At 49.3% G+C, this 57,671-nt stretch carries 41 protein-coding genes, 2 tRNA genes, 1 CRISPR repeat array and 1 riboswitch (1 of these 45 running past the window's edge); of the genes, 27 read left to right on the top strand and 16 right to left on the bottom strand.

Annotation, left to right across the window (positions count from 1 at the left end; translation table 11 throughout):
• Both H6F86_RS10925 and H6F86_RS10920 read right to left on the bottom strand, forming a co-directional pair.
• Positions 1-258: the beginning of a ribonuclease D gene (locus H6F86_RS10925; protein WP_190448632.1), read on the bottom strand. It extends 372 nt beyond the left edge of the window; the window shows 258 of its 630 coding nt (coding positions 1-258); its start codon is at positions 256-258; the stop codon falls past the left edge of the window.
• 103 nt (positions 259-361) lie between these two features.
• Positions 362-943 (bottom strand): CAP domain-containing protein, encoded by a 582-nt coding sequence (locus H6F86_RS10920; protein WP_190448631.1) that lies wholly within the window; start codon positions 941-943, stop codon positions 362-364.
• Between the two features lie 437 nt (positions 944-1,380).
• Between H6F86_RS10920 and H6F86_RS10915 the strand changes: the two genes are divergently transcribed.
• Together H6F86_RS10915 and H6F86_RS10910 are read left to right on the top strand one after the other, a co-directional pair.
• Positions 1,381-1,722: a hypothetical protein gene (locus H6F86_RS10915; protein WP_199322036.1), complete on the top strand. Its 342-nt coding sequence runs from the start codon at positions 1,381-1,383 to the stop codon at positions 1,720-1,722.
• A gap of 113 nt (positions 1,723-1,835) precedes the next feature.
• Entirely contained in the window at positions 1,836-1,976 is a 141-nt protein-coding gene (locus H6F86_RS10910) for a hypothetical protein (RefSeq protein ID WP_190448629.1), read from the top strand.
• Positions 1,977-2,133: 157 nt separating this feature from the next.
• Here H6F86_RS10910 and H6F86_RS10905 read toward each other — a convergent pair whose 3' ends face one another.
• A complete protein-coding gene (locus H6F86_RS10905) occupies positions 2,134-2,769 on the bottom strand; it encodes a peroxiredoxin (RefSeq protein WP_190448628.1) in 636 nt (211 codons plus the stop codon).
• Positions 2,770-3,541: 772 nt separating this feature from the next.
• Between H6F86_RS10905 and H6F86_RS10900 the strand changes: the two genes are divergently transcribed.
• The 7 genes from H6F86_RS10900 (at position 3,542) to H6F86_RS10870 (ending at position 19,695) form a co-directional block, all read left to right on the top strand.
• Positions 3,542-4,318 (top strand): peptidylprolyl isomerase, encoded by a 777-nt coding sequence (locus H6F86_RS10900; protein WP_190448627.1) that lies wholly within the window; start codon positions 3,542-3,544, stop codon positions 4,316-4,318.
• Complete coding sequence (locus H6F86_RS10895) at positions 4,315-6,906, top strand: type I secretion system permease/ATPase (RefSeq protein ID WP_190448626.1); 2,592 nt, start codon at positions 4,315-4,317, stop codon at positions 6,904-6,906. The genes H6F86_RS10900 and H6F86_RS10895 overlap by 4 nt, the downstream gene beginning before the upstream one ends.
• A 204-nt stretch (positions 6,907-7,110) precedes the next feature.
• Positions 7,111-15,333, top strand: a complete 8,223-nt coding sequence (locus tag H6F86_RS10890; RefSeq protein WP_190448625.1) for a cadherin-like domain-containing protein — start codon at positions 7,111-7,113, stop codon at positions 15,331-15,333.
• Between the two features lie 156 nt (positions 15,334-15,489).
• Positions 15,490-16,467: a cysteine synthase A gene (locus H6F86_RS10885; RefSeq protein ID WP_190448624.1), complete on the top strand. Its 978-nt coding sequence runs from the start codon at positions 15,490-15,492 to the stop codon at positions 16,465-16,467.
• A 231-nt stretch (positions 16,468-16,698) separates the two neighbouring features.
• Positions 16,699-16,765: riboswitch (Glutamine riboswitch) on the top strand.
• A gap of 40 nt (positions 16,766-16,805) precedes the next feature.
• Positions 16,806-17,228 carry a DUF4278 domain-containing protein gene (locus tag H6F86_RS10880; RefSeq protein WP_190448623.1) on the top strand — a complete coding sequence of 141 codons (423 nt, stop codon included), beginning with the start codon at positions 16,806-16,808 and terminating at the stop codon, positions 17,226-17,228.
• 124 nt (positions 17,229-17,352) lie between these two features.
• A complete protein-coding gene (locus tag H6F86_RS10875; protein ID WP_190448622.1) occupies positions 17,353-18,084 on the top strand; it encodes a hypothetical protein in 732 nt (243 codons plus the stop codon).
• Positions 18,085-18,114: 30 nt separating this feature from the next.
• Positions 18,115-19,695 carry an NAD(P)H-hydrate dehydratase gene (locus tag H6F86_RS10870; RefSeq protein WP_190448621.1) on the top strand — a complete coding sequence of 527 codons (1,581 nt, stop codon included), beginning with the start codon at positions 18,115-18,117 and terminating at the stop codon, positions 19,693-19,695.
• Positions 19,696-19,830: 135 nt separating this feature from the next.
• Here H6F86_RS10870 and H6F86_RS10865 read toward each other — a convergent pair whose 3' ends face one another.
• Positions 19,831-22,422, bottom strand: coding sequence for a serine/threonine-protein kinase (locus tag H6F86_RS10865; RefSeq protein ID WP_190448620.1), 2,592 nt, complete (start codon positions 22,420-22,422; stop codon positions 19,831-19,833).
• Between the two features lie 416 nt (positions 22,423-22,838).
• Positions 22,839-23,264, bottom strand: a complete 426-nt coding sequence (locus tag H6F86_RS10860) for a hypothetical protein (RefSeq protein ID WP_190448619.1) — start codon at positions 23,262-23,264, stop codon at positions 22,839-22,841.
• A gap of 475 nt (positions 23,265-23,739) precedes the next feature.
• Here H6F86_RS10860 and H6F86_RS10855 point away from each other — a divergent pair, with 475 nt between their 5' ends.
• The 7 genes from H6F86_RS10855 to H6F86_RS10825 all read left to right on the top strand — a co-directional run bounded on the left by H6F86_RS10855 (position 23,740) and on the right by H6F86_RS10825 (position 29,935).
• Positions 23,740-24,876, top strand: coding sequence for a citrate synthase (locus H6F86_RS10855; RefSeq protein ID WP_190448618.1), 1,137 nt, complete (start codon positions 23,740-23,742; stop codon positions 24,874-24,876).
• A gap of 677 nt (positions 24,877-25,553) precedes the next feature.
• Complete coding sequence (nuoH, locus tag H6F86_RS10850; RefSeq protein ID WP_190448617.1) at positions 25,554-26,672, top strand: NADH-quinone oxidoreductase subunit NuoH; 1,119 nt, start codon at positions 25,554-25,556, stop codon at positions 26,670-26,672.
• 91 nt (positions 26,673-26,763) lie between these two features.
• Entirely contained in the window at positions 26,764-27,342 is a 579-nt protein-coding gene (ndhI, locus tag H6F86_RS10845) for an NAD(P)H-quinone oxidoreductase subunit I (RefSeq protein ID WP_190448674.1), read from the top strand.
• Between the two features lie 87 nt (positions 27,343-27,429).
• A complete protein-coding gene (locus H6F86_RS10840; RefSeq protein WP_190448616.1) occupies positions 27,430-28,074 on the top strand; it encodes an NADH-quinone oxidoreductase subunit J in 645 nt (214 codons plus the stop codon).
• Between the two features lie 52 nt (positions 28,075-28,126).
• Positions 28,127-28,432: an NADH-quinone oxidoreductase subunit NuoK gene (nuoK, locus tag H6F86_RS10835; protein WP_190448615.1), complete on the top strand. Its 306-nt coding sequence runs from the start codon at positions 28,127-28,129 to the stop codon at positions 28,430-28,432.
• 81 nt (positions 28,433-28,513) lie between these two features.
• A complete protein-coding gene (locus H6F86_RS10830; protein ID WP_190448614.1) occupies positions 28,514-29,434 on the top strand; it encodes an NAD(+) kinase in 921 nt (306 codons plus the stop codon).
• Positions 29,435-29,692: 258 nt separating this feature from the next.
• Entirely contained in the window at positions 29,693-29,935 is a 243-nt protein-coding gene (locus H6F86_RS10825) for a hypothetical protein (protein ID WP_190448613.1), read from the top strand.
• 86 nt (positions 29,936-30,021) lie between these two features.
• Here H6F86_RS10825 and H6F86_RS10820 read toward each other — a convergent pair whose 3' ends face one another.
• Positions 30,022-31,533, bottom strand: coding sequence for a UbiD family decarboxylase (locus H6F86_RS10820; RefSeq protein WP_190448612.1), 1,512 nt, complete (start codon positions 31,531-31,533; stop codon positions 30,022-30,024).
• A 30-nt stretch (positions 31,534-31,563) separates the two neighbouring features.
• Between H6F86_RS10820 and H6F86_RS32785 the strand changes: the two genes are divergently transcribed.
• The 4 genes from H6F86_RS32785 to H6F86_RS10805 all read left to right on the top strand — a co-directional run bounded on the left by H6F86_RS32785 (position 31,564) and on the right by H6F86_RS10805 (position 34,662).
• Positions 31,564-31,695, top strand: a complete 132-nt coding sequence (locus tag H6F86_RS32785; RefSeq protein WP_277881657.1) for a hypothetical protein — start codon at positions 31,564-31,566, stop codon at positions 31,693-31,695.
• Between the two features lie 26 nt (positions 31,696-31,721).
• Positions 31,722-33,572: an ABC transporter substrate-binding protein gene (locus tag H6F86_RS10815; RefSeq protein WP_190448611.1), complete on the top strand. Its 1,851-nt coding sequence runs from the start codon at positions 31,722-31,724 to the stop codon at positions 33,570-33,572.
• Between the two features lie 56 nt (positions 33,573-33,628).
• Positions 33,629-34,483, top strand: coding sequence for a nickel pincer cofactor biosynthesis protein LarB (larB, locus tag H6F86_RS10810; RefSeq protein ID WP_190448610.1), 855 nt, complete (start codon positions 33,629-33,631; stop codon positions 34,481-34,483).
• Positions 34,484-34,590: 107 nt separating this feature from the next.
• Positions 34,591-34,662, top strand: a tRNA-Gln gene (locus tag H6F86_RS10805).
• Between the two features lie 840 nt (positions 34,663-35,502).
• Here H6F86_RS10805 and cas12k read toward each other — a convergent pair.
• Positions 35,503-37,401, bottom strand: a complete 1,899-nt coding sequence (gene cas12k / locus H6F86_RS10800; RefSeq protein WP_190448609.1) for a type V CRISPR-associated protein Cas12k — start codon at positions 37,399-37,401, stop codon at positions 35,503-35,505.
• A 96-nt stretch (positions 37,402-37,497) separates the two neighbouring features.
• Between cas12k and H6F86_RS10795 the strand changes: the two genes are divergently transcribed.
• The 5 genes from H6F86_RS10795 (at position 37,498) to H6F86_RS10775 (ending at position 42,863) form a co-directional block, all read left to right on the top strand.
• Positions 37,498-37,953 (top strand): MerR family transcriptional regulator, encoded by a 456-nt coding sequence (locus tag H6F86_RS10795; RefSeq protein ID WP_190448608.1) that lies wholly within the window; start codon positions 37,498-37,500, stop codon positions 37,951-37,953.
• Between the two features lie 262 nt (positions 37,954-38,215).
• A complete protein-coding gene (locus H6F86_RS10790; protein ID WP_190448607.1) occupies positions 38,216-38,539 on the top strand; it encodes a hypothetical protein in 324 nt (107 codons plus the stop codon).
• 9 nt (positions 38,540-38,548) lie between these two features.
• On the top strand, positions 38,549-39,334 hold the full coding sequence (locus tag H6F86_RS10785; RefSeq protein ID WP_190448606.1) for an ATP-binding protein: 786 nt from the start codon (positions 38,549-38,551) through the stop codon (positions 39,332-39,334).
• Between the two features lie 10 nt (positions 39,335-39,344).
• Positions 39,345-41,354 (top strand): tetratricopeptide repeat protein, encoded by a 2,010-nt coding sequence (locus H6F86_RS10780; RefSeq protein ID WP_190448605.1) that lies wholly within the window; start codon positions 39,345-39,347, stop codon positions 41,352-41,354.
• Between the two features lie 459 nt (positions 41,355-41,813).
• Positions 41,814-42,863 carry a PD-(D/E)XK nuclease family protein gene (locus H6F86_RS10775; RefSeq protein ID WP_190448604.1) on the top strand — a complete coding sequence of 350 codons (1,050 nt, stop codon included), beginning with the start codon at positions 41,814-41,816 and terminating at the stop codon, positions 42,861-42,863.
• Positions 42,864-42,898: 35 nt separating this feature from the next.
• Here the strand turns inward: H6F86_RS10775 and H6F86_RS10770 are convergent, their stop codons facing one another.
• The 5 genes from H6F86_RS10770 to H6F86_RS10750 form a co-directional block, all read right to left on the bottom strand.
• Positions 42,899-43,402, bottom strand: a complete 504-nt coding sequence (locus H6F86_RS10770; RefSeq protein ID WP_190448603.1) for a TniQ family protein — start codon at positions 43,400-43,402, stop codon at positions 42,899-42,901.
• On the bottom strand, positions 43,402-44,232 hold the full coding sequence (locus tag H6F86_RS10765; RefSeq protein ID WP_190448602.1) for a TniB family NTP-binding protein: 831 nt from the start codon (positions 44,230-44,232) through the stop codon (positions 43,402-43,404). Before H6F86_RS10765 ends, H6F86_RS10770 begins: the two co-directional genes overlap by 1 nt.
• Positions 44,233-44,234: 2 nt before the next feature.
• Positions 44,235-45,956, bottom strand: a complete 1,722-nt coding sequence (locus H6F86_RS10760) for a Mu transposase C-terminal domain-containing protein (protein WP_199305212.1) — start codon at positions 45,954-45,956, stop codon at positions 44,235-44,237.
• Positions 45,957-46,581: 625 nt separating this feature from the next.
• Positions 46,582-46,689 (bottom strand) — tRNA-Ser (locus H6F86_RS10755).
• A 216-nt stretch (positions 46,690-46,905) separates the two neighbouring features.
• Positions 46,906-48,372 (bottom strand): TIGR03985 family CRISPR-associated protein, encoded by a 1,467-nt coding sequence (locus tag H6F86_RS10750; RefSeq protein WP_242033469.1) that lies wholly within the window; start codon positions 48,370-48,372, stop codon positions 46,906-46,908.
• 69 nt (positions 48,373-48,441) lie between these two features.
• On the opposite strand from H6F86_RS10750, the gene crn3 reads away from it, so the two are divergent.
• Positions 48,442-49,371, top strand: coding sequence for a CRISPR-associated ring nuclease Crn3/Csx3 (gene crn3 / locus H6F86_RS10745; RefSeq protein WP_190448600.1), 930 nt, complete (start codon positions 48,442-48,444; stop codon positions 49,369-49,371).
• A gap of 10 nt (positions 49,372-49,381) precedes the next feature.
• Here crn3 and H6F86_RS10740 read toward each other — a convergent pair whose 3' ends face one another.
• The 4 genes from H6F86_RS10740 to H6F86_RS10725 form a co-directional block, all read right to left on the bottom strand.
• Positions 49,382-50,212, bottom strand: a complete 831-nt coding sequence (locus tag H6F86_RS10740; protein ID WP_190448599.1) for an Rpn family recombination-promoting nuclease/putative transposase — start codon at positions 50,210-50,212, stop codon at positions 49,382-49,384.
• Between the two features lie 204 nt (positions 50,213-50,416).
• Positions 50,417-52,735: direct repeats of the CRISPR family, unit length 31 nt; unit sequence CAACTAATCCGATTTGGGTTCATCGGTAAAC.
• A gap of 257 nt (positions 52,736-52,992) precedes the next feature.
• A complete protein-coding gene (cas2, locus tag H6F86_RS10735; protein WP_190448598.1) occupies positions 52,993-53,268 on the bottom strand; it encodes a CRISPR-associated endonuclease Cas2 in 276 nt (91 codons plus the stop codon).
• Positions 53,268-55,361 (bottom strand): CRISPR-associated endonuclease Cas1, encoded by a 2,094-nt coding sequence (gene cas1 / locus H6F86_RS10730; protein WP_190448597.1) that lies wholly within the window; start codon positions 55,359-55,361, stop codon positions 53,268-53,270. Before cas1 ends, cas2 begins: the two co-directional genes overlap by 1 nt.
• Complete coding sequence (locus tag H6F86_RS10725) at positions 55,351-56,199, bottom strand: hypothetical protein (RefSeq protein ID WP_190448596.1); 849 nt, start codon at positions 56,197-56,199, stop codon at positions 55,351-55,353. The genes cas1 and H6F86_RS10725 overlap by 11 nt, the downstream gene beginning before the upstream one ends.
• A gap of 273 nt (positions 56,200-56,472) precedes the next feature.
• Between H6F86_RS10725 and H6F86_RS10720 the strand changes: the two genes are divergently transcribed.
• A partial coding sequence (locus tag H6F86_RS10720; protein WP_190448595.1) for a type III-B CRISPR-associated protein Cas10/Cmr2 occupies positions 56,473-57,671 on the top strand: 1,199 nt, incomplete at its 3' end.

Here is a 57,671-nt window from a genome sequence, read left to right as displayed (position 1 = left end):
GGCAAAATGGAACACTTTGACGCTGCTGCCTGCTTCTAGCAAGCGCTTTAGGTTGGGTGCCTCCGTCTGCCCACGGGCGATCGACACGACGCTAACGTGATCGTGGGCATCGCAAAGCTGCACCAAACACAGCCGATCGCGCTGGGGCAGTAAACCCATTGTCTCTGTATCAACCGCGATCGCGTCTGCCTGTAAATAAGCGTCAAGCTGTTGCTCAGACAGATCACGATCGCAAATCTGGAAATCTTCCAATGCCATCTGGGTCAGGGAATAAGGTACAGGGTCTAGGGTATCGGTAAAAGGGACAGACGGTAAAAGCAGACCCCAGAATGATCATCAGATGACACTTACCAAGCCAACTTTAGCGACGGCGAATAAAAACTTGGGTGAAATAGTATTCTCCCTTAGCATTTTTGGCGATGCCAACGCCAGTCGTGTCAAACGAGCCTTCAATGTTTTTGAGGTGACCAGGACTTTTGAGCCAACCTTGCACCGCCTGGCGCACAGGGTCGCTGTAACCCTGATTAAACGCAACATTTTCAGCAGCACGACTGTAGGGAAGGGTACGAGCGATCGCCTGCACTCGTTGCTTAAAGCCATTGTGGCTAAAGGGTACGCCACCGCTTGCCATAGCCTGACTATGCAGTCGGGACTGTTCGCTAATGCGCGAGTCCATCTTTAGGGGCGGCAACTTTCGACTCGCACGATACTGATTAACTTGTGTCAGTACTGCTTGCTCTAATGACTGAAAGGATGGGGCAGCTTGAGCAATCTGCTGCTGCACCAGGGGGCTTAACTGGGCTGAAGCAAGACCGCTACCGAACGCATGAGATAAAACAAAGCTGCCCGCGATCGCCAACGCACTAAATGTTCCAGCCTTCAATAACCCAAGCTTGAATGCTCCAGTCTTGCATACACGAGTCTTAAATACTTGAGAAACCATCGGCTCTACCTTGAGTCAAATCATTAAACTGATAGACAACTCAAGCGTTCAGGAGTTCCACAGCCGCGCAAAAGATCTGCGGATGGGAGAGGTATTTCTGGCGATCGCTATATGACATTTCTCACTCAAATAACGAACATCTGTCTCCCTAAGCCTATAATTCACTCTGACTTCATCAGCGATGCCATGCTTAATCAAGGAGCAACTCATTTCCATGAGGATTGTACGGACGCAGTGCATGTATAAGTTCTTTAGACTGAGATTATCTACCTAAAACTGGCTGCATCTACAACGCTGTATACCTGCAAAGAGACGAGTGAACTCGTTACAGCACGAACCTTTAGCCACTATAGAATGCTCAGTGAGTGAAACTATTCGTTATGCCAAGTCTTACCGACGCCCGGCTACAATCTCCTCTGTCCATCACTAGTTTATCCATGTCCTACTCCGACCATGTTATGGGCGCGGCTGTTTTTGACTTGAACGGTCTTCCTAAAGAGTACTTCACAACACCCGAAGGCAATAACATGAGTTGGGTACAGACCATTTTTCAAGCGCTTGGCTTGCGATCATTACTCATGTCTTCCCTGCAACTAGAGGGCTTTCATCACGTCACAATTCTTGGCTCTGAGTCTGCTGCTGTCGTTGTAAAGCAGAAAAATCATTACATCGCGTTATTGATCAAGCCGCAAGCCGCGATCGACGAAGCTTTTATTGACTGGGTACAAACTTTTGAACTCAGCGAACTTAAAAACAACCCACGCTTTCGTACGCCGTAGCAGTCTGATTAAAGGGCAGCACTGAGGCGATAGCTTGATCGTCTGCAAAGGTGAAGACCAAAGACCATTAGTGAAGGACGATAAGATAAAGTCATTTTGTCTAGGTAGCAGCAATGACTACGCTTTTACCGCAAGCCGCGATCGTCTATCCGAGTTCTGATGGTGAACGGTTGGCAGAGATCTCTGTTCACATTAATGCGATTGTTGATGCTGTTGTAGGGCTATGGCAGTATCTTGAGCAGCGATCGTTCTAGCTGATCAGTTTTTGTATTACGCTCAGGGCTATCCAAAGCTACGAGTAGCACCCGACGTCAGGGTGATTGCGGTTACGATCGCTCGGCATCGAGCCGGAGATATAAAAATAGCGATCGTCCGATGGTGGCGATCGCTACTTACTAGTGATTCAGTTTGTTATTTATCGGGCTGAGGTGTCATCCGCAGGTAGGGTTTTACTTCAGTCAAACCTTTTGGAAAGCGTTGCTTGGCATCTTCCGTAGAGATTGAGGGCACCACAACCACATCGTCGCCATCTTTCCAGTTGACGGGCGTTGCCACACCATAGTTATCAGTCAATTGCAGTGAGTCAATGACTCGCAAGATTTCGTCAAAGTTGCGTCCAGTGCTCGGGGGATAGGTCAGCGTCAAACGCAATTTTTTCTGAGGATCGATCACGAACACGGTACGAACTGTTACCTTCGCATTTGCATTGGGGTGAACCATGCCATATAGATCGGACACTTTGCGATCAGCATCAGCTAGCAACGGATAGTTAACTGTTGTGTTTTGCGTTTCGTTGATATCAGCAATCCAGCCTTTGTGCGAGTCTGGTGGATCGACACTCAGCGCCAAAACTTTCACGTTGCGCTTGTCAAATTCGGGCTTGAGTCTTGCGACTTCACCCAGTTCAGTTGTGCAGACTGGGGTGTAGTCAGCCGGATGAGAAAAGAGAACGACCCAGCTATCGCCTGCCCATGTGTAAAACTCGATTTGCCCTTCGCTGGACTCTTGAGTAAAATCTGGGACGGTATCGCCTAGTTGAAGAGTCATAAGCGTTTTTCCTGTTTAAGTTACATCAGCTACAGTTGAACAGCATACCATTATGCCATAAAACTCCGGTTCATCAGTCGGAGTTTGGCTCTATTTATGCCCTTGGGTCAGATTGTTAGCAGAGGAAAATGGAAAAATTGCAGGTTGCTAACCATTTCCATTTAATTAGGCACCTCCGTCTATGTCTCGTTCCCTGATAAAGAGCGTCACCAGCTTGTTTGCACCCTGTAGTTAAAAACTTCTATGAGGAAGGATTATCACTCTCAGCTAATAAAAGCGGTAGTCGTAGGTTATAGGTGATTTTCCTGCCTGGGCACTTGTGTGAAGATAATTTGCAAGATCGTTCAGCTTTTAACCAGCTTCCTGCTGAAACAGGCAATCGTTTCTTATGCTAAGTGTGATGCTTAAAGATGCTTGGTTATTAAATGAGCATCGCCTCTAATTCGAGTGTTTATACTCACTGAAGTTGAGGGTGTTACGTATATCCCAAGGGCAATACTACGTGTTTTCACTCACGTATTGGTCGTTAGCAATTGGTTTAATTCAGTTTCCCACCTCATGCTTATGTTCTATCGACTCGTCTAAGTGATGCTTGCTCTTGAGGTTATGGCACCCTTAAGAACTGAGCTTTGCCCGATTCAGCGAACTTACTGTGATGGCAGCAATGTAACTGTAGAATTTTCGTAAAAACTTACTCGCTTTTTCGGTATTGCCACTGTAAATTCGGGCAAGATAGCAACAGACTCTAGACCTTAACAGACTTAGTTACTCCATGGAATTACAAGCAGCGGAATCAAAGGCCTTGTTAGTCGTTGATGAACAGCCCCTTTCTCTACGGCAATGTTTGCGGCATCTGCAAGCAGCAGGCAAGCTACAAGCCTTCGTTGGTGATATTCTGCGGCAGTACGTTCTAGAGCAATCGCTGGCAACCAGGCAAGATATTGAGATTAGCCCTGCGATCGTTGAGCAAGCAGTGATTGATTTTCGCTTGCAGCAGCAGCTTACAGATAGCAAGGTCTTTCAGGAATGGTTGAACCGCAACGGCTTGAGTTATGAACAGTTTCATACTCAAATCATGGGTAGTTTTAAGCTCGAAAAGTTAAAGGCACAGGTAACGAACGAGCGCCTGCAAGAGTACTTTATTGAGCGCAAAATCTTTTTCGATCGCGTTGTGCTGTCTCGCATTGTCGTTGCCAGCAAAGAGCTAGCAGAAGAATTGCAGAGCCAGATTGCGGAAGGGGCAAATTTTGAGCAGTTGGCACGAGAGTATTCCACCGCTGATGAGCGGGTTGCCAACGGCATGATGGGTCCAGTCAGCCGAGGGACACTGCCAGATGCACTGAGAGCTGCGATCGATTCTGCCAGTCCCGGCGAACTAGTCGGACCGCTAGAGTTTGAAAACTTTTGGGCAATTTTTCGAGTCGAGCAATTTTTGCCTGCGACCCTGGAAGACAACCAGCTACGGCAAGCGATGCAGAACGAATTGTTTGAAAAATGGCTATCAGAAAAAATTCAGACCATGACCGTTAAGCTACAGGTAAACGAATGATTACCAACGAACTAGCGACAGATTTACCCTGGGACGTACCGCCCCTCTCGTTCTTAAACCCCGACCAGCAGGTGCAGTTTAAGCAAGCTGCGACCATCCGTCGGTTTAGCCTAGGGGATATGCTCTGGTCTACCGATGAGCCTGGTAGTCAACTTTTGGTTGTCACCGGCAAAGTGCGACTAGTGCCCGAAGAAGGGCAATCAACCCTACTTAAGAAAGGTGACTGGCTGGGCGATCGACTGGATCTGCCCGGTTTCTGGAAGGCTCGAGCAGCGGACAAAGATGTGGTCATTGCCCAGTGGAAGGTCGAGCTATGGGATCAGGTCTTCTCTGCCGAACTAGAGCGCTTTTGGGCACTGCAACGCAATCACCATTTGCCCCAGACAAATGAGTCACCACAACCCGTTTCTGGCTTTCCCTTTGTAGCGGGTGTTAATACTGCTGCCGCCTGCTTAACCATGGCGGCTAGTCATTGCCAAATTCCGGCGCAGTTAGAGTGGGTACAACGACAGGTACGCGGACAGCGATCGGCTGAAGTTGTAGAAGCTGCCGAAAAGATTGGCTTGCAACTGCGACGGATTGATACTGCCTGGACTAATTTGCGTCAGCTTGGGCTGCCAGCACTGATGCAGTGGAAAGATAGCTCTGGTGCTGCAAGTGGTTCAAGCCTAATTTTGCCTCGCTCAGTGCGAGCTGCCATGGACTCAAACACACATTGGGTCATAGCATATGCAGTCAAGGGCGATCGGCTCATCGTGGCAGATCCGCTCAACCCCAGCCAAACCTGCGAAAGTATTCCACGATCGCTAGTCGAAAGCGTTTGGGATGGTCAGCTTTGGCAAATTGAGCAAATCCAGAAGCAAGAGACCTTTAGCCTTGCCTGGTTTCTACCAGCAATCTGGAACTATCGCAAACTGCTGGGTGAGGTGCTGCTGGCATCTTTCACACTACAAATTTTGGGGCTGGCAACCCCAGTAATTACGCAGGTTGTCATCGATCGCGTAATGGTACAGGGCAGCCTCTCTACATTGGATGTGATGGCGCTTGCCCTCCTAGGTGTAGCTTTTTTTGAAGCGGGATTAGGCATTCTCCGCCTCTTTATCTTTACGCATACGGCACGGCGGCTTGATCTTAGCCTCTCTGCCCAACTCTTCCGGCATTTAATGCGCCTGCCGCTATCGTACTTCGAGGCACGTCGTGTCGGTGATACGGTTGCCCGTGTGCAAGAACTCGAAAATATTCGCCAATTCTTGACCGGGACAGCCTTAACGGTCATTTTGGATGCGATTTTTGCTGTCGTCTACCTAGTGATTATGTTCGCCTACAGCATTCCGCTGACCTGGGTGTCGCTGGCTGTAGTCCCTCTCTTTGCGCTGCTGACGTTGACAGCAACGCCAATTCTGCGAAACTGGTTGAACGAAACCTTCAATCGCAGCGCCGATAGTCAATCCTTCCTGGTCGAAACAATTACTGGGATTCAGGCGGTCAAGGCGCATACAGCTGAACGGGTAGCGCGAGATCGCTGGGAAGGGCTGTTTGCTCGATTTATCCGCACAGGTTTCAAAGCCTCTACGACATCTAACATCAGCAACAATATTGCCGATTTTCTTACTCACTTCTCTTACCTGATTATTCTTTGGGTGGGTGCCAAACTGGTGATTGAGCAGAAGCTGACGATCGGTCAATTAATTGCCTTCCAAATGCTGTCGGGTAGAATGACAGGACCACTGTTGCGTCTAGTGCAGCTTTGGCAAAATCTTCAGCAAGTGCTTCTCTCGGTCGATCGTATTGGCGACATCCTTAATACGGCTCCCGAAGCTGAGGCAGGTTCAGGCTTGGTGCTGCCACCCTTGCAAGGACAGGTCGCATTCGATCAAGTATTTTTCCGCTACTACCCAACGCAAGAGCCTGTACTACGCGGTATTTCCTTCAGTGTACAGCCAGGAATGCTAGTAGGAGTAGTGGGGCGGAGCGGCTCCGGCAAAAGTACGCTCTCGAAGCTCATTCAACGCCTGTATCCAGTGGAATCGGGTCGCATTTTGATTGATGGGTTTGATATTAAGAGTGCGGACCTTGCGTCCCTACGTCAGCAGGTTGCCGTAGTGTTGCAAGAAGATTTTCTTTTCAATGGGTCAGTGTTAGAAAACATCAGCCTTGGCAACCCCGACATTGGTGCCGAACAGGTGATTGAAGCCGCACGACTGGCAGTTGCCCACGATTTTATTAGTGAATTGCAGCACGGCTACGAAACGAGTGTGGGTGAGCGGGGCACCGCTCTATCAGGTGGACAGCGACAGCGCATTGCGTTGGCACGACTATTCCTCTCCAATGCACCTCTACTGGTATTAGATGAAGCAACCAGTGCGCTGGATGCAGAAACTGAGCAGCAGGTTCTACAGAACATTCAGAAAGTGTCGCAAAACCGTACGGTGTTTTTGATTGCCCATCGCTTTGCACCGCTAAAACGAGCTGATTTAATCGTTGTGCTGGAGAAGGGGGTGCTAGTTGAAAAAGGCACTCATGACGATCTGCTGCGGAGTAAGGGCTTGTATTGGTCTCTCTACCAGCGCCAGCAGGCAACGGTTTAGGTAGTTATGCCTTCCAAGTGGTTGCGTCAAGGTTAATGCTCCGCACAGCAGTACTGCTATAGCTTGTCAGGGTTTCTACGTAGAAACCCTGATTTTTTTAGTTGCAAAACAGGAGTTCTGTGAAGATATAAAAAATAATCGTTACTTTGTGAGCAAAACAAGATGAGAGGGGCAACATAGCAAAGCCATCGTAGTGTGACAACAATGCCCGCAGATTCCATCGGTAACACGTTAGCGACCGCTAAACCTATCTTCCCGATCGCGAGTACACAGACGCTGACCGAGTTTATCGGTGTAGACGCTGGCACTCTCGATTCTAATGATTATTACAGCTTCAAACTGACCCGTGCTAGCAGTTTTACGTTATCGCTAACGGGGTTAAGTGCCAATGCAGATGTCCAGATACTAAACAGCGCTGGAGCGATCGCTACAGATACAGACGGTTCCGCGCTGAGTTCGTCCAACACTGGCACACTAGCAGAATCCATCAACGGTATTCTCAACCCCGGCACTTATTACATTCGCATCTTGCCAGGACCAGCTACTGACCCGCTTAATCCGAGCAGTACAACTCCCAGCACCAACTACAACATTAACGTCACTGCAAATAGCAATACTAAAACAGACATTCTCTGGCGCAACTACGCAACTGGAGAAAATGCTACTTGGGTAATGGATGGTACTACCCTCGTATCTGGCGCATTCCTTCAACCAACGCCAGATCTAAACTGGAACATTCAGGCAACTGGAGACTTTAACAATGACGGCAATACCGACCTTGTCTGGCGCAACTACGCAACTGGACAAAATGCCTTTTGGTTAATGAATGGAACGACACTTGCATCAGCTACATTCTTTACCACTATTGGCGATCCTAACTGGCAGATTCAAGGCGCTGGAGATTTTAACGGAGATAGTAACACTGACCTTGTTTGGCGTAACTATGCTACTGGTGAAAACGTTGTCTGGTTTATCAACAACTTTACGCTCGCGTCCAGTACCTATATAGAGTCATTGCCAAACCTTAACGTTCGCATTCAAGGTGCCGCTGATTTCAACCTGGATGGTAGTCCTGATATTATTTGGCGTGACTACTCTTCAACCACGAATAATAACTTCATTTGGTTGATGAATGGTACAACAAAAGCTGGTGTAGCCGTACTGCCAACTGTCGCTGACTTCAGTTGGCGTATACAAGGAACCGTTGATCTAAATTATGATGGTAATTCAGATCTTCTATGGCGCAGCTTTGCCACGGGAGAAAATTACGTCTGGTTTCTTAAAGACACAACCTTTAGTTCAGCGGCAGCGTTACCCACTACAGCTGATTTGAATTGGCGAGCAACGCCCCCCTTTAACCGATTACTTCCAGCGGTGCGTGCCGATGCCGCTGGCAACCTAACTACTACAGCTTTCTCGATCGGTCCTATCAATGGCAATGGCACCTATCGTGATGCGGTTAGCGGTACTGATGCAAACGATTACTACCAGTTCTCTGTTGGTAGTACCACACGACTTAGCTTGGCGTTGAACGGCGGAGGCAGCGGAGGCAGCGGCGCATTTAACGGTAATCTAGATCTGCGGCTGTATGATGCCTCTGGCGGCGTTGTAGGAAGCTCCTTAAATGGCGGCAATGCTTCTGAAGCACTTACAGTCGATAATCTGATAGCAGGAACTTACTACATTCAGGTTGCGGCAGTAGATGGCAGTAGTCCCTATGCCCTAAACATTAGCGCTAATAATTTACCTGTGCTGGTCAGCAATAATGCGTTGACTATCAGTGAGGGCGCAGCGCTAACAATTAGCAATACTTTGTTGCGGGTGACAGATGAGAACAATACGCCTGCTCAACTGACATATACGCTAGCAACGCCTCCAGATATTGCAAAAGGTAGCCTGCGCTTGAATGGGGCAGCGATCGCTCAAAATAGCGTCTTTACCCAGGCTGATATTGATGCTGGCAGACTCAGCTACAGCCAGAACGGCAGCGAAACACTCGCTGATAGCTTTGTCTTTAGCGTGTCAGACGGGGTTGGAGGCGTAATTGGTAATACTACCTTTGCCGTTAATATCATTCCTGTTAACGATCTACCGACACTAGTAACTAAGCAAGCGCTGACACTTAGCGAAGGTGCTGCTGCCAGTCTTTCCAGCCTCAATTTGCTTGTTACTGACATCGAGCAAACGGCAGCGCAGTTAATTTATAGCCTCAATGGTGCGCCAACTAACGGTAGTCTGCTGTTAAATGGCACAGCAATCTCGGCAGGAGGCACTTTCACCCAAGCTACTATCAGCAGCGGCACGAGCTTAAGCTATAGCCATAATGGGTCTGAAACGGTAAACGATAGCTTCAGCTTCACTGTTACCGATGGAGCTGGTGGTACCGTCCTGCCATCCCCGCAAACCTTTAGCATTAGCGTTACACCTGTTAACGATGCTCCGGTACTTATTTCAAACCAAGGGTTGACTGTCACCGAAGGACTTGCGCCAATCATCACACCGCTGATGCTGCAAACCACTGACGCTGAATTTACAGGTCCTAGCATTTCGCCGCAGCTTCCAGACCGGATTATCTATACGGTAAGCACGTTACCTATCAACGGCACAATCTTTGTTGGCAATAATGTACTTGCTGCTAACGGTACGTTCACGCAGGCAGACGTAAATAACAACCGTATTCTCTACAATCACAACGGCAGTAACACGAATAGTGACAGTTTTGTCTTCAGTGTCTCTGATGGCAACACTGCTACTGCCAACTCAACCTTCAACATTATTGTTTCGCCTGTCAACTCGCCGCCTGTACTTAGATCAAATGGAGGCTTGACCCTTAGCGAAGGAGCAACAGTTAGTATTGGCGGTACGCTGCTGGAGGTTACAGACCCAGACAACCCACCACCACAGATAAGATATACGCTGGGTCAAAAACCACTAAATGGTGACTTAAAGCTCAACGGCACCGCTTTAACGGCTGGACAAACCTTTACGCAGCAAGATATCAATACGCTTGACCGCCTGACGTATCAGCATAATGGCAGTGAGACCACCAGTGATAGCTTTAGCTTTACAGCTACCGACCCATTTGGAGCCGCAATTCCTAGCGCAACTTTCAGCATTGCAGTGACCCCAGTTAATGACGCGCCGCTATTAGTGTCCAATGTTGGGCTAACGCTCTCGGAAGGTTCTGCTGGCAGTATCACAACAACACTATTGAGTGCCACTGATGCTGATAATTTAAACCCACAGATTATCTATACAGCTTCGACACCAGCCCACGGTAGCCTGGTTCTAGGGGCGACAACTGTTACCAGTTTCACGCAGGCTGAACTGGCAGGTGGTCAACTCAAGTACGTGCATGACGGCAGTGAGTCGATTTCAGATAGCTTCAGCTTCACACTTAGCGATGGTACAGCGACGACCGCCTCCCAGACCTTTAACATCTCTGTAATTCCAGTCAATGATGCACCTAGCATTGTTAATAATCTTGGGCTGACGTTGGCAGAGGGGGGAACCACCACGATCGCCAGCACTATCCTTGCTATCACTGATAGCGATGGTCCGGGTCCGTTAACTTATACAGTGGGCACTAGCACGACCAGAGGCACTCTAAAGCTAGGCACGGCAACCCTCTCAGCGGGGCAGACATTCACTCAGGCAGATATTACAGGCAATCGTCTCTCATATACTCACGACGGTTCGGAAACGACTGCAGATAGCTTTACTTTCACAGCGTCTGATGGCTCTACAGGCGCACTGGCTCTTACGACCTTCAACATTGCGGTGACACCTGTTAATGACGCGCCTGTTCTGGTTTCTAACGGCGGCATCACACTCCTTGAGGGTGCGCTGACCACCATCAGCAGCAGCGTGTTACAGGTGAGCGATGGCGACAATCCGCCACTGACAAACCTAATCTATAGCGTGACCAGTGCACCTACAAACGGTACGTTGTCGCTGGGTGGTAGCGCTGTGACTAGCTTCACGCAGGCGAATCTGAACAGTGGGCAACTGGTCTATCGGCACAATGGCAGCGAATCGCTGTCTGATAGTTTTTCTTTCAACGTAACTGATGGTGTGGTGACAACGCCAGTTGGTCCGAGCATCTTCAATATTACAGTCACGCCTGTTAACGATATCCCCGGCATTGCTAGTAACCTGGGGTTGACATTGGCAGAAGGGGGAACCACCACGATCGCCAGCACGGCTCTATCAATTACCGACAATGACGGTCCTGGTCCTTTAACCTACACATTAGGCACTGGCACGACCAGAGGCAATCTCACACTTGGTGCTGCAACATTGTCGGCGGGGCAAACCTTTACGCAAGCAGACATTGCCAGCAATCGCCTCTCGTATACCCATAATGGGACAGAGACGACTACAGATAGCTTTACCTTCACTGCCTCAGATAGCTCGACCGGTACGATTGCACTCACGACCTTCAGCATTAACGTCACACCAGTTAATGACGCGCCAACGCTGACAGTTCCGGGCTTCCAGTCAGTGAATGAAGATCTCCCGCTTGCTTTTACAGGAGCAAATCGCATTAGTGTCAGCGATGCAGATCTTGGCAGCAATCCTTTAGTGGTGACGCTCTCAGCTTCTGGTGGCACACTCAGCCTCAATCCTGGTAGCCTGACTGTAACCAACAACGGCTCCAATCAGGTTACGCTGACCGGTCAGCTCACAGCAGTCAACAATGCGCTAGGTAGCTTGGTCTATAGAGGACTCTTGAATTTCAACGGTCCTGACACAATTAGTATCGCTGTGACTGACCAAGGTAGCACTGGGGCTGGTGGCATACAGACGGATACGAAAACGATCGACTTGATTGTCAACCCCATTAATGATGCGCCGACCTTAACTGTACCTGGGGTACAAACTGTCTTAGAAGATGCAGTGCTATCACTGGCAGGCTTGATTGATACCACTGATGCTGACTCAGGCACTAACCCCGTTCAAGTGACTCTGGGTACGCTGAACGGGCAGCTTACATTAGGAACAACAGGTGGACTTACCTTTGCTGATGGTTCAACTAATGGCGACGGTACACTTAGCTTCACAGGTGCGATCGATAGCGTGCAGGCAGCTCTAGAGACTCTCAGCTATCAAGGCAAAGCCAACTACTTCGGTACGGATACCATAACGCTCAAGGTGGATGATCAAGGGGCTGTTGGCGCAACCAGTGCGTTAAGTATCCAGAGAACAATTTCGGTAAATGTCATCCCTGTTAATGATGCGCCTATTTTTACAGCAGGCACTGACCTAGTTGTAAATGAAGATGCGGCACCACAAACGGTGAACTGGGCAACAGGCATTTCTACAGGACCAGCTAATGAAGCCAATCAGACACTGAATTTCGTCACCTCGAACAGTAACGCTAGTCTATTTACCACTGCACCGACGATCGACCCTACAGGCAGACTTACCTACACGCTTGCGCCCAATGCTAACGGTGTCGCTACTGTAACAGTCAACTTGAAGGACAACGGCGGTACGGTTAATGGTGGTATAGATACTTCGCCCGCCAGCACCTTTACGATTACGGTAAACCCCGTTAACGATGCGCCGTCCTTTATAAAGGGCGCGAATCAAACCATTGCAGAAGATGCAGGTGCACAAACAATCACTGGCTGGGCAACAGGGATTTTGGCAGGACCAGCTAATGAAGCAGCTCAGCCACTCAATTTCCTGGTCAATACTGATAATCCGTCCCTATTCTCGGTTGCTCCCACCATAGATCCTGCAACGGGCACTCTCACGTATACAGCGGCTCCCAATGCTAACGGTACAGCGATTGTGACCGTGCAGCTTAGAGATGGTGGTGGTACGGAGCTAGGTGGTGTAGATAGCTCTGCACTCCAAACCTTCACCATCAACGTTACGGCAATCAACGATGCACCTGTCTTCACTCTGCCGAACCCACCAACACTCAGTGAAGATACGACATTAGCAATCGCAGGCATCAGCCTCCGAGACGTTGATTCAGTCAGCAGCCCACTCGTAGTCACACTCTCTGTAGCTAACGGCACGCTCCAACTAGGCAATACTACTGGACTCACTATCACTGCTGGTTCTAACAACAGCGGCAGTGTCGCCTTCAGTGGCACGCTCAGCGACATTAATGCCGCCCTGTCTGGTCTTAGCTATCGTGGCAATCTGAACTTTAATGGGTCGGATACATTAACGCTTACCGCTAATGACCAGGGCAATACAGGATCTGGACCGATCGGTATCGACAATAGAACGCTGGTTCTAACTGTAACTGCTGTTAACGATGCCCCCGTCATCAATGTTCCGGGCAGCCAAACAGTAGATGAAGATACTAACCTGACACTTTCTGGCATCAGTCTTGCAGATGTGGATGCAAGCGCGAGCCCGATTACCGTAACCCTCTCAGCTGTCAACGGTACGTTAACCCTTGATCCGCTGGTCGCGGGTACTACCACCCTCACGCTGACCGATACGCTGGATAACATCAATACCGCGATCGCCAACCTTACCTATAGAGGCAAGCTCAACTACAACGGAGCCGATACGATTACCATCAGGACAAATGACCAGGGCAACACAGGCTTTGGTGGTCCGCTCACCGACCTCAAGACGATCAGTGTTAATGTCAATGCTGTTAACGATATACCAGTACTGACTGTACCAGGCGCACAGACGGTTAATGAAGATACCAACCTGGTCTTCAACTCAGGTAGAGCCATCACACTAACCGATGTAGATTCTGGAGTTAGTCCGATTCAAGTGACCTTTGCTGTCAGCAATGGCACTCTAACACTAGGTACGGTCGGTAGCGGCGGCACACTGACGGGTAGCGGTACTGGTGCTATCACCTACACTGGTACGTTGGCAGCCCTAACCCCCGCACTTAGCACCCTAACCTATCGCGGAAAGGCGAACTACTTTGGTGCTGATACGCTCAATGTTACCGTTAATGACCAAGGCAATACAGGCTCTGGTGCACCTGGCATCGTCACTAACTCCGTTGCCATTACCGTTACCTCGGTAAATGATGCTCCCCTTCTGCTGACAAATCGGGCGCTGACATTAAGCGAAAGTACCTCTAGTGTGATCACCAATTCGCAACTCCGCTTTACAGATGTAGATAATACGCCTGCTCAGCTTGTCTACACGCTATTTAGTGCTCCCAACCCTCTGACAACAGGCAGTTTACGCCTCTCAAACGGCAGTGGCACTACCCTTACTCTGGCGACTGGTGGCACGTTTACTCAGGCAGATGTCAACAGCGGCTATCTCTCCTACGTTCATAGCGGCAGCGAGACAACGAGCGATAGCTTTACCTTCAGGGTCTTTGACAACACGCCGGGTAGTATTACAGTTCCTGGTAGCGGCGAGGCTACCTTCAACATTGTGATTAATCCGGTGAATGATGTGCCCACGATCGTTAACAACACCAGACTTAGCCTGACCGAAGGCGCAACGACTACTATCTCCAACACCTTGCTGCGTGTCAGTGATGCCGACAACACAACGGCTCAACTACGATACACCTTAAGTAGCAGCCCAAATAATGGGAACCTGCGGTTGAATGGTAGTGCGCTCACCTTAGGACAGAGCTTTACTCAAGCTGACATTGACTCCAACCGTGTCTCTTATCGCCACAACGGTAGCGAAACCAACAGTGACAGCTTCATCTTTGCGGTGAATGATGGCGCAGGCGGAACAACCGGCAGTAGGACATTCAATATTGACATTGCCAATGTTAATGATGCACCGACGATCGTCTCGGTAGGTCCTGCCACAGTGAACGAAGGTGCAACGCTGAATATTACCAACACGTTGCTGAGAACCTCTGATCCAGACAACTTAACCTCTGAGTTAAGATATACGCTGCCAACCGTACCCCTCTCGGGCGTACTCCTGCTGAACGGTACAACACTGAACGCAGGCGCAGTTGTAACGCAACAGCAAATCGATCAGGGCTCACTCACCTATGTCCATAATGGCAGCGAACCGACGGGTAGCGATGTCTTTGTCTTCCGAGTGTCAGATGGCGCAATTACCTTGCCCGATCGCGTCTTCAACATCAACATCAATCCTATAAACGATCCACCAACGTTAGTAAGCAACAGTGGCTTGCTCTTGGCAGGCGAGGCGCCTTCACTCACCGTTATCAGCAACGACTTACTCCAGGTGTCAGATGTTGATAACACAACGGCTCAGTTGACTTACACACTGACATCTGTACCAAATCCAACGGTCGGCATTCTGCGACTTAATGGCACTCAGGTTACTGCGGGAGGAACCTTCACTCAGGCAGATATTGATTCAGGTAGTCTCAGCTTCGACTACCTCGGTAACGGCACTAGTGAAACCTTCCAATTCTCGGTGTCGGATGGTGGTACAGGCGGCACGCTTTCCAATGGGTTCTTCTACATCAACTTCAGCTACTCGTAAGCTGAATCACCAGTAACGTAAACTGGAACCTGACGGATGCTGTGCAGTCATTGTGCAGCATCCGTTTTTTGTGAACGTTCTGCCTCTAAAAGGAGATCGTCAGACTGGTCGCTTTACGCCAAAATCTTTATAGGGACTTACTAGGTAGTTTGCAGCATGGATATCAAGAGCGGCTTCATCGACGCGATCGGCAACACCCCACTAATTCGGCTGAATAGTTTCAGCGATGAAACGGGTTGTGAGATCCTGGGCAAGGCAGAATTTCTGAACCCGGGTGGCTCGGTCAAAGATCGGGCAGCACTATATATCATTCAAGATGCTGAAGCAAAAGGTCTGCTTAAGCCAGGAGGAACCGTTGTCGAAGGCTCTGCCGGTAATACGGGCATTGGGCTAGCGCATATCTGTAACGCCAAAGGCTACAAATGCCTGATCATCATTCCCGAAACACAGTCGCAAGAAAAAATTGATCTTTTGCGAACCTTGGGTGCCGAAGTGCGTACAGTTCCCGCTGTGCCCTATAAAGACCCAAATAACTACGTCAGGCTTTCCGGCAGCATTGCCTCAGAGATGGAAAACGCAATTTGGGCGAACCAGTTTGACAATCTAGCAAATCGTCAAGCCCATTACGCCACGACTGGTCCCGAAATTTGGGCACAAACAGACGGTAAGGTCGATGTCTGGGTTACTGCAACAGGTACAGGCGGCACCTATGCTGGAGTCTCTCTTTTTTTGAAAGAAAAGAATCCTAGCATTCAATGTGTCCTTGCTGATCCTATGGGGAGTGGGCTCTACAGCTACGTTAAAACAGGTGAACCAAACCCAGAAGGCAGTTCTATTACTGAAGGCATTGGCAACAGCCGTGTGACTGACAATATGAAGGGTGCCCCAGTCGACGATGCTACCCAGGTTCATGATACTGAGGCAGTACGAGTGTTGTATCAACTACTGGAAAAAGACGGACTATTTATGGGTGGCTCAGTTGGCATTAATGTGGGAGCAGCGACCGCCCTAGCAAAGCAACTTGGTCCTGGACATACAATCGTCACCATACTGTGCGATAGCGGCAGTCGTTACCAATCAAAACTTTTCAACCGCGACTGGCTAGCAACAAAAGGTCTGCTGCCGCATCGTTAGAGCAGTAATATCTCGGCAAAGTTTTAGAAAACGAATGATCGCTGGTTGCTCTAGCTAGCGGTCATTTCGCTATGTGTCGACTACAGCCAATTATCAACACCTTGCATCTCGCTATACGAACCTATCAACCTGCTGACCATCCGATCGACAGATCTTAGCGCACATAGTATAAAGTTTCACTAAAGTGCTGTTTGCCCCTAATTCTGTAGCTTATAATACAGATATAAAGAAAACGTTCATCTAGCCGCTAATTAAATTCGGCAGACGGAAGTAGGGAGAAGTCCCGAAGGAACGCGCCTCATTCACCACACAACGCATTTAACCAAGAGGCGAAGACCATGCAACTTACTTACCGTGGCGCTCATTATAACTATACTCCCGGTGGTGCTGAAGCCGATCGGGAAGCAAATGTTTTCCGCGCCCTCAGACCTACTTATCAACTTCATTATCGCGGCACCGTTTACGCTGTTGACCCTAACGTGGAACCGCGTCGGTCAGTTGCACAACCTGTTGGACCGTTGCACTACCGTGGTGTCGCTTACTCTTTGAATGGTGAGACCTTCCCCACTAGCAGAAAGGCAGTTTCTGTTGTACCGAGCAGACCCGCCTTTAATAGAAAAGCGGCTAGCCCCGCAGAGTTTGCAGCCGTTCATCGCGACAATCTCTACAAAAACTTGCAGCACCGTCTTCAAGTTGCACGGGATAAGCAGGACCAAACCTTGATTAATTTGCTTGAACGTGAGCTACAGCAAATTGTGTAAGTAGTTGAGCGTAGTTAAACTCCTGATAAAAAGCGGTGCAGATTTTCTGTGCCGTTTTTTTGTGCCATTTTTGCACTCTGCGTGTACTATGGCTGGCATTGAAAGGATGCCGTGAGGAGCTTGCATGATGGCAACAAATCAGCCGCACAGATCAGTAAGGCATTTCGCTCAGGCTGTAGGCAGCTTAGGTCTACGATCGCAGTTTGTAAGTATTTGGGCGATCGTTTCTCTTACAACTGCCGCAGTAGGTCAAGCCCAGCAAGTTGTACCACTGCCACCCCCCCCAACGGTCTCAGTACCAGGATTGACAAACGCACCCTTGTCCATAAACTCAACCGCAACACCTAGCGGCGAAACCGTTTTTCTAGCGCCAATCAATCGGCAGGGTGCAAGTAGTCAATACACTGTTTATGTGAATGGAGATAGCTCCTATCTGTTGCAGCAAGTGCAAGCCATTGAACCAAGTGCGTCAATTCAACGCTACCAGGGACAAGCCATCATTCAAGCCAGAACTTTTGGCGATGAGGCAAGTGCGCGACGGCTAATTGCTGCTCTCAATGCCCAAGGCATTATTGCTGAAATGACAATGGGTAATGCAGAAATGACTGCCGCACCCTCGAAAGTTGTTACAACCAGCCGCTATCTGGTAGTTGTTCCAGGGAGCAGAGAAGAATTGCCCGCATTAACAGAGCGAGTAATTCGGATGGGTATCCGTCAAGAAGCCATTCAGGAAAAGAATGCGCCGTTAGGTCCACACTTAGAGATTGGTCCCTTCGCGCAGCATAGTGATGCTAAGAAGATTAGCCAATTTCTTAATGGGGGTGGTTTTGATTCGCGGGTGTACTATAGCCGTTAAAATCAGTACAACTATGTCACCGCTTTGATTGTGCTGAGCAGAACTCAAGCTATTCAGCAAATTATAGTAACTGCCGAGCAGATGCGGCAGATTGAAGCGCGCGTCTTTGCAGCAGGGATGCCTGTTGAGGCACTCATGGAAAAAGTAGCAGGGCTGATTGCGCGGCGAGTGGCGACGCTGTACCCTGACACACGTCAGCAGATCGGTGTGTTAGTAGGACCAGGGCATAATGGTGGCGATGCATTAGTTGTAGCGCGCGAGCTGCACTTTAAGGGCTTTGCTGTCTCGCTTTATTGTCCCTTCTCAACGCTCAAGGATTTAACTGCTAAGCACCAGCGCTACTGCAAAGAGCTAGGGATGCGTTTTGTTGAAGCGATAGAGGCACTGCAAGCTTGCGAGCTGTTGATTGACGGCTTGTTTGGGTTTGGGCTGGAACGATCGCTCAACGATGCGATCGCCGCTACGGTAAACCAAATCAATCAATGGTCTCAACCGATCGTTAGCATAGACCTTCCCTCGGGGTTGCATACCGACACTGGAGTAGTTTTAGGGACAGCAGTACGCGCAACCCATACGCTTTGCCTTGGTTTATGGAAGCAAGGGTTGCTGCAAGATCAGGCGCTTGACCATGTAGGTCGTGTTGAATTGATTGATTTTGACCTCCCGCTTGCAGACATTTGGGCAGTATTAGGTAATCCACCTGCTATACAGCGCATAACGCCAGCGCACGCGATCGCTCATCTACCCCTAGTGCGCCCTGCCACCGCTCATAAATATAAGATGGGGCACGTGCTGCTGATTTGCGGCTCTCACCGTTATGCTGGCGGCGCGTTGCTCACTGCCCTAGGGGCACGTGCCAGTGGAGCGGGGATGTTGTCGATCGCGGTGCCCCAGACTTTAAAGACAATCCTTACAGCACAGCTACCTGAAGCGCTAGTCTGGGGTTGTAAGGAAACAGCATCAGGCGCAATTGCTCAATTGCCCGATGAGATTGACTTAAATGCCTATGACGCGATTGCTTGCGGTCCGGGACTGACGACGGATGCGACTACCGTTGTGCAACAGGTCTTGCAGCAAAAACAGACGATCGTCCTGGATGCAGATGGCTTAAATATTCTTGCCCAAATGGGTACGCTGCCGACGCTGCAACAACGGCAAGCGCCAACAGTCATTACGCCGCATTTTGGGGAATTTAAACGCCTCTTTCCAGACCATGCAGAACCAATGCTCTGCCGGATCACTGCTACTCAAGTTGCTGCTGCACAGTCAGGTGCCATTGTGCTGTTAAAGGGCGCACGGGTGGCGATCGCCAATGCCGAAGGTGCTGTTAGGATTAATCCTGAAAGCACTGCTGCTCTTGCGCGTGGCGGTAGTGGTGATGTCCTTACGGGACTGCTAGGTGGTTTATTAGCACAGGCGATCGCAACTCCCTTACCAGCACAAACCGTGCTGGACAGTGTGCAGGCGGGGGTTTGGTGGCACGCTCAGGCAGGGACTCTAGCCATGCAGGAGCGTACAATCTTGGGCGTTGATGCCTTCACTTTGTCTCAATACTTAATTCCGGCATTGAAACAGATGCAAGCGATAATCGCGAAGGACGTAGGCTATTAGAGGGCGTGCAGATTCAGTACCATGCAGTACACCTTCATCATGCAAAGCGGCTGATTATGCAGGAGCAGTGGCATCTGATACCGCTGTGGACATTTCCGATTCCGTTGCAAACGCTGAAGCGTTGCCCTGGTGAGGTCAGGTTTGTAGTTCTAACGCTCTGAGCTGATGTTGGATGCGATCGCGATCGCTCATTGCCGGTTGAAACTCAGGCTTAATTGTTAGGGCTTGCTCTAGCGATTGCACAGCGTCTGCATACTGCCTTAGCTCGTACAGCGCACGACCTCGCCAATACCAAGCAATATGGCTGTTGGGCTTGAGCTGGATTGCCTGCTCAAAGCAAGTAAGTGCATCTTGATGGTGCTTCAGCCGTACAAAGGCACCGCCGACACAGCAGTAGATCGCTTCATCATCCGGCTTAAGCGTCAATGCCTGCTGATAGGAGACGATCGCCTCTTCATAACGTTCTAACCCATACAGGACATTGCCTCGGCAGCGCCAAAGAGCAGCATCATCTGGACGCAGTTCACGCGCTTGGTCATAGGCGTTTAAGGCTTCGGCATAGCGCTTTTGCTTTTCTAACGTACGCCCTTTGTTGAGCCAACGATCGTAACCAGCACCATTCATAGCAGTGGAAGTCGCCGGACGAGCAACCTCAAGACGCTGAGTGCCACTTGCCCCTTGCTGAAAATCGTCCTCTGTTTTTGGAAGGCTAACGATTGTGTCCTCAGAGCCGTCAAGCTGATGAACACCACTTGCTTCAGTGCGTTTAGGCTTGCTGATAACAGTCTCTTCTGCTCCGGGTGCTGGTAGAAATGATTCCGGGTGAAGCCGATCCCGATACTCCTTTAGTACATCTTGAAAGTGGTGTGCTTTAAGGTCAATTGCAGCTTGTTTATAAACCCCTCCAGGCTGATATGTGGACGCGATCGTCGCATCATCTTCCTCTAGTGGCACAGTTTCACCAGACTTGAGCTGTTGCAGCACTCGTCTACGCCCCTCCACCGCCTCTTGAAAATCGGGCTTTAACTGCATCGCACGATCGTAAGACGCGATCGATGCTTCATGCTGATGCAGGCTTTCCAGCAAGCGTCCTCGGTCATACCATGCCCAGTAGTTATCTGGCTGAATCTGCACCACTTTGTAGTAAGAGGCAACCGCTTCTTCATAGCGGAGCAGTTTCTCCATAATGGTGCCTCGCTTGAACCACACCACATAATCATCTGGTTGGAGTTCGACTACCCGGTCATAAGCAACCACAGCTTCTTCATAGCGCTGTAAATTGTCTAGCGCCATGCCACGCATAAACCAGGCTAGAGCATCATCAGGATCCTGTTCAATCGTACGATCGCAGGACGCAAGTGCCTCGTCGTAGTGCTGCAAGTGGTAGAGCGTATCCACTCGCCGCAGTTGGCTCAAAAGCTGTTTGCGGCTTTCGACTGCCAGCTGAAAATCGGGTTTAAGCTGTACAGCGCGATCGTAGGATGCAATCGCCTCATCGGCTTGCTGTAAATTTTCGAGCACTTTACCCCGGTCATGCCATGCCCAGTAGTTAGCAGGCTGGAGTTGCACGACTCGCTCAAACGATGGCAAGGCATCATCATAACGCTGTAGCAGCACCAGAACACAAGCGTGTTTGTACCATGCCAGATAATCATGAGGGTGAAGCTGTACCACTCGTTCATACGATGCTGCCGCATCGTCGTGACGCTTCAGGTTTTCCAGCGCCATGCCTCGCTTAAACCACGCCACATCATCATCGGGCTTTGCCTGAATCACGCGGTCATAAGCAACGATCGCTTCTTTATAGCGCTGGCGTTGAAAGAGATCGTCACCACGCTCTAGCCAAGCAAGGTGCCCATCAAAACTGACAACCGTTGGCTCTGCCAAGACAGCCGCCACTGGAGCGGTAGTGGTTAGCGATCGCAGCACTTCCAGTGCTTCTTTGGCAGACTCATAACGCTGACGGTAATCGTAGCGCACCATCATATCCAGCATATTGGCAAACTCTGGGCTGACCTGCACCTGATCGCGCCAGATAATTTCGCTGGTTTTCGGATCTTCCCTGAGCTTTTTGGGATAGATTCCTGTTAAGCACTGAATTGCCAGCATACCCACTGCATAAACATCACTGCTAAAGCGGGGTTTACCTGCTAATTGCTCGTTTGGCATATAGCCAGAAGAGCCAACCGCGATCGTAACGCTGGCTTCATCGGCATCGAGCGACTGTACACCGATCTGTTTGACTGCACCAAAATCAATCAAAATTAAACGGCGATCGCTCTCTCGCCGAATCAGATTTGAAGGTTTGATATCACGATGCACGACCTGCTGCTGGTGCACGAACTCCAAGACCGTCAAAAGATCTTGCAGTAGGTGAATTACCTCTATTTCAGCAAACTGTGGCTGAATCTTGAGTTCTCGACTGAGCACTTGCCCTTCGATAAACTCTTGCACCAGGTAAAAATCCTGCCCTTCTTCAAAGTGGGCAAACAACCTGGGAATCTGCTCGTGATTGCCCAAAGCATACAGTGCTTCTGCTTCAGAATCGAACAAGCGCCTAGCAGCCTGTAACGCTTCCGGATCAGTCATTCTAGGCTTAAGCTGCTTGACAACGCACTGGGGCTTTCCAGGGAGGTGCAAATCACCAGCTAAATAGGTTTGTCCGAAACCGCCGCCACCCAGATGACGGATAATCTGGTAGCGTCCCCCAAGGATTTTGCCCAGCATAGGTTATGAAAGTTGCAGAGTGCCGTAAACCGCCTGATAATGACCCAGAGGGAGTCCTCTACCATTAGTAACAGTTTCAGCGACCTATCATCATCAGTAACCGTTCTAGCTTGTTCTTAGATTTATAGTGAGGTAGCTCGGTACACTACGAAAATTTACGGATGTTATGCTCCCGCGGCTTAACATTGCGCTCGAACAAACCTTCTCACAAACAAAAACTTTTATTGGCAGAGGCACCCAAACACGCGTTTCAAAACGCATCAGTTAAAAACACAGACTTATAAACGGGTGCTGCATAACTGTTAAGGCATAGTTATACACTTATAGCCAGAACGATTCAGTCCACCCCACATCAAAAGAAGCGGTCACATAAAGAGCGCTATAGAGACAAGACTGCACAGCGAACCAATCACAATCTAATTTGGTATCTGAGTTACCAACGACTCCAACCAAGGCTGAAATTGGTCACGACGGAACACTTGTGCCCGACGGCGGTAATCAAATCGAAGCAAACTGGGAATGCCGTGCTTCCTGACACATTCTTTTAACCAGGAGGCAACGCCTTGTCCTTCCTCAGGAACCATTTCGGCTTGAAATGGACCATACATCAAAACCAGCATACTATGCGCCTGCAGAGGCGCATCTCGTTCAATTAAGCTCGCTAAACTTGGATGAGAAGAACGAGACTGGCTCGCCATTCTTACTTCGGTGTCTTCTCGGCTAACGCGCTCTCGTAGCGTTTTGGTCATCTCGCGTTGCACAGTTGATGCACTGTATGCTTGCGTTGCATCTTCTCGAGTTGAATCAGTGTCCAACTTGTGACGAGATCGTCTCTGGGTCATAAAACTCCTAGTTTGAAAGGGCTAAGGCAGCCACATCATCCCTCCCTCAAAAATGCAGGGTTACAAGGGGGAACGGTTAGCTTGTCAACATAAATTGAAGCTGTTTACAGTAGCAGGCTACGTCTCTATGCAGTAGCAGGCTGCCTAGCTAAATAATAACTAATTTTGTCTGATGCGGCAATTTTTCGCATCAAAAATACTTACTTTGTGGTAATGCTGAATGCGATCACAAGATTATGCTGCTTTATAAGCTAATAGCGTTTTTACACCCCATGCTGAAGATAGACATCTTGCTAGAAGCGCTAGAATTTTATTAATTTTGTTAATTGTTGTGAATCTCAACGTCTACAACGTAGAGAAACTGGCATTACCTTGCAGCAAGACTAGCCGATCGGTCGGCTCAGAGGGATACAGTTTTCTAGTTTCTGATAAGTTAGCTTGAGTAAGCCCATTTTTGTAAGTAAACGGTAGAACTATGACTGTCTGCGAATATAGGGCAGGTCTAGAAGGCATTCCCGCCACTCAGTCCAGCATTAGTTTTGTTGATGGACAGCGAGGCGTTTTAGAATATCGCGGGATTGCCATTGAAGAGTTAGCGTCTAAAGGCAACTTTCTAGAAACGGCATATCTCCTTATTTGGGGCGAATTGCCAACCGAAGCAGAATTAGAGTTGTTTGAGCACGAAATTACTTATCATCGACGACTCAAATATCGCGTTCGTGACATGATGAAGTGCTTTCCTGAAAGTGGGCACCCGATGGACGCGCTACAGGCATGTGCAGCAGCACTGGGGCTGTTTTACTCTCGCCGTGCGCTTGATGATCCCACGTATATCCGTGAGGCTGTAGTCAGGCTGTTAGCAAAAATTCCCACAATGGTGGCAGCGTTTCAACTGATGCGGAAGGGCAATGACCCTGTGCAGCCCCGTGATGATCTAGGGTATGCCGCAAATTTCCTCTATATGCTGAATGAGCGGGAGCCAGATCCGTTTCCGGCTCATATTTTTGATGTGTGCTTGATGCTCCATGCCGAACATACTATCAATGCCTCAACGTTTTCAGCCCTGGTAACGGCTTCGACGCTAACCGATCCGTATGCGGTGGTTGCGTCTGCTGTTGGAACGCTGGCTGGACCTCTACATGGCGGAGCGAATGAGGAAGTTATTCTCATGCTGGAGGAAATTGGCACAGTAGAAAATGTGCGACCCTGGTTAGCGAAACAGCTAGCCCAGAAAGGCAAGATTATGGGTTTTGGTCATCGTGTCTACAAGGTGAAGGATCCACGCGCTACAATCTTGCAGCATTTAGCAGAGCAACTGTTTGAAAAGTATGGTCGTGATGAGTATTACGATGTGGCGGTTGAACTGGAGAAAGCAGTTGAGGAGAATTTAGGTCACAAGGGTATTTATCCAAATGTAGACTTTTATTCAGGGGTGGTTTATCGAAAATTGGGTATTCCATCTGACTTGTTCACCCCAGTTTTTGCGATCTCCCGCACGGCTGGTTGGTTAGCACACTGGAAGGAGCAGCTCAACGAGAATCGGATTTTCCGCCCAACCCAAATTTATACAGGAACACATGAGGCAGCATATGTGCCGATCGCGCAACGTTAAAGGTCTGTCAAAACTAAGGAGTTGATTAGGGCTAATTTTCAACGGTTTTCAGCTCATCAAGCTTTTTCTGACAGAGCACCAGAGGAGCGATCGATGCCAGCTTTTCGCTGCCAGCATATTTTTCAATCGCCTGCATGATGGGTGGCACCCCTCTTGCCTTCTAGCAATGCTCTTGTAAGGATGGTGTTAGTGACGATTTTCAGGAACTCCAGCCCTCAAACTTTGGTTTCGGGGGCTTCTTTATTGGTCAATAAGGGCAAGACAACGATACAGGCTTGCCTTTTACAGCTCTGCCACACTTCTTAGAAAGCTTTGTTGAGTACAGGTACTCAACTGAGTACTAGGCAGGAAAGATTACCTCTTACTTGACCCCATCTGTCACCTTTATCTGAAGCAAGGTTGACTTCAGAGATAGTTCTTCGTTGTCTACGGCTGATTATGGCTTGGTTCTATAGCAATGTTTCGTATTTATCTATAGCGATTTGCGATCGTGCGGCGGCAATCCAACGATATACTAGGGACGCAGAGCCGTGTAACAGCATTGTTACTCAAAGATAAATCAACAGTTGGCAGGCTTCAGGTAGCAAAAAAGCTTTGGTCTTATCAATGTGCTGCCTGCTGTGTTTAGTTGATTGTCAACAACGATTTACTGAGTGATGACTCAATCCAGGTAAGCAATGAACTCAGGAATAGACTTACAGGAAACTTTTATTCAATCCCTTACTGACTTGGGATTGTCGGCAGGTGCCGCAAAGGCTGTCTGGATGCCGCTACCGATGCTGCTGATGCTGGTGGGCGCAACAGTTGGCGTGTTGGTGGTGGTTTGGCTAGAGCGGAAGATTTCGGCGGCGGCGCAACAACGGATTGGTCCCGAATATATTGGTCCACTAGGTGTCTTGGCACCTGTGGCAGACGGTTTGAAGCTGGTCTTTAAAGAAGATGTAGTGCCAGCCAACTCGGATGCCCTACTGTTCACGTTGGGTCCTGTAATTGTGGTGATTCCGGTCTTTTTGTCTTACCTAATTGTGCCGTTTGGGCAGAATTTAGTGGTGACAGATGTAGGAATGGGCGTGTTTTTGTGGATTGCCCTATCAAGTGTTGCGCCGATCGGTCTGCTGATGTCGGGCTATGCCTCGAATAATAAATACTCTTTGCTCGGTGGTTTGCGGGCAGCGGCACAGTCAATTAGCTATGAAATTCCGCTCGCGTTGTCGGTGCTGGCGATCGCAATGATGTCCAACTCGTTGAGCACGATCGATATTGTGCAGCAGCAGTCGGGTTATGGCATTCTAGGCTGGAACATTTGGCGGCAGCCTGTCGGTTTTATCATTTTTTGGATTGCAGCCCTGGCAGAATGTGAGCGGATGCCGTTTGATTTGCCAGAAGCGGAAGAAGAGTTAGTAGCAGGCTATCAGACTGAATATTCAGGGATGAAGTTTGCACTCTTCTACCTAGGTTCCTACGTCAATTTGGTGCTGTCGGCGCTTTTGGTAGCGGTACTGTATCTGGGCGGCTGGGATTTTCCGATACCACTGACGTTTGTGGCTGACCTGCTAGGCATTGACGAGTTCAATCCGATCTTTCAGGTTGTGACGGCTTCGCTTGGCATTACCATGACGATACTGAAAGCCTATTTTCTCGTTTTTCTAGCAATTCTGCTGCGGTGGACTGTGCCTCGCGTTCGCATTGACCAACTGTTGGATTTAGGCTGGAAGTTTCTTTTGCCCATTTCGCTTGTTAATCTCTTGCTGACTGCTGCCCTCAAGCTAACGTTTCCCTTTGCTTTTGGCGGTTGAGCCAGAAGGATAAGGACTTAAGGCTCAAGGCTAAACAGACGCAATGCTTCTCCATCATTTATCCTTACATCCTTTCTAAAAGAGTCTTATGCTGAAGTTTCTTAAGCAAGTCAGCGACTACACCAAAGAAACAGTGCAAGCGGCAAAGTTTATCGGTCAGGGACTTGCAGTAACCTTTGACCATATGCAGCGTCGCCCGGTAACAGTACAGTATCCCTACGAGAAGTTGATTCCGTCAGAGCGGTTTCGGGGTCGTATTCACTTTGAGTTTGATAAGTGTATTGCGTGCGAAGTCTGTGTGCGGGTTTGCCCTATTAATCTGCCAGTTGTAGATTGGGAGTTTAACCCTGAGACGAAAAAGAAGAAGCTAAATCACTACAGCATCGATTTTGGTGTCTGTATTTTCTGCGGCAATTGTGTAGAGTATTGCCCAACAAACTGTCTGTCGATGACGGAAGAGTATGAGCTTTCGACCTACGATCGCCATGAATTGAACTACGATAATGTCGCGCTGGGTCGCTTACCATATAAGGTAACTGAAGATCCGATGGTAACGCCGTTACGAGAGTTTGCTTACTTGCCGAAGGGCGTTATTGAGCCGCATGGCTTGCCAGCCGGATCACGTCGGGCAGGGCTACGTCCTGAAGAAATTGTTGACACAGAGAAATAAGTGGTTAGCAGTCAGCGATTGGCTTTGGAACGCGCTCCAAGCTGTCGCTGAAGGCTGATTGCTCCTAAGTAAGGAGACTGAGTTACCGTGAATTTAGCCGAAGGCGTTCAGATTGTTTCGTTTGGCTTGCTGTCTCTGATGGCGATCGGGTCAGCGTTGGGTGTTGTCTTGCTTGCCAATATTGTGTACTCCGCATTTCTGCTGGGTGGTGTCTTTATCAGCATTGCAGGGCTGTATCTGCTGCTGAATGCTGATTTTGTGGCAACTGCTCAGGTGCTGATCTACGTGGGTGCGGTCAACGTGTTGATTTTGTTTGCCATTATGCTGGTGAACAAGCGTCAAGCGTTTGTGACGGTTCAACGAGCTTGGATTCGGCGAGTTTCAACGGCGGTAGTCTGTTCCGGGTTGTTCTCACTTTTGGCAGTAATGGTTGCCTCTACACCGTGGTCGTTCTCCACGGGAGCTGCCGCAGGAAATGGTGCGATCGTGAAGATCGGCAAACATTTTTTTACTGACTTCTTGCTGCCGTTTGAGTTGGCATCGGTTCTATTGCTCATGGCACTAATTGGAGCCGTTGTCTTGGCACGACGTGAGTTGCTGTCTGATGATATGGTTGCACCCCTCCAGCAGCCTGCGCTGACTTTGCCAGAGCGTCCGCGTGAACTGGTTGCTGTTGGCACCACCCCCCCAGAAGCAACGATTGCACGCCTGCCCTCGGACCAAAATAGTTAGAAGCTGACCGCTAATACTAAGATTTTCGTTTCATTGCAAAAAGGATGGCTTTATGCAGCTTCAATACTTTCTGATTCTGGCAGCGGCACTGTTTTGTATTGGCATCTTTGGCTTAATTACCAGCCGTAATGCAGTGCGCGTGCTGATGTCGATCGAGCTCATGCTGAATGCAGTGAACTTGAATCTGATGGCATTTTCTAACTATCTGGATGCTCAAGATGTGAAGGGTCAAGTGTTCACCACGTTTGTGATTGCGATCGCGGCGGCTGAAGCGGCTGTAGGGCTAGCGATTGTGCTTGCTATCTATCGCAACCGTGACACAGTGGATATGGAGCAGTTTAATCTGCTGAAGTGGTAGCGTTGGGCAGAGTTGTTAGTTATTAGTTGTTAATTGATTGAGCGCTAATAGCCAGAAATTAAACACCAACAGCGATTTAACGTGCAACTGAAGCAGGTCATCATTGCTCATAAAGCTGGCGATTCAATGAGCCAGCGCTGGGCTGAAAAGTGCGCCAAGCAGCTAGAGAACCGACACTGCAAGGTTTTGATGGGACCCAGCGGACCGAAAGACAATCCGTACCCGGTCTTCCTTGCTTCGGTCACTCATCCAATCGACCTGGCGATCGTGCTGGGTGGTGATGGTACAGCCTTAACGGCAGCGCGTCATCTTTCTGCTGACCACATCCCAATTCTGGCAATCAATGTAGGTGGGCATTTAGGCTTTCTTACAGAGTCTTTAGAAGACTTTGAAAATTCTGAGCAGGTTTGGGATCGTCTGCTGGAGGATCGCTTTGCGATACAGCAACGCATGATGCTACAAGCGGGATTGTTTGAGGGGCATCGCACCAATCTAGAGTTGATGAGCGATCGCTACCTGGCGCTAAACGAAATGTGCATCAAACCTGCCTCTGCCGATCGCATGATCACGTCCATTCTAGAAATGGAAATTGATGGCGAAGTGGTAGATCAGTACCAGGGCGACGGACTGATTGTGTCAACGCCAACAGGATCCACTTGCTATACCGTGGCAGCGAATGGTCCGATTATTCATCCTGGCATGAATGCAATTTCGGTGACGCCTATTTGCCCTTTGAGTCTTTCGAGCCGCCCGATCGTTTTGCCCCCCGGTTCAGTGGTTAGCATCTGGCCCTTGGCTGACCATGAATTGAATACAAAGCTCTGGATGGATGGCGTGCTAGCAACCTCCATCTGGCCTGGTCAGCGGGTCGATATTCGCAACGCAGACTGTCAGGCACGGTTTATTATTCTGCGAGAAGATTACTCCTATTACCAGACGCTACGCGAGAAACTGCAATGGGCAGGTGCAAGAGTTCGCTACAACAATCATCACCGCAACTAAAAATAAGACATTAGTTTAGCTACAGGTATATAGGCAAGTGCAATCAGGTGATTCAACCGTCTTAAACGTAGTCTCAGCTCAATAGTTTCAGTAAGTTTCATTCAGCGCCGCTATGTAATAGCATTTTGGAGCTAGGGAATGACGCCACGGCAATTTCTGCCTTTTGGACTCAGGTTAGGATTCCATCTCCAGACTGACGTAGAGCATTGAAAACGGTTCGACACTGATCGATACCACACGATGTAATGGGTTACAGCCATGACTTCAGAAAATACGACCAGAAATGACCCTCCGTTCCGTACGCCGAACCCTACAGAACTGAAAGCTGCCGCACTGGAAGACTCGATTTTAGATCGGTATCCACATGAGACGGATGATGATATCAATGAGGAACATCCAGAAGCGAAACAAGCTGATGTTGTTGATATAAGCGTTAGCGATCGCCCTGTGGATCAAGAGACCAGTAGCCAAACGGTTAAAGCGAACCTCTCAGGACATTAGTCGACCGTCTGCACCATTTAAAGCTGAGAGCAAACAGTTGATTGCAACTCCACACTTATGCAGCGCTGCCCAACGGAAGGCTTCCACTACCGCATATCGTAACCAAAGAGATTCGGGTTCACTTCACCAAGATTCAGGTCTGCCAAGCCGTATTCTGCCCAACGTCGATCGACCATTGCGGCTGTATCAGGATCGGACTCTAGCGGTGTACTCCAGAGGCGATCGGTTTCCGGTGGCATCTTAGTTGTGGCATCAATGCCCATTCGACTACCCAAGCCTGCTTTCTCAGTCGCAAAATCAAGTGAGTCAAAGGGCGTATTCGGCAGAATGAAGACATCCCGTGCCGGATCAACCTTAGAGGCGATCGCCCAGACAACGGCACGCGGATCGCGGATATTGGTGTCTTTATCCACAATGATGACAAACTTGGTGTAAGTAAACTGTGGCAAAGCGCTCCAAAAGGCAAGTGCGGCACGACGAGCATGACCCGGATAAGCTTTGTCGATCGCCAGAATTGCTGTTTTATAGCTCAACGTCTCCATTGGCAGGAAGAAATCCACAATTTCTGGTACTTGCTGGCGCAAAATCGGCGTGTAAATACGGTTCAGCGCTAGCGCCATCATTGCGTCTTCCTTCGGTGGACGACCGCTAAACGTGGTGAGATAAATCGGGTCTTTGCGATGGGTGATGCACTGAAAGCGAAGGAGTGGTGCCGCCTCATTCACGCCGCCGTAAAAGCCCATGTGGTCACCTGCGGGACCATCAACACCCGTTTCGCCAGGAGTAATCGTACCCTCCAGCACCATTTCTGAATCGGCAGGCACTTCCAAGTCAACAGTTTTGCACTTGGCGAGATGCACACCCTGTCCACCATACAACCCTGCAAACAGCCATTCCGATAGGTCGATCGGTAAAGGCGTAGCGGCTGCCATGATAATCAGAGGATCAACACCTAGCGCGATCGCCACTTCCAGCTTTTGTCCCCGTTCGGCTGCTTTGCGGAGATGGCGTGTTGCCCCCCGCACCGAAAGCCACTGCACCGTCATCGTATTTTTAGACTGCAACTGCAAGCGATACACGCCGACATTCACAGTCTTCGTTTCGCAGTCTTTGGTGATCATCAAACCCAGCGTCACAACTTTGTTTGCATCGCCAGAATAGACTCGTAGCAGCGGCAGTTTGGTTAAATCTACATCCTCACCTTTCAGCACAATTTGATGGCAAGGAGGGAGAAAATCACGACTGGGCTTGGCTTTCAGTACATCAAAGAGTGCCTGCCCTAGAGCGATCGCCTGAGGCACTGTTTTTGGTGGTCTGGGTTGATACAGCAGCGCCAGTTTCTTGCCCAGCGTTTCGAGTTCTGCGGGTTGCTCTAGGTTCATTGCCCAGCAGACCCGCTCCACAGTCCCCATCAGATTCACTGCAACGGCATGGGACGAGCCTTTGACATTCTCAAACAGGAGCGCTGGACCACCCTTTTGCAGCATCCGTTGGGCGATCTCAGCAATCTCCAAATCTGGATCAACCAGGGCTGTAATCCGCCGCAGTTGTCCGCGTTGCTCGAGTTGTTTGATAAATCCGCGCAGGTCTCTCGTCATGATGAAGCCATGTAAAGCATCTCTCTCATTATGAAGCGAATTGTCAATGCTCTGGACGACGATCAACCGGGCATTAGCAATTCGTTTGAAACCCTGGCACTAAAAGAGAGTGTACTGGATCAGCCGTTGCATACTACCAACCAAAGCAGAAAATTGAGGTAAGGTGTTTTTGTGTTGGCGGCAATGGCATGATGCGTTTGGTTTTAAGTGTGCTGAGACAACTGAACAAGCTGCGGCAACAGACCGAATTAGGGCAACGGTGGGTAGCAGTGTTCGTGCTGGGACTAGCGATCGCCCTTACCCTCACAGGTTGCCAGCTACGGCAGCTTCGCACACAGGCGGCGCAAGGTAGCCAACTTGTCATTAGCACTATTACCGACCCTAATACCTTTAACTTTGCTAATAAAAACACCTTCCCCAGCATCTTTCTCTTTGCCTACGACTGTTTGACCACAGAAAATGGGGTAACGGGTGCGATCGAGCCAGCGTTGGCAGAGTCATGGCAGGTTTCAGACGATGACAAACGAGTAGTTTTTACGCTGCGTCCTGGTTTGAAATGGTCGGATGGCGTACCCTTGACCGCTGATGATGTGGTGTTTACCTATCGGGATATTGTGGCAAATCCAGATGTGCCGACGGATGCGAAGGAGGGCATTCAGATTGGGGTCAACAAAGCTTATCCTGAGGTGCGAAAACTGGACGATCGACGGGTTGAATTTATCTTGCCAGAACCCTTTGCGCCCTTGATTCGCGCCACAGCCGGACCCGATGGTATTGTGATTCTGCCAAAACACGCCCTTGCCAACACCTTGAAAACAAAGGGACGGGACGGCAATCTCACGTTTCTCTCCACCTGGGGCACCGATACCGACCCAAGAAAAATTGTGGTGAACGGTCCTTACCAGATGGAAAGCTACACACCTGGGCAACGACTGGTCTTTCGCCGCAATCCTTACTACTGGCGCAAGGATGAACAGGGCATGCAACTGCCTTATATTGATCGCATTGTCTGGCAAATTGTCGAAAATCTCGATACGCAGCTTTTACGATTTCGTTCGGGCGAGATGGACGCGATCGGCGATGTGCGTCCGTTGCGAGCAGAGTATGTGTCTCTGCTGAAGCGTGAGGAACAGCGCGGTCGCTTTACAATCCAGGATGGCGGTCCCTGGTCGGGTACACTTTACCTCACCTTTAACCTAAACAAGGCAAAAAATAAGGATGGCAAGCCGTTTGTCGATCCCATTAAATCGCGCTGGTTCAACACCTTAGCGTTTCGGCAAGCGGTGGCATACGCGATCGATCGTCAGCGCATCAACAACAACATTTTTCGTGGACTGGGCGTGATTCAAAATTCGCCTATCTCAGTGCAAAGCCCTTATTTTCTGCAAGACGGGCTTAAAGTCTACGACTACAGCCTAGACAAAGCCAAAACCTTGCTTACTCAAGCAGGCTTTACGTATAACGCTCAAGGGCAACTGTTTGATGTCGATGGCAATCGCGTGCAGTTTAACCTGATCACCAACGCGAATAACCTGACACGGGTGGCGATCGGCGCACAGGTGCAGCAAGACCTCGGCAAAATTGGCATACAGGTAAATTATCAGCCAATCAACTTCAATGTGCTGATTGAGAGAACGAGCAGTTCGCGCAATTGGGATGCCCACATTATTGGCTTTACAGGCGGTGTTGAGCCGCATGCTGCCTCCAATCTATGGGTCAGCAGTGGTGCCTCCCATGCCTTTAACCTCAAGCAACAGCCCGGACAACCGCCTATTCAAGGTTGGGCACCCAATAACTGGGAAACAGAAATCGATCGCCTCTTTGTTACAGGCGCACGCGAACTTGACGAAACCAAACGCAATGCCATCTATGCCGACTTCCAGCGTCTCGTCCAGGAACAACTGCCCGTCATCCACCTTGTCAACGATCGCGCCCTCATGGCAGTCCGCGATCGCGTCCAGGGACTCAAGTACACAGGTTTACCCAGTTGGGGACTGTGGAATATTCAAGAAATTAGAATAAGAAAGGATAAAGTCTGAAAGCTTCAGGCTAAAAGCCAAGAACACTTTATCCTTCGTCCTTTATCCTTTCCCTCGTGACCCAACCCGATCAACTCAAGCGCCTCCTTCATGCCGTTGCTGCTGGTGAACTGACACCAGAGCTAGCCTTTGACACGCTCAAACACCTCGACTTCGAGACCGTTGAGGACTTCGCACGCATCGATCATCACCGCGCCATTCGCACTGGTTTTCCCGAAGTTATTTGGGGACCGGGCAAGACCCCCGACCAGATTGCCCAAATCATGGAAGTCATGCGCGATCGTACTGCTGTCGTCATGGCAACCCGCATTGAGCCAGATGTTTACACCCAACTCAAAGCAAAAGTGCCGGATGTGGAGTATTACGCCATGGCACGAATTTGTGCGTTGAAAAGCAATCCGAAGGCAGAAGGCAGAAGGCAGAAGGCAGAAGGCAGCGAGCAGAGTCACCCCACTCCCCACTCCCCACTCCCCACTCATCCCGGCACCATCAACATTCTCTCTGCCGGAACCGCTGATCTACCCGTTGCTGAAGAGGCGGCTATAACAGCCACACTGTGCGGCTTTAAGGTAAATCGACTTTGGGATGTGGGAGTGTCGGGCATTCATCGGTTACTCGAAAACCGCTGGGCGATCGTCGAAGCCGATGTCCTGATCGTAGTTGCAGGTATGGAAGGTGCCTTACCTAGCGTGGTCGCAGGTCTCGCAGATTGTCCCGTTATTGCTGTACCTACCAGCGTTGGCTACGGCGCTAGCTTCAATGGTTTGGCACCACTGCTGACTATGCTCAACTCTTGTGCTGCGGGAGTCGGGGTTGTGAACATTGACAATGGGTTTGGTGCCGCTATTTTGGCAGGACAAATTTTGCGAACCGCTAACAGACTTAGAGACCAGCTAACGGTTGAAGGATAAATAATGCCTCACATGCATGAAGCACTGTCTGCGATCGCCCAACCTTTTGCACCCAAATCTTGACACGTATGGCATGAAAACTGCTATATTGTTTACTGATGACGCGTTGGGGCGTCGCCAAGTGGTAAGGCAGCGGGTTTTGGTCTCGCCATCCCTAGGTTCGAATCCTAGCGCCCCAGTTTTAGCTCTCAGCCATTTGTACCGTGTGTACAGTGACTAATTAAGTGTCGCTGGTGCCAAATTAGTGTCATCAGTGACTAATTAGTGTCATTGCGCCAATTTTCTGTCGTTGAACTGGTGGTGACGAATTAATGTCATCCCTGCTAGGTTGAATGATTGGAACCTAGGGATGGCGACTTTCAACCCGCTGTTGATACTAAGTGAACTAGCCTAATCCTTCAACCTGCCTCAGAAAGGACAGGTGATTGCGATCCTTCATAGAAGGCGATGGCGCGAGTTGGATTTGCTTTCAACCTGCCTCAGAAAGGACAGGTGATTGCGATGGCAGCCAACCAAAACCTAGACTAGGCAGAAGTTTCAGAAGGTCTTTGCGCGGCTCGCATTACCTACCCTTCTCCAAACCTGAGCTTTCGCAATTTAGAGCTAGTCCAGAATTGTGAAACCGACTCAGCAAAGGAATTTGAGCCTTTGTGCGGATCACAGCAAAGAATTACGTCTTTGTAGATCGCTGAAAGGAAGAATAGAAGCGGGTTCCCCCTTGGTTGAGGGTGATTCGGTAGCCACTACAGCAGTACATCCGCGCCCTTGTTGCCGGGAGCGCACCGACGCCATAATTAAAGCAGACTAACGCCTCAACTATGACTTAATCTCGTTTAAGAAACCGAAGTCCCTCATTCGACGGCATCAGGGTGAGCAGCTACCAGGGTCAGAAAGCAAGACGGTCTAACGACAGCCAAACTAACCCTTATTTTGCACGAACGTAGGCTGCAAGCAGCCTACGTCGCGGCGCTGTTGAAATCATTCGGTTTTCAAGGTGCAAGTTTTAACTACAGCCCCTTTTAAGCGCGGGCTTGGTAAGCCGCGATCACTACAGCTCTAGCCTTCTCTTCTAGCCCGCCGACCAAAGGCTGTTTTACTTCTTCAATGGCAATGCCGAGTTTGCTAGCTTGGCTACGAATGCTCTCAAGGAGTCTGCCGTAGCTCCAACGGTGAACGCTAGCGCGATACTGCTTAGCGTAGTTCTGTTGTCCTTCTAAATAGCCCGGACTTTTTTGCTCCGCTCTAGCTTTAATCTCGGCTTCGACGATGGCTCGAACGTCTCCTAGCTTGGGTAAGGCAAGACTGCCAGCGCGATAAGTTTTAGCGACTGCCACGATCGCTTTCGCTAGTAGTCGATCGACATACTGCCCCAACTCCGATTCTCCAAATTGATTAGGGGCTGATCGCTTTTGAGCCTTGTGGCGTTGATGAGCTGTTTTCTGCTGTTCTGAGCGTCTCCGATTGAGAAGTCTGTAGTTTTCACCGAGCAGTTGCCGAATTCCATATTGGGCAAGCACCTGATTGGCTTGGGCATCCCAAACGACGATCGTAGCAGGCTTCTCTAACCCTAGGCTCAACCCTACAACAATGTGAGATTGTCCCTTGTAGAGTGGCTTACTAGGGCGAGCGAACGGTGTGTTGATCCGAGTCAGGGTAGAGTTCAGGCGCTTGACATACGCTTGCTGAGTTGCCAGAAGGTCGCTCTTGCTCTCCATTTGAGTGATTTTCTTGGCAACGTCTGCGACCTTTTCTTGACGGACTTGCTCTGTGCCTTCAACTGTCCAGAGCCGCGTGTCTATGGTGCAGTAGAGGGTCAGCCGATGTACCTCCCAAAGGTCTCCCTTCCCTTCGCCTTCCTGCCATCCTAAACGAGCAGAGCGGAGGGTAAAAAGACCGCTAGAATGCTGATTTTTGCTGGCTCTTTTTGTTTCCTGGTCTTCCAAGAACCGTTGAAACCAGGGAAACTGACGTCGATCGCAGTAGATCGCAAAGGTGTGTTCACTGAAGCCATTAAAGTGAACACAGAGCCGACCCTTAGCATTCTTCTCCCAAACCAAGTCTTCATTGGTCTCGAAGATCAGCGGAAAGGGAAGCACGCTTGGTTTAGTCAACAATCGGTCTTGCCAGCGTTTAGCCTCAGCATTGTCTCTTGGAACGGTTTGAGTAGCTGTTTCAAGCGCATCAAGCCAGCTCTGCCCAGTTAGATCACGTCCATGCGGTAAGCGGCCCTCGATTTGTTCCTGAAGTCGTTTAACTTGAATCTCGACCTTGCGGCGATGTTGAGCAAAGTTCTGTGGGTCTTCTTCCTGCTGTGACACTTTGCAACCGTTTTTGAGCAAGAAGGCGATCGCACAGCGCTCCAGCGCCGATTTTGTATTCTGACAGCGCTCAAACAATTGGTCTACTAAGCTCTGATCCGATAAAGCAACCTTCTTTTTGCTCTTCTTGCCTGGGTTCTGAGTGGGCTTATCTAAAGCAGTAACTGGTTGAAGCTGAGCTAGAAGCGCAGCAGCATGATCGCGAAGGTTGGCAAGTTCAAGGCCACTCTCCTGAGCCAACACCTCGTCACTTTTAAGCATTTCCAGCCAGCGCAGTTTGCCATCGACCCTTCGCTGAAGGTGCTGCTGAATTTTGAGCCAAGACTTATAAATGTAATCTGCCATGTGAATAGCAGAAGTGTAGAGTCGTGCAGGTTGCCCTGTGAAACGGGCATCGGTTTTTAGCGGTTGACAAAGTTGGCTCACAACTGCTGTTGGATGCTTCCCCCTTTGCCGCCAGATCTCGAAATCTGAATGCTGGCTCATCTGCTCCAAGATTTCATTGATTAAGGGGGTATTGCTCTCTGCCATCAAACTCCAGAGAGCTTGCCGAGTCGCTGCACTAGCAACCAGACGACATTGAATCGTGATCTGACTCATCAGGTTTATTCCATTGAGTAGAACTAAAGTACTATAAAAACACAATGTTATCAAGAGGCTAGAGTGTTTTTTGTTTCTTTTTGTACGATGGATCGTATGGAAGGACGATTTTTCACCAGCACAGAAGCGGCTGAGATCACACGCTGCTCTCGGCGGCAATTGCAGTATTGGCGAGAGCAGGAGATTGTTGTACCGACTGTGAACACTACGGGTAAAGGGCGCAACGTCTATTACTCCTTAACGGACTTATTAGCGCTAACGCTGATGGAATATTTGCTTTCGCTTGGTTTGAGCTTTGAAGTTTGCCAGTTAGCTCTAAACTTTCTGAGGGCAGTGGAGCCAAAGCTCTTCGAGCACCCACTGCATAACAAGAGTGGAAGGCGATTTATGCTCTGGCAAAGTGCTGGAGAGGAAGCGCTACGCTGCACAGAATTTGATGAACAGAAAGCGATCGCAGCTATTCAGGATGGACGAGCGATCGTCCCTATTCAGATCGAGGCACTAGGCAAACGGTTGGAAAAAAGGCTTCAATTGGTTGGCACCCCTAGTTAGATTGTTTAGTCAGGCTAGTTGATCAGTCGCGGAGAGTCCAAGCGAGCAGACTACATTTTCTACTACAAGCCCAATATCCCTTTGCCGCCATGATCGCCAAAGGGATATAACTACAGCCTCAGTGCTGGGATGCAACAAGCGCTCACCTATGCCGCGATGATGAACATCCCGTTTGTCTAGGCTCAGTAGAAATCTTGTTGCCATTGCATGATCACATAGCCATAATGTTGTGGATGACCATCTCAAGAAGTGATATTTAAGCATGGACACAGCCGTTATCGTAGCAATAGTTATTGCAATCGTTGTGATTGTGGTCGTTGTCCTTCTGAAGGATCGCATTTTGGAGCTTTCTGTTAGTGGCAAAGAAGCAAGGATGGAAGCAAAAATGGAAGCTAAGGCAAAGCCTCTAAAAGCTCAGGACGAGAAACCCGTGAGTGTCACATTTAAGGGAAACAAGCTGCGGGGTGAGGGTGAGTATCGAATGCAAAGTACTGACTTTTCACGGAACGATGTAGACGGCAGGCAAAAGTTGGAATTAGGCTACGATGAGCCGTCAAGCGACGTTCAAAGTGAAGAGAACCGGTAAAGCTGATCGATGCCAAAACTGCGTAATTTAGCAAACCGTACAAAAGAACTAGAAATATTCCTGAAGATGGCAGTGGGTAACTATGACTGCCGCATTATGCTTATTGAAGGTGTATCAGGAATGGGAAAGACCTCCCTTCTCAGCCGATTTAAGCATCAGTGTCCGTCTGGAGTTAAGTATGTACCGTTTGATTGTAAAGGGGTAGACAGCATTGCCGCCTTTTTATCAGAGGTTGTGACTGAGCTAGGTCAAGAGCAATTTCAAACCTTTTTGAGCAAAGTTAAGCTGTTTGTTCAAGGAGGCGTTGACTTTTCTGAAAATGACATTGCCGCAGAAAATACAATTTCAATAGCAATTAACTCTCACGTTGATCCTAAGACCCAAGAATATCGCCTAGAGGAGCTACAAAAAGCGTTTTTTAATGACCTGGCAGCACTTGAACATCGAACGGTAATCACACTTGACACATACCAACTGGCTAGTGATTCACTACGAGAGTGGCTTGAAAGCAAGTGGTTACGGGCAGTGGCGCGGCGACTGAGGAACGTGGTGACTGTGATTGCAGGTCAATCCATCCCTGATCCAAATAACTCAGTGTGGGTTGACGAATGCGAGCATTTTTCGCTCAACCCCATAAACGATGTAAAAGCTTGGTGTGACTTCTGTTCAGATTTATTGGAATTATCAAAAGTACCAGAAGAGACTATTAAATTAGTTATAGACGGTCTTCATGGTCACCCAGCACAAATTAATCAGTTTTTCGTAGCAGCTATAGAAAAGAAAACTAGTCAGTAGCAATAAAAACTTGGTCAGCATAGAAGATCTACTAAAGCGAGTACAGCAAGCCGAGACAGAGACAGATCGGCAGTGGGTTTTGCTGGAATTGCAAATGAGTCAGATGCCTGATGCGTTGGTGTCGATGCTCTGGGCAGCAGCAATCCCGCATTTTTTTGATGCAAAGGTACTGGCGGCATTACGCCCAGAATTGGTAGATCAGGCAGAGGAACTTTATGCTGACTTAGGAACGCTAACGTTTGTAGAAGAGTTTCCAGGGCATGGGTGCAACATTCATGAACTAACGCGGGGAGTTTTGTTAAGTCAACTCTGGAAACAGAATCGAGAAGAGTTCCTGAAACTATCAAAACGGGCAGCAGATTATTTTTTTGATAGAAGAACATCATCGGAAGAAGATGTTGAATTTTGTTATCACGAGATTCTCAATGAAGGAAACGCACAGACAGGGCGATTACTAGATCGAGGAATTGATTGGTGGACCTATCATCAGCTTAATCGCAGTCAAGCCGCTCTTCAGGGTTTTTCTGAACATGAGAGAGCAGGAAGACTAAATGAATTTGAACGTGGATTTTCATTCCACTTGCAGGGGCTTGTCAAGCGACGTTCTGCAAATTATAAAGAAGCTGAATCACGTTTCAGTCGTGCCCAAGCAATTTACGAAAATGTAGAACTAATAAATCCGCGTTACATTGTTACACTGTTACGTGATCTCAGCAGTAGCAAGAGCGACCAAGGTAACAACGGAAGTGCAGTCCCTATCTGTGAGCAATCTCTAAGAATTTGTGAAGAGCAACTCGGAGAAAACCATCTTGATACTGCTACTAGTCTGAATAATCTGGCAGTACTTTATCAAGAGACAGGACGGTATCAGGAAGCAGAGTCGCTCCTTCTTCGAGCCCTGAAGATTCGTGAAGCGCAACTTGGCGAAAACCATCCCGACGCTGCTAGCAGCCTCAATAATCTGGCATTAATTTATAAAGCGACCGGACGGTATCAGGAAGCAGAGCCGCTCTATCTTCGAGCCCTGAACATCTGTGAGGAGCAACTTGGCGAAAACCATCCTGACACTGCTAGCAGCCTCAATAATCTGGCATCACTTTATAAAGAGACCGGACGGCAGCGGGAAGCAGAGTCGCTCCTTCTTCGAGCCCTGAAGATTTATGAAGCGCAACTTGGCGAAAACCATCCTGACACTGCTAACAGCCTGAATAATTTGGCAGTACTTTATCAAGCGACCGGACGGTATCGGGAAGCAGAGCCGCTCTATCTTCGAGCCCTGAGGATTTATGAAGCGCAACTTGGCGAAAACCATCCTGACACTGTTAACAGCCTGAATAATCTGGCATTAATTTATCAAGAGACCGGACGGTATCGGGAAGCAGAGCCGCTCTTTCTTCGAGCCCTGGAGATTCGTGAAACGCAACTTGGCGAAAACCATCCTGACACTGCTAGCAGCCTGAATAATCTGGCATTAATTTATAAAGAGACCGGACGGTATCGGGAAGCAGAGCCGCTCCTTCTTCGAGCCCTGAACATCTGTGAGGAGCAACTTGGCGAAAACCATTCTGACACTGCTAGCAGCCTCAATAATCTGGCATTAATTTATAAAGAGACCGGACGGTATCAGGAAGCAGAGCCGCTCCTTCTTCGAGCCCTGAACATCTGTGAGGAGCAGCTTGAAGAAAACCATCCTAATACTGCTATTACTTTAAATAATTTGGTATCACTTTATCAGGAGCAGGAGCGGTATTCAGAAGCCATCCCGTTGCTAGAACGGTGGAAAAACATTCAGCGTGAGCGTCAGGAAACTCAAAACCAATATTTTGCTGAGCGTATTCGCACACTAGGGAAACTTTATGAAAAAGTTCAGCGATTCCCCGAAGCTGTAGCAGCCTATGAAGAAGCCTCATCAATATTTAATCAGGTGTTTAGTCTTAAACATCCACGAACACTTGTCTTAAAAGGAGAGCTGAGTCGATTAAAAAAGCAAATCAACAGCAAAGCAAAGCGGGATAAATAGTCTATTAGTGTGGATGCTGTTCTTGAAGGCGTTTGATGCCCAGGAGGAAGAGTATGAACTGAGCGGGATGTTATCACTCACCGATCCTGGAAGGATTGCGCTGGCGGAATTGGGCGACGGATTCGGAGGGCATGACCGGGAAAACCCTGCTGGACTTTGTGGATAATGTCCTGTTTAAGACGCTAAAGGAACTGCCGATCTGACCTAGAACCGACTACGCGCGAAGGTGGCGCGGGACGTGTTTGAGGATGCCTACAACTACATGAAGAATGGCACCCTCTTCCACCCCTCACTGAACAAAAATGGATCGTTGCCAAAGTTAATTCCCTTTTCTCCCTCTGCGATGACCTAGAAGCTAAACTCAAAGCCGCACGAGACAGCAGTTCAGTCTTAATGGAGGTCGCAGCACGACAGATCCTAGTCGCTTGATTCCACGCTCTTTAAATCTAGGACTCAACTTTGCAAGCCGATCAGTTTCACCAACTCTTAGACGTCTTCAAAAGCCTGTCATCTCCGATTAAAGACCCAACCTTTATGGAGATTGCAGGCTATCCCCATTACGAAAACGTCTGTAGCAACATCTTGGCATTTTATTTTCAACCCGATGCCCCTCATGGCTTATCTGACCTGTGCCTGAAGGCACTAATGTCTTTAGCGCCTAACTACGAACCACAGTCAAGCGTGACCGTTGAGCGCGAAGTCACCACCAAAGCCGGAAACCGTATCGACATCCTGATTCAATCAGACACGCACTTGGTTGCGATCGAGAATAAGATCTACCACTCAGCCGTAAATCCATTTCACGACTACGCATCCTTCCTGCAACAGCAACGCTCCCACCGTAAGTTGACCATGTTTCTCCTCAGCCTCTATCCCGTAGGAGACCAAAATCTGCACGGCTTCATTCCCATCCGGTATGCCGATTTCTTCTCCAAACTTCGTCCACTGATGGGAGACTACCTCGTTGGAGCCAATACCAAATTCCTGATTTCACTTACCGACTTTATAGAAACGATCGAAAACCTGATGAGGGGGTCAGCAATGGATGAAAGCATGTTCAACCTGTTCAACGAAAGAGGTAGCGAGATTGTTGCGCTGCTGGAAGAAGTTAACAAATTTAAGGCAGAGTTACGTAAAAAAGTGTCTGAATTGGGAAGCCTGATCGACTATCAGAATAAGCCTGTAGAGATTAAGCAGTGGCTTTGGCGCAAGGAACGATCGCTTCTGGATGTTTTGGTTCACAATATCTATCTACCGAATAACTTCATAGTCGCAATAGACTGTGTACTGACAGTAGAAGGTTGGAAAATTGCGGGGTATGACAGAAAGGGGGATCTTGAAAGCGCACGCACGCTCTTCAACAACCTTCAAATCCCTCTCAAACAGAACTCCAGCAGCGGAAACAGGTTAGAGCACATTACAACATATCCTTACAAGGAACCACTAACCACAATTCAGGCAGTTGCTCAAGAGTGGATCAATAAGATTGCAGGTGCACAAACCTTTTGATGCCGAATACAAAGGAGAAAGCCTGTATGCTTCAATCAGGCAAATTTCTGGTGATTCGCCATTTCTGAAAATGGTGTTTGGCAACGAGAACAAGTACCCATTTCCCAGAGAGCAGGCATCTTGAATACTGCTTCACATTTAGGACATTTTGCTAAAAGCTTTAGCTGGTGGCGATCGCACTTCCAGATTGACTTGTACTGCCACTCCATGCGATGGCAAGGAGTTTCGCCATAGCAGGCCCCACAGAGCCGAATGGGAGTCCACTGCATCCCTACACCCTTTAGCGGCAGCATTGCTGCTAAGCGTTCAGCACTGACACCCACTACGACCGCTAAGCGCTCCAGTTCCTGCGGTAATGGAAACGGATTCATGTGAAACCGTTCCCAGCGAGCGACGACTGCGCCAATACCTGCTAGTTGCCCCAACCCACTGGGTGTCAGATAATTGGGTCGCCGAAAGCGTCCTAGAAAGTGGCTGAAGCTTTCCCCTTCATAAGGCTCAAACTGGAAGAGCCAGGGTTGGATGTCAGCCTCCACCATCACTTATACTCCTTAGCAACTTCCTCAAGGATTTTCTTCTCCACCTTCTTGAAACCTGCTGAGAGCGATCGAATGGCGGCCTCCCGCAGAATTTCATCCATGCGTCCGATATAGCCTTCCGTCCCTGCGGTGACAATGCGTAGCATTTCCTTACTGGTTAAGTTGGAGGCAACTGGCAGCTTCAGGATTTTCTGTTCCCAAATGGCAACCGTCTTGACGAATTCCTCACCGGATAGCTTGCCAAAGCGGTGACAAGCACGAAAACGGTTATAGACCTGCTCATCACACTTAATGACCGCATCCAAACGATCAGTGCCAACCAAAACCACCGAAATTGCGAGTTTGTCGTAAATGTCTCTTACGTCAGCAAAGGTTTCGGGTTTGAGGCGATCGGCTTCATCAATAATCAGAATTTCTACCTCACAAGCTTGCAATATTTCCATTGCTCTGCCCCGAAAGTCTGATATGGTTCCTTTCGTTGCCCGGTGCTTTAAGAACTCAATAATCTCCTTGAACAAATCCTTTGCCCCACACTTTTGAGGGGGCTGGATATAAACAACTGGAACAATCGGTTTTTTGCCTGGTTCTTGCTGGGGTTTATGGCGATAGAAGTAGGCTTCACAAGCCATTGATTTGCCTGTTCTGGACTCGCCTACAACCCGGCAGGACTGCCTCGACTTGCGCTTGCCATCTAACCAGTTGTGGAATCGACTAACCTGCTCTAAAGGCATAATGGTCTTTTTACGGAGACGATCAGTTTCAGCTTTTAATTGAGCTTCGGTAGGCTGAAACTCACCTAAGACTTCTGCCCATTCCTTTGCTTGCACCATGCTTACCAGCCTCCTTTGAGGTCATCGAAATCAATGGGCATAAAGTCTGCCAAACCTAAATCGATCGCGATCTCCGGTTGAGGCTCAGGTGTTTGAGGCATCGTCTGTTCAACAGATTTTTCGGGTTGCGATCGCACCAGCTTCTGTTCTTCCTGCTGGCGCTCTTTACGGCTTTTCTTTTTGACAGAGGCATCCTCCTCCAAAGCATTGTAAAAAATCGCTTCATTGCTCAGCGTCTTCCCTGCTTCGCGCAAGCGACGACTACTCGCTTTTGCCTCTTCTAGGGAGAGGTGCTCAGCTTCTAATCCCTGAGCATGGGCACGCGCCAGGAAAACTTCTCGCTGGTTTTCCTGCCGATAGACCAAAACAGTTGTAATGTCTGTCGGATCGAAGCGCAGTGATACGGTTTCCCCGGCATAGCCAGCCAGGTATTCGCCGCGATACATCAAGTTCTCAAACTGTAAGTAGCCACCCCGCTGGATGGTTCGTCGTGATGCCTTCATCAGGCAAATGTCCAAATGCCGCTCATCAATAACATCGGGAACATCTGTTAGACCAGCTTCCCAACGTTGAAAGCGTGTTTGGGTACCCATCCGAGCATCAACACTTTGGTTGTACTGATCGCAAAGAAACCGCACAATCAACTGCTCTAGCTGGCGCAGCGTCAAGCTGGCATCTTTTTCAGCCTCCTTTGGCCGTTCCTGTACATTCGAGCCAACGTAGCCAGGTAACGTCGAAAATAGTTGGTCATTCAAAGTGCGGAAGGGACGCTCAACAATGCCGCCTTCAGAAGGGCGGTCACGTAAATGGCAGGCAAAACCTAAATCAGTTCCAATTTGCTGCACATGGTTGGAACGAAAATCTTTCCCGCCATCAGTATAAAAGTGCTGCGGTTTGCCGTAGGTGCCCCATTCACAGTGCAGCTTGTACTCTGCCCCATATTTTTTAGGCTGAATAGCGTGACGCAGCGCTAAAGCCACAATCTGGGAACTGGGGGCATCAAAACCCAGGTTGATTCCCATAATGCAGCGGGAGTAAGAATCAATGACTGTAGTTAGCCAGGGGCGACCTAGCAGTGCGCCATACTGATCTACCAGCAAAACATCTGCTCGGGTATGGTCGCATTGCCAAACGTGATTGCTGTATTCAATCGCAAGATCCTTGCCGTCACGGGTTTTAACTGAGAGGGTTGAGCCTTTCCAGCCTGGGCTACGAATGCTGTTGGCTCGCTCCTGTTTCTCCATAATCGGTTTGAGTACCCGCAGTACTGTGCGATAGTGAGGCGGTTTCTCATTGCCAATCTCACGCGCTTTCGCCTGTACCCTTACAGCTACTTGCTTAGGTGTCGTGCGCTTGCTGCCCTTGTTGCCTTCCTTGTAGGTCTTGATGATAAAGCCCTCCCAGAAGTCTCCAATGCGGTAGTTGCCTTTGTCCGCTCTGGAATCTTGGGCGATGCCTGCTAGTCCTTCCTGCTCCCACCGCTTCACTAGCCGTTGGACTGATCGCATGGAAACGCCCAATTTTTCAGCCGCATCCCTCAGTTTTTGCCCATACGCCTTGCGATCACACGGTGCAATGAGACTTTGGATCACCGTTAACTTCAGTTGAGCCTCAGCATTCAGTTCACTGACAATGGTGTTCGATGCTGCTGGTTCAACCGTTTGTTGAGAAGGGTCAGCGATAATCTCTGCTAACAGATCACTTTGGGTAGAGCAATTCAGCATAAAAGTACTGATGTACTGTTTTGTTTGTAGTAATTTACCACAACAGTAGGAAAAGTGACAGCTAATGTGTCAATAAATTACTTTTGAGCAGAGTGATCGCCTGCCAAAGCAAAAGCGCAACGAGAGCATCAGGCTCTTAGCCTTTGAGAACGGACAAGCTGCTCCCTATACTGTTGCTGGCCACACAAGGCATAGTCACGCGACACCTAATCTGTCACTCGCTCAACTTTAACGCTTGAGGAAAAGCGACAGTTAATTCGTCACAAATTTCTAACGCGTCATCTAATTTGTCACTGGAAGACAGCCTCCAGGAATACTGTGAGGAGCCGTCAAACCCTCAGAGCACCTTCTCTAAGGGTTTCTCAGCCCGACGACATTAATTTGTCTCGATGACACTTAATTAGTCACTGTACAACCGTGACAGAATCTTGTCACAAAACTGTTGGCAACAAATTAATAGTGGACGAGATGCGGTTGCGCAAACCCACAATAAGAATCCTTAGAGTGATCTAAAGGCAGGTTCAGCCCTAAAGTTTGCTAGAACACAAAATGTCCGTACTAGTTTTGATAATATCTAAAATTGCGAAAGCCCCTGAAACATATGTTTCAGGGGCTTTCAGTTTAAAGCGGGCGGCGGGAATCGAACCCGCATTATTAGCTTGGAAGGCTAAATACGATGTTGATATAGCTTGATTTCAGCGATTTTGCTCAACTGCTACCCCAGATTTACCCCATTTTAGAAAACTTAATAAATTGACGGGATTACTAAACAGCTTGATGAGATGAGTAAACCTCTTGGCAAATCCTAGTTTTGGCAGTAGACACAATCAAACTGAACTTCGTCGGGTGCTAATCGCTCCTGTAGCAAACAGGTAGAAAACTGGGCTAGCGTCCCAAAGCCAACAAGACTTTTGGCTAATCACCTGGCAAAGTAATGGCTCATGCTTGGTTAATCGCTGTAGTGTGCCAACTCCTGGGTTACTTCCTTCGCAATGTCTTGTCTTAGCGACAGGGGCGCAATAACTTCGCCATTGGGTCGCCAGTCGCGCAGGCGCATCATGACGTTAATATCACCAGCTCGAATCCACACAGCGTAATAGGCATCGCTGGCAGAGCGGCGATCGATTAACTTTAAGGTTTCCTGCTGCTCCAGGGGATCAGTGATTTCCTGACGAACCAGGTCTGGCAGGCGACTGTAAGCGATTGGGCAAAAGGTTGGGTGGCGCACAGTATTGTCTACATACCAATGGGCAAATTTGGCTGGGAAGCGCAAGAGTAGCAGTTGACGCGGCAGGTAGAAATTAAACCCCCACGCCTCGTCCAACTTTGCTTTAACGGCTTCCGGTGAGGGCAGCTCTCCAGCGTGCCGCAGCTCTTTCAACCCCTGGGGCACCCCCGGATCACCCCAGGCTAAAACTTTCAGCTTTTTGGACGCAACGCGATCGAGTCGATAGTTGTGCCAAGCCAGGTTGCCTTCAGGGTCAAGTCCATAAGCGCTCAGATATTTTGCCCGTCGCGCATAGTGCAAACAGACTGGATAAACTGTGACCGGCACCTGACGCTCTTCCCTGGCAAGCCAGGTCTTAAATTGAATCACGCCACCATCGGGAGTACCCCACAGTTGTTCGATCTGTTCCTGGAAGTCATCCACTTTTTCCTGCATCGCTTCCGAGAGAATGTAATCGAGGTGGATGAAAATGCGTTGACTGGGTTCTTCGCGCAAGCGATGGGCATCGATCGCCGTTAGCTGTTCCCACAGCGCCTGGACCACCAGTTGCAGGTTGGGTTGCACAAAGGCAAGTGCCTCTAAAACGCGCAGCATTTCCCAGGTTTGGGCAGCGGAGAGGGAGGCGAACAGGGCAGAGTGAGCAGTGAGCGACGCAGCGGGTGGCGGTGGTAAGGGCAGTTTAGCGGTCGAGACGCAACGATAACGTCCCTGCGGAAGTGGTTCCAGCCAACCTTGCTGGCTCAACAGTTTGAGGTCGTCTCGTAGGGAGCGGTGAACGGTGGCAAAAGGGCATTGCTCCAGGTGCTGTTCCAGTTCTGTCGTAGCCAGTCCAGTGAGTTGCGCCATTTCGGTCAGCCACTCCGAAGCCGTTAGACGGGGACTGACCTCATGCAGCCAGGTTTGCAAGGTTTTGTGGCAGAGACAGGTTGGGTCAGCGCAGGTTGCTGTTAGTTCTTGGGCTGAAAGAGAGTCAGACCGTCTGTGACTGTCGGCGAACAGGCGTTCGCGTATATCGGGATAACTAAAGGGCTGGGGTAAGGAAGTAGACCAATGGGGCTGTACCCCATAGAGCCTGTGCAGCAAGACCCATAAGCGCAGAGTCCGCTGTAGCCGATTCGCCAATTGTCCGGCGCTGAGCCAATGCAGAATGGAAGGGCTGGGCGGATAGAGAAAACCAAGGGCTGACAAAGCTCGAACTCCCCTCTTCAAGGTCGAGGTGATAATAGCACGGAGATACCAGCAGGGAGAGTAACGCCGATGGAAGCGGTAGCTGAACCAGCCATCCATTTACAGTTAAGTGAGCAGCACATGGTGCAGGGCTTGCCCTACCAGTGGTTGACCATCGCCATGACGCGGCGCGATCGCATCATTGCACCCGCTGATTTGAGCAACTTGGCATTACCCCCTGGTATTGATACCACAGGCGGCGTGGTGCTCTCTGGGCGTGCGCCCATTTGGCTTTACAGCTACCTGGTGCAGGAACTGCATCCGACCGCTTGGGTTGCCTGTTACGACCCGCGACTGGGTGCGATCGTGGTCTCTACGCACTCTCGGCTAGCAAGCATTGGTCAGGTGTTGCCAGTGTCACTGCCTGGTGCTGCTGCTACGTCTGCCCTGTGCCCCGCGCTGTTAGTGGTGGGACCGCCAGACAGCGGGAAAAGCGTGCTGTCTCATGCCTTATTCCAGGCATTGCTGCCGGATGCCCCGGATGTTTACCTGCAACGGGCGCAGTGGGATGGTGAGGGCAACTATATTCTGGAACTGGGAGCGGTCTTTGCTGATGACGATCGCGAAGCGTTGAAGGCGACCAATCGCGGGCAGTTGACCGATCGCTTCTTTGCGTATCACGCCCAGGCGATTTTGCAGTTACGCAGGCAGAAGAGCCTGGTGCTGGTGGATGTGGGCGGCATGGTGCAGCCAGAAAAGCAACCCATCTTGGAAGCCTGTTCTCACTACTTAATTATTAGTTCACAGCCAGATGCGATCGCGCCCTGGCATGAATTTTGTCGCGATCGGGGCAATCTCACGCCGCTGGCTGTGCTGCATAGCAGGCTAGAACCATGTGAAACTATCCATACCAGGGAACCCCATTTAGAGTTGACCTGTGGACCCTGGAGGCAGGAACAGCCCCGAACAATACCAACTGCGTTACTGGAGACGGTGCAAGGACTGATCTGCTTCACCTGACCCTACTCGCCTAACGCCCTTGCTCTGTTAGCCATGTTTCCAAATCAGACAGGTTGGAGAAATCTAGCAATGCTTCGCCCAGTGCTTCTAGCTGGCTGATGGGTAGTGCTTCAATTTGCGATCGCATCGGTTCGGGCAAAGCTCCCACTCGACGGGTAAGCTGGCGCAGGATAATCAAACGCTCTCCGTCTTCCTTCGCTTCTTGATAGAACCGCGTTTGCTGCAAATTCAGTCCTAACATCGCCTCAATCTCCTGTCGGCTAAGGTTTGTGAACCGATAAACCATAATGGTTGTAATCATCTCCATGATGGCACGACTTGGTTCTGGCGGTGATGACTCCTGTACACGCGCCAGTAACGTTTGGGCGGCTTGCATTGCCTGCGGCTCTTGGAGTGTTGTCAAGACCATTAACCCTACGCCAAGTGGCAACTGGTCGATCGCACCGAGTGTATTCAGATACACACGATGTACCCGCTTGCTCGACAGCAAATCTTGATAGGGAAGCGTGCAGCTTTGTTCGGTTGTCTGTGATGGATAGATGATGATGGCTTGCCAATCACTGAAGCGCTCACGGTTGCGGTAGAAGTACAAAAACGATTCGCCGAATAAGCGCTCGTAAAGTTGCTCGTCCTTTTGGAATTGCACCTCACAGAAATACACCACTCCGGGGCTGTCGGACTCTGGTGGCAAGAACACGCCGTCAATTTCAAAGCGAGGTTCTTTGACTGCAACCGAATCAAAGCGATAGCCCTGGGCATTGGCTGGAGGGTAGTCGAGTAGCTCAAACAGCAGTGCGGGAGACTGTTGAAACAACTGATAAAAAATGGAATCTCGTCGCATCGGTTAGCGTCTGGGAAAGCTGAAGCAATTGTACTACTGAAGAGACATGGAAGGGCAGCAGTGGTACGCGATCGCCCCTCATCGACACAGATCGCTGCGCCATTGATCGCAGTAGGAGCAATCCGCTTTGAGATCATTGGCGAACGTTGCAAACAAAAGACCTCCGAGTTTCAAAGAATTCGGAGGTTTGCATCTAGAGCAAGGCTTTCCAACTAATCCGATTTGGGTTCATCGGTAAACCAATATGCACCAAAACTGATGCTTCAAATTGCCAAAATTGAAGTTTCCAACTAATCCGATTTGGGTTCATCGGTAAACTGGTAGTCTGCGGTCAGTGCCAGCACTTCAAGCAGCACACTGTTTCCAACTAATCCGATTTGGGTTCATCGGTAAACCGTATCGGTATTCCCATTAAGCAATTAAAATCATCCGTAAGTTTCCAACTAATCCGATTTGGGTTCATCGGTAAACACGCTTTTCTGAAAAAAGCAATATGCCTTTAGAGGCTGTTTGTTTCCAACTAATCCGATTTGGGTTCATCGGTAAACGTACTGTCAGCATTGCTAACCTTCAGCACAGTTGGCTTTAGGTTTCCAACTAATCCGATTTGGGTTCATCGGTAAACTTATGAGTCTGCACAACGTCAATATCCAATGTTCAAGTTTCCAACTAATCCGATTTGGGTGCATCGGTAAACGATGAGATTGCTGATTTAGATTGGGAACTCTACCTAGCGTTTTCAACTAATCCGATTTGGGTTCATCGGTAAACAAAAGATGGTGCCAACATCCAGCCGCAAGCAATTTGGTGGATGTTTTCAACTAATCCGATTTGGGTTCATCGGTAAACATCTACTGTAACAAAAATCAGACAGGCATTGGGGTCGAGTTTTCAACTAATCCGATTTGGGTTCATCGGTAAACCATCGCCCTGCTTAACATGGGCGGCATCAAAGACTCACTGTTTTCAACTAATCCGATTTGGGTTCATCGGTAAACCATCGAAATATCGTTCCTGAAAAGTATAAAAGCAATCCTGCTAATTGGGTGCGGTTTTCAACTAATCCGATTTGGGTTCATCGGTAAACTTCTCGCTTTACGACATCCTCGCGATCGTGCGCGAAGAGTTTTCAACTAATCCGATTTGGGTTCATCGGTAAACTATTGATGTTCAACCGAATAGAACGGTAGAAGCATTTGAAGTTTCCAACTAATCCGATTTGGGTTCATCGGTAAACAACCTGTTACGGGTTGAAGTGCCTGTAAATCGCCAGAACTGTTTCCAACTAATCCGATTTGGGTTCATCGGTAAACGCGTTAACTCGGTAATGCAGAGTGGGAAGACATCTTGTTTCCAACTAATCCGATTTGGGTTCATCGGTAAACGAAATTAATCCCGTTTTAGGTGTAGCAACCTATAATGAAGAGTTTTCAACTAATCCGATTTGGGTTCATCGGTAAACTCGAACACTTTATGGAGGATCAAGCGAAGTCACTGGTTAAGTTTTCAACTAATCCGATTTGGGTTCATCGGTAAACATTCTTGGTATTCTATGGTTTTTTCAGTACCGTTGAAAATTGTTTTCAACTAATCCGATTTGGGTTCATCGGTAAACCTCGCGCTTTCCGTAAGCACATTGCTTTTAGTAGTTGTTTCCAACTAATCCGATTTGGGTTCATCGGTAAACCAGTAGAATCTACTTCATACGAAGTCAGTGATGGCTATATTGTTTCCAACTAATCCGATTTGGGTTCATCGGTAAACAAATTTATTGGACGCCGCTAATGATGAAAACTACCACTTATGTTTCCAACTAATCCGATTTGGGTTCATCGGTAAACATGCTGGATCTAGCGCTTATGCTATGCCAGGACATCAAGTTTCCAACTAATCCGATTTGGGTTCATCGGTAAACAATTGAAATTATAAAAACCAGCGATGAAGGTTCATTATTAAGTTTCCAACTAATCCGATTTGGGTTCATCGGTAAACAAACAGTTGCAGCAAGACTCAGCCGATCGCGCCATCAACGTTTTCAACTAATCCGATTTGGGTTCATCGGTAAACTCTACATCATGAAAAACGTCTCAAAAGAGGCGCTATTGCGTTTTCAACTAATCCGATTTGGGTTCATCGGTAAACTGGTAAGTTACAGGACAAAGGTTTGTTTATACCAGTACCCCCGGTTTTCAACTAATCCGATTTGGGTTCATCGGTAAACTATTGGTACAAAACAATGGTGGGCTGTAACAGGCTTTCCCGTTTTCAACTAATCCGATTTGGGTTCATCGGTAAACGAAGCGATTTGCTTCACTAGCAGGAAGCTTGGGTTTGCCGGTTTTCAACTAATCCGATTTGGGTTCATCGGTAAACAAGTCTCTACTTGAGCCAGAAAAGAAAGAAGATGCTGTTTTCAACTAATCCGATTTGGGTTCATCGGTAAACGCAGTGCTCTAGTATTCGTATTCTCCCTCATCTGCTCTGTAAGTTTTCAACTAATCCGATTTGGGTTCATCGGTAAACCCTCCACTCCAGAGAGCCATACCTGAAGCCAAGTTCAGGCGACGAAACTCCACAGGGGATGATTAGACTATAACAGAGCTGCTTCTGGCTTGATTTTTGTCTTCAGGGGATCGCCAAAACACCTTCTGGGCAGACAACCCACAGAGGGCAACGGCACAATCGGGGTTCTGGCATTTTAGCGACCTGTGGAGCGAGGGTGAGTTGCTAATAGGAACTGGGGGATTTGCGGAGTGTGGGGTGTGGGGGTGTGGGATGGGTCAAATAATGTAGGTATTGGGCGGTGGTTCAGGGGCAGGGCTACCAATGACCAACACTCTCGAAACAGCATCCGGCGACAACCAATAAAACCGAATGCTGTCTTCCTCTGGTTTGACACGTCGCTGCACCTGCTGAAACAACTGCCGCATCTCATCCAGGCTCAGAAAGCACTCAAACACCGAGTATTGTACCCGACGACCATGCCCTTCGAGAAAATTAGATAGCTTCAGCCGCCGTTTATCATCTGGGATGTCGTAAACAACCACTACCAGCATTAGATCACCCGCCTGAAGGCTTGATACGGTTGATTACCTAAGACTGCCCGTTTGTACCGTTGAATTTGCAACTGTATGGCTCGACGGTACGATACCTGCTGCTGCACGTCGGGGTGAGACAACTGCTCATTTAGCCGCGCATCAAAATGTTTCAAAAAAAGCCGTCTGGCACTGCTTCCTAAATACACTCCGCCTGCTTCATTGGGATAGGTAAAATCAGTCGGGCTAAGAATCTTTTGGTTAACCAGCTTCATCACCAGCGTATCGGCAATGGGCGATCGCCACTCCTCCATGAGATCAAACGCCAGGTACGGCTTAGGGCGTTCCGCACCATGCAGATGCCCCAGGTAGGGGTTCAACCCCTCCACCAACAGCAGACTAAACACATTGTTGAACAAGAGCGTATAGGCGAAACTCAGGAGTGCGTTCATGGGGTCAGTAGGCGGATGAAACACGCGCTCTTGCAAGACAAACCCCGGATGCACAATGAGTTGATTCAGCGCAGTGAAATAGCGGGCGGCTCCTGCCCCTTCATAGCCCCGGATCTGATCGAGGGTTTGCGTGTTTTCAAGCCGACTGACCGCTTCGCGATCTTCATCCAGTTGGTTAATCACTGCTGTAACAGCCGCTAACTGCCGCTTCCGGTTGAGCCGCAAGAGCAACTGTTTCGAGTTCCAGAGCTTGCCCTGCACTAATTCCCGTGCCATGCTGCGTTGAAACTCCGCCTCCTGCCGTCGCTGAAATTGTGCCGTCTCTACCACCAGATCGGCAGCTTCCGCACTCCACAGGTGCCCTTTATACTCGCCCATCTGCGTCAGAAAAATCACCGGAATCGGCTGCTCTAAGCACGTAGAGATGACCGCTGTAGTCAGTTGAATATTGCCAAAGACCAGAATATGCTGCACTTCTCGCAGGGGTACTTCGGTTGCTGCTCCTTTTGGCGGTTGGATGATGAGCCGTTCCTGTTCGCGTTTGAGCGTTGTGCCCTGCTGCATTAAGTAAAGTGTAGACATAGTGGGGTTCCACGGGGCTTCGTTAGAGCAAATGGTGACAGGCTGTGCCTCCCGAACTTTGTACCCCAACACCACAAAGAGTGGTGGCGGAATGGGATGCTGGGCAGTCTTCAACGCCTCTACCATTGCCTGCTGCATTTGGCTTGATGGCAGATCTGGATCGGCATGAACCAGTTGGAGTTCCTTACCTTGAGAAGGCTCTGACAGCGGCAACGGTTTAGCTTTCTTGCTGACAACAATCACATCACCTGCAAAGACGTGCCCTAAAAAGCGAAAGCCTTTGTCAAACGTGGTGATTTGAGTTTTACCGGGGTGTAGCTCTAAGCCCATGCCTGCCAACAGTTGAGACACATCCTGCTTTGCCTGAAGCAGACGCTGCTCCGTCCGTGCCAGAATGACAAAATCATCTGCAAACCGCACGACCCTATGCCCCAACGTCGTCAAAATTTCATCCAGATCGTCTAGATAGATATTCGCCAGGATAGGTGAAACGACTGATCCTTGAGGCACCCCTTTGGTAGGCAAAACAATGCCCTCAGTCGTCAACACACCGACCATCACCCACGCCTGAAGCAATGCCAAAAAGCAGGGTTCGTTCAAGCGTTCCTGAATCTCAGCAAACAACCGGGAATGCTCAATGGCATCGAAAAACTGCACAATATCGGCATCCAAAACCCACTCATAGCCGCGATCGCGCCATTTCCCTACCTGCTGTACTGCCATGAGGTGCGATCGTCCGGGACGATAGGCAAAGCTACAGGGTTCAAACTGGGGTTCCAAGAGGGGATGCAGAATGTTCAGGAGTGCCTGCTGGACGATGCGATCACGGACGGTTGGTACCCGTAGTTCGCGCCAGCCCTCTAACTTCTTGGGAATGAACAACTGGCGCAACGGTAAGGGACGATAAGTATGCTCGGCGACAGCGTTTTGCAGAGCTTTTAGATAGTGATCGACATTTTGGGCAAAATGGGCGATCGTCTCGCTATCAACTCCAGCGCACCCCCGATTGGCTGAGACGTGACTCCAAGCAAGCTGAAAGTTCTCATCAGAGAGAAAGCGCGATACCAAATCACCGCTCATGGGAGGGATAGAGCATCGGGTCGATGTCAATTACTACAGGACTCATCTCCCCCTGACGCAAAGGATTGCCATGCCAGTTTCGTTGGGTATCCATGTACTGCATACGCCGTCCGGGAGGAATACACGCCATCGCGATCGCCACACTCATCATCTTGTTACCCCCCGTGATGTCTGCCAGTAGCATTTCATCCTTATACCCAGACTGCCGAAAGACATTTTCCACAATGCGCCAGAGTTTAGCGTAGTCATACTCCCGCACCGTTAAGTCTGGGCTGCGATGAACGTCAAATTGCTGAGTGCCGTACTGTAAGCGCAGGTACTTTTCTAAAATGGCGGCGGCGACATCGGAACCCTTGACCGTATCGTAGGTTTCAGTGGCAATGCACCAGATATCCCGTAACTTTCCCCCTTGAGCGTGGTAATCCACTGCTCTAATTTGTGGCAGCAGGTTAGAACCGAGCAGGTTGATGGCAGCAAAATCTACCTCTGTTGGCGCTTCGACATGGAGAATGTACTCAATCAAGGGATGGAGCACTGCCGGGTTTTTCAAGCTTGCGATACGAGGATCATAGGAACTGAGCAACAAAAGCAAGCCTCTGGCAGGGTGTGGCGGCTCTTTCGCAATCGAGCAGGAGACGGTTGCGGCAAGCTTTTTGTTGCGCCAGTGGTCAAACGACCACCAAGCGATCGCAAACAATGGCACAAAGACCAGCCCAATAAGATTCCCCGATGACAGTAGCCCCAACATGCCAGAAACGAGGGCAAAGCCCACAAATTCCAGGGGCGATCGGGGCGCGAAAATGCCTTCAAGCTTCAGACGGTGTTTGGGGGTTAGCATCGGGAGAGCCAGAATGATGGAGGTGCAGAACGAATAGGATAGGGTGATGTGCCAGTCTAAATTAAATAAACCTGCAATTTTCTAAGCATCAGGAGAAAATCAGTCAACCTGGAGAAGCGATTTGCATTAGCTGGTTGTGGAAAGTCTAAAGACGGTGTGGGGTGTACTGCCTTAGAGTAACCATCGCTCCATCTTTTTTAACGTGCTGCTAGAAGCCCCCTCTTCTAGTCACTGGTTAAGCTATGTTCAAAGCCGTTTCCTCGCTGAGCGTTCATGATGCCTGACGACGTAAGCTGTTACACCGCGATCACCTTTGCCCCCGTTCAGGGCTTTATTGAGAAGTCTCGTAAGCTGCGCGACCTGTATGGCAGCTCCTTCATCCTTTCCTACCTCGCGCGCGCGCTCTGCGATGCGGCGCATCAACAACTGTACGATCGTCAAACAAACCCTGAGCCTGTTATTTCCCCTGCACTGATCAACTTGACTCAAGGTACGCCCAACCAAATCATTATTCGAGGCAATTTCCCCGAAGCAGTCGCCAGAGCAGTCTTTGAAAAAGCCTGGACAGATGTTGTTGAAGCCTGCCGTGATGAAATTGAGACACGCTTGCCAGACTTTCAGCCCTATCGCTGGCAACGCGCCTGGAATGCCTGGAGCAACCACACCTGGGAATTCTTCTGGGCACAGACTCATAAAAACGATGACGCATTGCCCGATCGCATTGGGGATGTTCGTAGACGCTTAAATGAAAAGAAGCGATCGCGGGGCTGGTCTGGTATCAACTGGGTGGGCGAGAGTTCTACCCTTTCTGGTGCCGATGCGATTGCCTGGTATGGCATGGCAGACAAAGTTGACCCCAAACAATTGCATCTGTCTCAGCAAACTGAGCAAATCAGCGCCTTCTGTCAGGCGTTGAGCCGAGCGTTTAGCGAAGCTATCATTGCCGCCAACGAACGGCTCAGTATTCTCGAATTGATTAAGCGCTTGATCACCCTGGATGCGATCGCAGAGCGGCTTAACCTTCAAGCGAACGATCGTCTCAGTGTTGAAATCCCCCTCAGTTTCAGAGACATTAATCGCCACCGAGCCAGACCGGAAGAACGCCGCTGGACAGGTTGGTTCCAGGGTGATGGCGATCGCATTGGAGAGTATCTCAAGGGATTGGTTGAAACTGGCAAGCCTGAAGCGGCTGCTCTCCACGACTTTAGCCAAGCCATGATTGATTGGGGTGGCAAAACGTTGAGATTCTCTCTGCCAAAGGGTGCCGGACGCATCATCTATGCGGGTGGAGATGACTTTCTCGGTGTGCTTTACCGTAACTATCCTGAACCAGCCTTAGCCGCCAGAGAATGCGTTGAGTGGTTCGATCGCTTTCCCGCACTTTGGCAGGTTCACGGACGAGAAATTACGGTCAGCGTTGGTTTGGTCTGGGCGGCTCCTGGAGTACCGCAGCGCGATGTCTTGCAGCACTG

It is taken from the genome of Phormidium sp. FACHB-592 (genome assembly GCF_014695795.1).
In the GTDB taxonomy this organism is placed as follows: Bacteria; Cyanobacteriota; Cyanobacteriia; order Leptolyngbyales; family Leptolyngbyaceae; genus Stenomitos.
Note: the sequence above shows the minus strand (reverse complement) of the source record. Positions and strands in the feature narration are given on the sequence as shown.

Coding starts and splice junctions, on each gene's coding strand:
- H6F86_RS10920 (WP_190448631.1), bottom strand. CDS start 943: ATGGTTTCTCAAGTATTTAAGACTCGTGTATGCAAGACTGGAGCATTC.
- H6F86_RS10915 (WP_199322036.1), top strand. CDS start 1,381: ATGTCCTACTCCGACCATGTTATGGGCGCGGCTGTTTTTGACTTGAAC.
- H6F86_RS10910 (WP_190448629.1), top strand. CDS start 1,836: ATGACTACGCTTTTACCGCAAGCCGCGATCGTCTATCCGAGTTCTGAT.
- H6F86_RS10905 (WP_190448628.1), bottom strand. CDS start 2,769: ATGACTCTTCAACTAGGCGATACCGTCCCAGATTTTACTCAAGAGTCC.
- H6F86_RS10900 (WP_190448627.1), top strand. CDS start 3,542: ATGGAATTACAAGCAGCGGAATCAAAGGCCTTGTTAGTCGTTGATGAA.
- H6F86_RS10895 (WP_190448626.1), top strand. CDS start 4,315: ATGATTACCAACGAACTAGCGACAGATTTACCCTGGGACGTACCGCCC.
- H6F86_RS10890 (WP_190448625.1), top strand. CDS start 7,111: ATGCCCGCAGATTCCATCGGTAACACGTTAGCGACCGCTAAACCTATC.
- H6F86_RS10885 (WP_190448624.1), top strand. CDS start 15,490: ATGGATATCAAGAGCGGCTTCATCGACGCGATCGGCAACACCCCACTA.
- H6F86_RS10880 (WP_190448623.1), top strand. CDS start 16,806: ATGCAACTTACTTACCGTGGCGCTCATTATAACTATACTCCCGGTGGT.
- H6F86_RS10875 (WP_190448622.1), top strand. CDS start 17,353: ATGATGGCAACAAATCAGCCGCACAGATCAGTAAGGCATTTCGCTCAG.
- H6F86_RS10865 (WP_190448620.1), bottom strand. CDS start 22,422: ATGCTGGGCAAAATCCTTGGGGGACGCTACCAGATTATCCGTCATCTG.
- H6F86_RS10860 (WP_190448619.1), bottom strand. CDS start 23,264: ATGACCCAGAGACGATCTCGTCACAAGTTGGACACTGATTCAACTCGA.
- H6F86_RS10855 (WP_190448618.1), top strand. CDS start 23,740: ATGACTGTCTGCGAATATAGGGCAGGTCTAGAAGGCATTCCCGCCACT.
- nuoH (WP_190448617.1), top strand. CDS start 25,554: ATGAACTCAGGAATAGACTTACAGGAAACTTTTATTCAATCCCTTACT.
- nuoK (WP_190448615.1), top strand. CDS start 28,127: ATGCAGCTTCAATACTTTCTGATTCTGGCAGCGGCACTGTTTTGTATT.
- H6F86_RS10825 (WP_190448613.1), top strand. CDS start 29,693: ATGACTTCAGAAAATACGACCAGAAATGACCCTCCGTTCCGTACGCCG.
- H6F86_RS10820 (WP_190448612.1), bottom strand. CDS start 31,533: ATGACGAGAGACCTGCGCGGATTTATCAAACAACTCGAGCAACGCGGA.
- H6F86_RS32785 (WP_277881657.1), top strand. CDS start 31,564: ATGAAGCGAATTGTCAATGCTCTGGACGACGATCAACCGGGCATTAGC.
- H6F86_RS10815 (WP_190448611.1), top strand. CDS start 31,722: ATGATGCGTTTGGTTTTAAGTGTGCTGAGACAACTGAACAAGCTGCGG.
- cas12k (WP_190448609.1), bottom strand. CDS start 37,401: ATGAGTCAGATCACGATTCAATGTCGTCTGGTTGCTAGTGCAGCGACT.
- H6F86_RS10795 (WP_190448608.1), top strand. CDS start 37,498: ATGGAAGGACGATTTTTCACCAGCACAGAAGCGGCTGAGATCACACGC.
- H6F86_RS10790 (WP_190448607.1), top strand. CDS start 38,216: ATGGACACAGCCGTTATCGTAGCAATAGTTATTGCAATCGTTGTGATT.
- H6F86_RS10785 (WP_190448606.1), top strand. CDS start 38,549: ATGCCAAAACTGCGTAATTTAGCAAACCGTACAAAAGAACTAGAAATA.
- H6F86_RS10770 (WP_190448603.1), bottom strand. CDS start 43,402: ATGGTGGAGGCTGACATCCAACCCTGGCTCTTCCAGTTTGAGCCTTAT.
- H6F86_RS10765 (WP_190448602.1), bottom strand. CDS start 44,232: ATGGTGCAAGCAAAGGAATGGGCAGAAGTCTTAGGTGAGTTTCAGCCT.
- H6F86_RS10760 (WP_199305212.1), bottom strand. CDS start 45,956: ATGCTGAATTGCTCTACCCAAAGTGATCTGTTAGCAGAGATTATCGCT.
- crn3 (WP_190448600.1), top strand. CDS start 48,442: ATGGAAGCGGTAGCTGAACCAGCCATCCATTTACAGTTAAGTGAGCAG.
- H6F86_RS10740 (WP_190448599.1), bottom strand. CDS start 50,212: ATGCGACGAGATTCCATTTTTTATCAGTTGTTTCAACAGTCTCCCGCA.
- cas2 (WP_190448598.1), bottom strand. CDS start 53,268: ATGCTGGTAGTGGTTGTTTACGACATCCCAGATGATAAACGGCGGCTG.
- cas1 (WP_190448597.1), bottom strand. CDS start 55,361: ATGAGCGGTGATTTGGTATCGCGCTTTCTCTCTGATGAGAACTTTCAG.
- H6F86_RS10725 (WP_190448596.1), bottom strand. CDS start 56,199: ATGCTAACCCCCAAACACCGTCTGAAGCTTGAAGGCATTTTCGCGCCC.